This window comes from Bradyrhizobium sp. S3.7.6 (assembly GCF_054061875.1).
The window spans coordinates 279,043-336,411 of sequence record NZ_JBSSEQ010000001.1 but is presented as its reverse complement, the minus strand read 5'-3'; the positions used below and the strand labels follow the sequence as shown (position 1 = coordinate 336,411).

Below are 57,369 nucleotides of genomic sequence, written 5' to 3'. Positions count from 1 at the left end.
CCTCGCCCTCGGCGATCACCTGCACCGAGGCGCTGTAATGCCTGAGCCGCTCGTTGTTGATGGCGTAGACCAGCCGCTGCCGCGCATCGTCGCAATCGACCAGCACCTCGCGCGCCACTGATCCATTGGCGAAGGTGACGATGCGTGCATCACCGTCGAGCGTGCAGGCGGTGACGAAGCCCGGCGCCAGCCGCTGAGGCAGCGCGCCGAAATCGCGTACGGCGTCCCAGACGTCGCGGGCGGGAACGGGGAGGGGGATGTCGTTGTGGATGGAGGCCATGAAGGTGTCCTTGATTGAGAGGTTCGTGGGTGGGCAAAGGCGCGCTCTTCGCGCGTCGTGCCCACCATTCATCGGCACAGTCGCACGCGATGGTGGGCACGCTTCCGCCTTCGCTCTTCGAGCTACGGCGGACAAGTCGCTTTGCCCACCCTGCGAGTGCTCGTGCGCGGCGGGCTCACACGCAAACCGCCTCGATGTTGTTGCCATCGGGATCAATCAGGAACGCCGCGTAGTAGGTCGGGCTATAGTCCTTGCGCGGGCCGGCGCCGCCATTGTCACGGCCGTCGCTCTTCAAGCCTTCGCTGTGGAATGCCTTGACCGCATCATGGTCCTTGGCGCGAAACGCGATATGCGCGCCGTCGGCCTTGCGTCCCTTGTTCAGGTGCAGCCAGAGCGCCGGCTCGCCCTTCGGCCCGAAGCCCGCATAGCCGTCGCCGCTCGAGCACAGGGCGTAGCCGAGCGGCGCCAGCACCGCGGTGTAGAAGCGCGTGGCGGCGTCGAGGTCGGCAACACGCAGTCCGATGTGGTCGTACATGATCGTCTCCATTGCAAAGCGCGCCGCAACTGGCGCGCGCCGGAGACGACCCTATTCAGTTGAGGGTCGCGCGCTCTTGGAGAATCTTGCGCTCGCCCTTCGACGCCTGCCGGAACTTCGTCGGCGACACGCCGGCGGCGCGATGGAAGGTGCGGACGAAATTGGAGAGATCACCGAAGCCGACGTCATAGGCGATGTCGGTGACCGCGATGTCATCATCTGTCAGCAGCCGCGCCGCATGGCGTAGCCGCGAGCGCACCAGATATTGATGCGGGGTGACGCCGAGCACGGCCGAGAACAGCCGCAGGAAATGGAACGGGCTGAGGCCCGCCTGCCGCGCCGCCTGTTCGAGGTCGACCTCGGCATGCGAGTTGGCGTCGATCCACAGCGCGGCTTCGACTGCGCGGCGGCGGTCGCGTGCGGTGGGCGTGGCCGGCTTGCGCGCCTTGCCCGAGACGACATCGATGAAGCGGCCGGCCAGAATTTGACCGACCTCGTCGAGACCGAGGTCGCTGTTGCCATCTGCCGCCGTCTGGGCGAGCTCGCCCAGCACCATCAGCTCGGGCAGCGGCGGTGTCGCGCCGACCTGCCAGATCTCGCGCCGTCCCCCGAGGGCATCGACCAGGTCCTCGCTGAAGAAGAAGCCCAGGCAGACGTCGCCGCTGACGTGCTCATGCGTGCAGGTGTATTCCTCGCGTGGAGCGCCGACCAGCATCGAGCCCGCCACCAGCTCGAAGAAGCCGGCGCGGCACTGGCAGCCGAAGCTGCCGGAGCGGACATAGGCAATGGAATGCCCGGTGCGGCACTCCGCGAACGGCTTGTCGTCCGGTCCCGCATCGCAGCGAAACTCCGAGACCGTCATCGATTGCGTGGTCAGCAGCGTGGTCGCATCCATGCCACCTATCTAGGCATGGTCCGGACAAGTGTGTAGCGGTTGTCCGACAAGATCATGCCCAAAAAAACAAAGCTAAGGTGCGATTCCGATCGCGCCTTAGCTGGGCCTCGGTGGCGCAACGGGCAGCAGCACCTCGAACAGCGTCTTGCTCGCGACCGGATGGGCGCCCTCGAGCGCCAGCAGCCGCCGCTTGGAGATCACCCCGCCGTAAGGCGAGAGTCGGTCGGCGTAATTGCCGGCCTCCAGCACCCGGTGACAGGGCACGATCAGCATGTAGGGATTTTTGGCGATCGCCTGCGCCACCGAATGCGCGGCGCCGGAGGCGCCCAGCGCCTTGGCGATCTCGTGATAGGTGCGGGTCTCCCCGCGCGGAATGGCGCAGGCGGCTTCATAAACGCGCCGATGGAAGCCGGGGACGCCGCCGGCGTCCAGGCTGACCTCGGAAAAATCAGGGTCGCCGCCCTGCAGCAAGCCTGCGATGCCCTCGATCGCAAGCTCGGCATTCAGCGGAGGCTGCTGCTCGCGCGCCTCGGGATGGACCGCGAAAATCCGGCGGCGGGTATCGATCTCCCGCGCCTCCGGCAATTGCACGGCGACCACGCCGGTGCTGCTCCAGACGATGCCGCAGCGCCCTATGGCCGTGTTGAATATCGTGTAGCCACGCCCCAGCATGCACACGCCCCACTCAGTGCACGTCTCTCCCCAGACGCGCGATCATAACACCGCCACAATCCGGCGCACCTGGAATCTTACTGAAACGTTAAGAAGCGTCCGGCCGGGTGCGCCAAACCGCTTGGCGGGAGGCGCCGTCTCGGCTAATCAGAGCGGGCGCTGCATGCGCATAAGCGGGCGTAGTTCAATGGTAGAACGGCAGCTTCCCAAGCTGCATACGAGGGTTCGATTCCCTTCGCCCGCTCCATTCAAAAATTGATGGCCGCTGATTTGGCGTGTTGGATGTTTCTCCGACCCATGGCCACGTTCATCTTGGCGTATCCGGAAGCATGAAGGGGCCAAAGATCCGCCAAATGGCGTCGGTCTCCCCAGCGTCGGTTAAAGTGGCCAATTTTTGGCGATGGCAATTCTTGGTGATGTAACGGATCACCGCTCGCGCTGCATTTCAGAATGGAGCGGCTTATTCATCCCGACGACACGAGATCACCCTGAGGGATGCTATGCGCTCTCGCAGTTCGGCGCGGCTGCGTATCGTGAAAGACTGCTGGCGCAGTTTTGATTGCCTGTTGTGCAGCGGCGCAGCCAACGACGCTCAATCTGATCCTTCATCTGATCCTTCGCGGCTGCATCAAGCGTTCGTCATCTAGGGGCACTAAACTTGCCTTGGACAGCAGGGACTCATTGGTGCCGCGTTTCTGTTTCTGATTGTCGTGCAAAACATTCGGGTCCGGCCTGTTGCCGGGCAAACGGAGGCATTGATGACAAATTCAGCACCTGTTTTCACCGCTGGCGGTGGCAGCGACGATGCGTTCACGCGCGTGTCGACCAGCGCAACCGGGGCGCAGGCGGATGGCGCGAGTGTCCAGGCAGCGTTCTCGCCCGACGGCACGAAAGTGGCGTTCGCATCCTATGCCGACAATCTGGTGCCCGGCGATACCAACGGTGCACCCGACGTCTTCGTGAAGGACCTTTCGACCGGGGCGATCACGCTCGTGTCGACCGATGCCAGCGGGGTTCAGCTGGGTGGCTACCAGCCGATTTTTTCGCCCGATGGCACCAAGCTGGCGTTCGCAACGGGCGTCGACATCTTCGTGAAGGACCTGGCCACCGGTGCCCTCACGCGCGTATCGACGAGTGCCAGTGGGGAGCAGGCGGACGGCTTATCGACCACCAACCCGATATTCTCGCCTGATGGCACCAAGGTTGCGTTCTATTCCGATGCCGACAATCTCGTGCCTGATGATACCGACCACGTGCGCGACATCTTCGTGAAGGACCTGACCACTGGCGCGATAACGCTCATAGCGCCCAGTCCATACAACGGAGGACCCGGCGGCGGCGGGCTTGAGAATGGCTTTACCTCCCCCCCCTCGTTCTCGCCCGATGGCACCAAAATCGTGTTCGGGTCGGCCACAGTGCGCGGCGACACCACCGAGATCTACATCAAGGACCTTTCCACCGGGGCCACCACACTGGTGTCGGAGAGCGCCAGCGGCGCTCGTGGGGATCGCGGCAGCTTCGACCCGGTGTTCTCGCCAGATGGCACCAAGGTGGCGTTCTATACCTTTGCCGACAATCTTGTGCCGGGTAGTTCTAACAACCTAATCGGCAACATCGTCATTAAGGATCTGACCACAGGCGCGGTCACGCTGGTATCGACCGATGCCGACGGAGTCCCGCAGAACAACGGCGAAGCCCAGAAACCCGTGTTCTCGCCTGATGGCACCAAGATTGCGTTCTATTCCAGTGCCACCAATCTCGTGCCGGGTGTCAATGCCGATCAGGTCGTCTATGTGAAGGACCTGGCCACGGGTGCCATCACGGCCGTCTCGACCAATGGGGGCAGGCCGTGGGAATTCGGAGGCGGCAGCCGGCTTCCCGTGTTCTCGCCTGATGGCACCAAGGTGGCATTCGAGTCTTTATCCAGCATTCTGGTGCCGGGCGATACCAACCATACCTACGACATCTTTGTAAGAGATCTTACTACGCCTTCCTTCACCGCAGCGAAGCTGACGGACAATGGCGCTGCCCATGTTTCGACATCGCAGGCGGGTTTCTTTGCCGGTGCCCACACGGTCGCGGTGGCACCGCAAGACGGCAATCTCGGCACACTCACGGCCACCATCGACGTTGCCGATGGCAAGGTGACGTGGAGCTATGATGTCTCTCATGCCGACATCGCTCCGCTCGCGGCCGGACAGACCCATACCGACATCTTCATCTTGGTCCTCGACGGCTTCTACGGGACACAGGGCATCACCGTGACGCTGAGGGGAATCGATGATGCGCCCGTGATCAGCTCGGGCACGACGGCAAGCTTCGCGGAGAATGGCTCTGGCGTCGCCTACCACGTCGCGGCGACCGATGTGGACAGTCCCGCGCTGACCTATTCGCTGTCCGGCACTGACGCGGCTCTGTTCGACGTGTCGGCGACGGGCGATGTGACGTTCAAGTCCGCGCCCGACTTCGAGGCGCCGAAAGACGCGAACCACGACAACGTCTATGACGTCACCGTCGCGGTCAGCGACGGGACAGAGATCGCGACAAAGAACGTCGCGATCACGGTCACTGACGTGAATGACACCAGCGGCGGCGGTGGCGTTCTGACGGTCACCGGCTCGACCGGCTTCACGTCGATTGACCGGGCCACGATCAATATCAGCGTGACCGGCAATTTGCACGAGACCGGCAGCGCCGGTGTCATCAGCAACAGCACGATCAACAATCTCGGTTCACTGAGCGAAGCCCAGGCGATGCTCGCGTTCGTGAACGATACGATCGCCGGCGGTTCCCTCGGTGCGATCGTCGCCAATGGCGGCACCATCACCTTCGACAACGTGCATCTGGACGGGACGTCGTTGGATGCGACGTCAGGCGGGCTTATCGAATCCGTTGCAGGCAGCGCCAACAGCTTCAACAACGTGACACTCAAGGCTGGCGCCGTGTTTGACGACAGTGCCGGAAGCGTTCTGAATGTCAGCGGCACGCTGAACAATGGCGGCAAGATCGAGTTCTTCAATTTCGCGAAAGCCATCCTGACCGGCGACGCCACGGTCATTGGCAATGGCGAGATCAAGCTCGATCCGGGCTCCTCGATCCTGAACAGCGGTGCACATCACACGCTCGACCTTGACGGCGGCACGATCGACGGCGCCGGCACGATCGGAAACGGAGATCACAGCCTCACCTTGGATATCGGCGTCTCCGGCACGCTCGAGGCGAACGGGTCCCAGCCGCTTGCGGTGAATACCGGCAATTCCGTCACCAGCAGCGGCCTGATCGAAGCCGTGCATGCCTCGCTCGATTTCGACGACGCCGTTTTCAACACCTTTGGAACGATCACCGCAGATCAGGGCGGCACGATCGATTTCGGGAATGGCTTGACCAATGGCGGCATCGTCAATGTCCACGCCGGCAGTGAGGTGGATGTCTCGGGCAACCTCGTCAACAACGCCACTGTCCTGGATAATGGCGTGCTCAAGGTCGACAATTTGAGCGGGACCGGAACGGTCAACGTCAACAACGGGACATTGGTGGTCACCGGTAATTTGAGCAGCAATGTCGTTCTGACGGGTACGGACACGTTTGTTTTCGGGCCCGACGCCCGGCAAACATCCGGTGTCATCTCAAACTATACGCCAGGCACGACGCTGGTGCTGGATGGCTTCGACGCCAAGGTGAACGCGGCCTTCGACACTCAGACCAATATTTTGACGCTGACCGATGCGGATCATCATGCGATGACGCTTCACCTCGCGCCCGGATCCCTGATCCCGCAGGCCCACGGCGCGGCGCCGGATTTTCTGGTCTAGCGAATTTCCCCAAGGACACTTTGCCGAGCCCGCCATGTCCAGGCGGGCTGTGGCAATTCGCCAGGGAATTTGCCGCGCAAAAATTCTAATATATTAGCTCTTCGCATCCGGCATGCGCGCCCCGCCCGGCTTAAGCTTCTCCCGCCCTGATGGGTGCGGTCCTCCTGTCGGGCAATATTCGGATGAAAGCCATGGACCAGCAGAAACTCGACCGTGCGATCGGTCGTCGCTTGAAGACCTTGAGGACGCAGGCGGGCATGACGTTGAACGAACTCGCGACGCGCTCCGGTGTCAGCCGGGCCATGATCGGGAGGGTGGAGCGGGCGCAGAGCAGCGCCACCGCTGCGCTGCTCAACAAGCTCTGCGCGGCGCTCGATGTCACCCTCAGTGACGTCGTCGCGCTCGCCGAGAAACCGCCGGAGCGATTGATGCGGCTTGCCGACCAGCCGCTTTGGCGCGATCCCGACAGCGGCTACCGGCGGCGTCATGCCTCGCCGCCGGATGCGGCGAGCGGCATCGAGATCATCGTCGTCGACCTGCCGGCCGGAGCGCGTGTCTCCTACAGCCCCTGGGGCCGCAACGCGTTCACCCAGCAGCTCCTGATGCTGGAGGGTGCGGTCTGCGTGCATATCGACGCCAAGACCGTGCGGCTGCGCGACGGCGATTGTCTCGATTTCGACGTGATGCGGGCGGTGACCTTCGAGAACGAAACCAAACAGGATGCGCGCTACGTCATCATCACGCGGCGCGGCACATCGTATGGGAAAATGTGATGTCGCTGATCGTGCGGGACGCCACGCTGGAGGATGCCGAAGATATTTTGGCCATCTACAACTACGCCGCGATCAACACCACGGCGGTGTGGACCGACGGACCGGCCGATCTGGATTCGCGGCGCGAGTGGATGCGCGCTCGGCAAGCGGCCGGCTATCCCGTGCTGGTCGCAATGAAGGGCAGGGACGTCGTCGGCTTCGCATCATTCGGCGATTTCCGCCCCTGGCCCGGCTATCGCCACACCGTGGAGAATTCGGTCTATGTCGGCGAGCAACATCATCGGCTCGGCGTCGGCCGCTGCCTGATGGCCGCGCTGATCGAGCGCGCTACTGCGCTCAACAAGCACACGATGGTCGCCGCGATCGAGGCCTCGAATTCCGCCTCGACCGGGCTGCACGCGTCGTTCGGCTTTGCCGAGGTTGGCCGTATGCCTGAGGTCGGCTGCAAGTTCGGCCGCTGGCTCGATATGGTCCTCATGCAGAAGCGGCTTTCAAGTGAGGTGAGGCCGTGACGATGCAGGTCCGTACCGGCGACACCTTTGATCCGCGCGTCATTGAGCTGCTCGACCATCATGTCACGGCTGCGCGGGCGCAGACCGCGCCGGGCAGCGCCCATGCGCTCGATCTCGCTGGGCTGCGCGCGAGCGACGTCGCGTTCTGGACCGGCTGGGACGGCGAGACGCTGGTCGCCACCGGCGCGCTGAAGATGCTCTCGGCCGACCATGGCGAGGTGAAGTCGATGCACACGCTGCAAACCACGCGGAGGCGCGGCTTCGGCGGCCGGATGCTCCGCCACATCATCGCTGAGGCCCGCGCGCGTGGCTTGAAGCGGCTCAGCCTCGAGACCGGCTCCTGGGATTATTTCAAGCCCGCGCATGCGCTCTACCAGGCGCACGGTTTTGTGCTCTGCGGCCCGTTCGAGGGCTATGTCGAGGATCCCAACAGCCTGTTCCTGACGCGCGACCTTATGGGCGGCTGAGGCCGCGCGGTGTGACCCGGACCCGAAAACATCGTCGTGCGCCTCAAAATGAGTTGCGTACCTCAAAACACCTCGATAACCTTCAGCCATGGCCGATACTCTCACCGCGACCGCGCTGACGCTGAAGGACATCGCCCGCGAGGCGGGTGTCAGCCTTGCGACGGTCGACCGCGTCCTGCACAACCGCCCGGGCGTGCGGCCCGATACGGTCCGGCGGGTCAAGGCGACGATCGAGCGCAACGCCTTCCAGCCGCACGTCGCCGCCGCCGAGCTCGCCCGCAGCCGTGCCCGCCGCTTTGCCTTCGTGATGCCGGCGGGGCCGAACCCCTTCATGCAGCAGATCGAGGCCTATCTCGGCGAGATGTCGGCCTGGCTCTCGGCCCGCCGTCTCGGCGTCGAGGTGGTCGCCACGGATGTGTTCGACCCGTCCGTGCTCGCGGCCTCGCTGGAGGCGCTGTCCGGCGATTACGACGGCGTCGCCGTGGTGGCGCTGGACCATCCCGGGGTCCGCGCCGCGATCAACGATCTCGTCGACGCCGGGACCAGGGTCGTGACGCTGGTCTCGGACGTCCCGTCCTCGCGTCGCCACCATTATGTAGGCATCGACAACATTGCGGCGGGACGCACCGCCGGCGCGCTGGTCGGTCGGCTGGTCGGCCAACGGTCCGGCAAGGTCGCGATCGTCGCGGGCTCGCAGGGCCTGCGCGACCATTCCGAACGCATCTTCGGCTTCAGCCAGGTGATGGCGTCGGAATTCCCCGATCTCAGCGTGCTGCCGGTGCTGGAAGGGCGCGACGAAGACGGCCGTTCGGAACAGGTTCTGGCGCAGCTGCTCGGCAGGCATGCTGACATTGTCGGCCTTTATAACGTCGGCGCAGGCACGCAAGGCGTCGCCACAGCGTTGAGCGATGCCGGCCGCGGCAAGCAGGTGGTATTCGTCGGACACGACGTCACCGTACTGACGCGCCGGCTTCTGTTGCAGGGCGTGATGGATGCCGCGATCTCGCAGAACCCCGGGCATGAAGCGCGCGCCGCCGTGCGCGTGCTGCTCGCGCTTGCGCGCGGCGAGCCGATCTTGCGCGAACAGGAGAAGATCAGGATCGACATCGTGATGCGGGACAATTTGCCCTAGGGGCGGGTGGATTTCGAAACGGTCCGTTGCGGAAAGGGCGACTCTGAGATCGCGCACCGCATCAGGCGAAAGGGAGGACGGCGTGTATCTCGGTATCGACATCGGCACATCCGGTGTGAAAGCGGTGCTCGTGAGCGAAACCGGCGCGATTGTCGCGACGGCCGCGCGCGAGCTTGCGCTGTCGCATCCCGCGCCGCTGTGGTCCGAGCAGAATCCCGACGCCTGGGTCGATGCGGCGGTTGGCGCCGTCGACGATCTCGCCGCCCGCCATCCGCGCGAGGTCGCGCAGGTGCGCGGCATCGGGCTGTCCGGCCAGATGCATGGCGCGACGCTGCTGGACGAGGACGGACGGCCGCTGCGCCCCGCTATTCTGTGGAACGACGGCCGCTCTCACGCCGAATGCGTCGCGCTCGAGCGGCGCTGCCCGTCGCTGCACACGATCGCCGGCAATCTGGCGATGCCCGGCTTCACCGCGCCAAAGCTGCTCTGGGTCGCGCGGCACGAGCCGCAGATCTTCGAGCGCGTGGCAAAGGTGCTGCTGCCGAAGGCCTATGTGCGTTATCGCCTCACCGGCGAGATGGTCGAGGACATGTCCGACGCCGCGGGCACGCTGTGGCTCGATGTCGGTCTGCGCCGCTGGTCGGCGCTGCTGCTGCATGCCGTCGGGCTCGATCTCCACCACATGCCCCGCCTCGTCGAGGGCAGCGAGGTCAGTGCAGTGCTCGCGCCCGAATTCGCGCGGCGCTGGGGCATGACGAATGAAGTCGTGATTGCCGGCGGTGCCGGCGACAATGCCGCGAGCGCCATCGGGCTCGGCGCGATCGCGCCAAGCGATGCATTCCTGTCGCTCGGCACATCCGGCGTGGTGTTCCGCGTCACCGACCGGTTTGCACCGGCACCGGCTTCGGCCGTGCATGCGTTCTGCCATGCGCTGCCCGGCCTCTGGCATCAGATGGGCGTAATGCTGTCGGCCGCGGCTTCGCTGGCCTGGCTCGCGGGCGTGATGGAGACGCCGGCCGCCGCGCTCCTGGCGCCGCTCGGCGAGCGTGTCGACGGACCGAGCTCCATAAAATTCCTGCCCTATCTCGATGGCGAGCGCACGCCGCACAACGATGCCGCCGCCAGCGGCGCCTTCGTCGGCCTGCGCGGTGCGAGCGGGCGCAGCCAGATCGTGCAGGCCGTGCTGGAAGGCGTCGCCTTCGCCGCGCGCGACAACCTCGCGGCGCTGAGCGCGGCCAGCGGGCCAATCGCGGAGGTCGATCTCGTCGGCGGCGGCTCGCGCTCGCCGCTGTGGGCGCAGATCTGCGCCGATGTGCTCGGCATTCCCGTCCACCGCGTCGAGGAAGGCGAGGTCGGGGCGGCGCTCGGCGCCGCGAGGCTCGGCCGGCTCGCCGCTACCGGCGAAGATCCCGCGGAAGTGTGCAAGCGCCCGCGGCGGCTCGCGAGCTTTGCGCCCCGCGCATCCGTCACTGCGGCCTATGACGACGCCTATCGGCGGTGGCGCGAACTTTATCCTGCGTTGAAGGAGAGCCTTAAGTGAACGCACCAGCAAAATTCTTCGATGCAAGCGCCCCTGTCGCCTTCGGCGGCAAGGATGCGGGAAACACGCCCGCCTTCCGATGGTACGACAAGGACCGGCTCGTGCATGGCCGCAGGCTCGAGGATCATCTGCGCTTTGCGGTCTGCTACTGGCATTCGTTCTGCTGGCCGGGCGGCGATCCCTTCGGCGGCGAGACCTTTCTGCGCCCCTGGCATCAAGGTGCTGATGCGATGGCGCAGGCACGCGCCAAGGCCGATGTCGCCTTCGAGCTGTTCCGCCTGCTGGACGTACCCTTCTTCACCTTCCACGACGTCGATGCGGCGCCGGAAGGCACTTCGCTCAGCGAGTCCGTCGCCAATCTCAACGCGATCGCCGATCTGTTCGAAGCGAAGATGGCCTCCGCAAAAGTCCGCTTGCTCTGGGGCACAGCCAATTTGTTCACGCATCGCCGCTACATGGCGGGTGCCGCGACCAATCCGGACCCCGAAATCTTCACCTATGCCGCCGGCCAGGTCCGCGCCGCGCTGGAGGTGACGCACCGGCTCGGCGGCCAGAACTACGTGCTGTGGGGCGGCCGCGAGGGCTACGAGACGCTGCTCAACACGGATCTCAAGCGCGAGCTCGACCAGCTCGGCCGCTTCATCTCGCTGGTCGTCGAGCACAAGCACAAGATCGGCTTCAAGGGCCCGATCCTGATCGAGCCGAAGCCGAAGGAGCCGACCAAGCATCAATATGATTTCGACGTCGCCACCTGCTACGGCTTCCTGGAACGCTACGACCTGCTGAACGACGTCAAGCTCAACATCGAGCAGAACCACGCCATCCTCGCCGGCCACTCCTTCCATCACGAGGTGGCGCTCGCCGAGGCGCTCGGCATCTTCGGCTCGCTCGACGTCAATCGCGGCGACGATCTGCTCGGCTGGGACACCGACCAGTTCGCGATGAACGTGCCGGAGCTGGCCCTGGTGTTCCACGAGATCCTGAATCGCGGCGGCTTCACCTCGGGCGGGCTCAATTTCGACGCCAAGATCAGGCGGCAGTCGATCGACCCCGACGATCTGATCCATGCCCATGTCGGCTCGATGGATGCCTGCGCGCGCGCGTTCCTCGCCGCCGCCGACATGCTCGATGCCGGCGCCCTCACCGCACCGCTCGCGCAGCGCTACGAGGGATGGGCGGCACCCGAAGGCCGGGCCATTCTCGGCGGCCAGCGCTCGCTCGCCGAACTTGCCGACCGTGCGCTCAGCCCCGGCTTCGACCCGCGGCCGCGCTCGGGACGGCAGGAATATCTGGAATCCCTGGTAAACCGCTACGTCTGAGGAAGGCCGCTGATGACAAAGGCTGAAGCGACACCGGTCCTCGAGCTGACCGGCATCGGCAAGGAGTTCGGCGCAATCCGCGCGCTGCACGGCGTCGACCTGCAGGTCCAGCCCGGCGAGGTCGTCGGCCTGATGGGCGACAACGGCGCGGGCAAGTCCACGCTGGTCAAGATCATCGCCGGCAATTTCCGTCCCAGCCATGGCGAGATCCGCTTTGCCGGCAACGCGGTCCATTTCAACCGGCCCGTCGATGCCCGCGGCGTCGGCATCGAGGTCGTCTACCAGGACCTCGCGCTTGCCGACAATCTGACGGCTGCTGCCAACGTCTTCCTCGGCCGCGAGCTGAAGCGCAGGTTCGGCCCGCTCGCACTGCTCGACCACAAGGCGATGGCGGCGCGTGCGCTGGAGCTGTTCGGCGAATTGCGCTCGGAGACGCGCCCCGACGATCTCGTCAAGCAGATGTCTGGCGGCCAGCGCCAGGCGGTTGCGATCGCGCGGACGCGGCTGTCCAACGCGCGGCTGGTCATGATGGACGAGCCGACCGCCGCGATCTCGGTACGCCAGGTCGAGCAGGTGCTCGGCCTGATCCACCGGCTGAAGGAGCAGGGCGTCGCCGTCATGCTGATCTCGCACCGCATGCCCGACGTGTTCGCGGTGTGCGATCGCGTGATCGTCATGCGCCGCGGTGAGAAACGGGCCGACAAGCCGATCCACCAGACGTCGCCCGAGGAAGTCACCGCCCTGATCACCGGCGCGAAGGAGGCGGCGTGATGGCCATGCCCTTGGAATCTCCGATCAGCTTCACCAATGTCGGCCGGATCAGATGGTGGCAGCGCGGCATCTTCGCCTCCCAGACCGGCTATGTCCTGCTCGCGCTGGCGATGCTGCTGGTGGTGATGCATTTCGCCAGCCCTTATTTCTTCACCGAAGGCAACATGCAGAACGTGGCGAAGAATTTCTCCTTCATCGCCATCGCCACCCTCGGCGTCACCTTCGTGATCATCACCGGCGGCATCGATCTGTCGGTCGGCTCGATGATGTGCTTCTCCGCCATGATCACCTCGATGGTCATGACCGAGCTGTCGGCGCCCGGCTCGCCCGCAGGCTCGCTGTTCGTGCATATGGCCGCTGACGGCAAGACCGTGCTGGCCAACGTGCCGGGTCTGATCCTGCTGATCTCGATCCTCGCGGGCCTCGGCGTCGCGCTGATCGCGGGCCTCGTCAACGGCTTCTGTATCGCCGTGCTCGGCCTGTCGCCCTTCGTCACCACGCTCGGCATGCTCTCGATCGTGCGTGGGCTCGGCTACGTCGTCTCCAACGGCCGCGGCAGTTTTCCGGGTGGGCCGGACGCTGATTACTTCTACGCGCTCACCTCGGGCGATGTGCTCGGCGTGCCCGTGCCCTTCATCTATCTCGTGGTCCTCGCGCTGGCGATGGCCGTGGTCCTGCACCACAGTTCGTTCGGCCGCCACGTGTTCGCGCTCGGGGGCAACGAGAAGGCCGCCGAGCTCACGGGCATACCGGTCGTGCGGGTGAAGATCGAGGTCTATGTGATCTGCGCGCTTGCCGCAGGGCTGCAAGGCATCATCATCTCCGGCTGGCTCGGATCGGCGCCCGCCAACATGGCGACGTCCTACGAGCTCAACGTGATCGCGGCGGCCGTCATCGGCGGTGCCAACCTCGCCGGCGGCATCGGCGGTCCGTTGGGGGCCATCGTCGGCTGCGTGTTGCTGGAAGTGATCCGCAACGGCCTCGTGCTGGCACAGGTCAGCTCCTACTGGCAGCAGACGCTGGTCGGCGTGATCATCATCCTGGCTGTGCTGGTCGACCGCATCCGCTCGCGGATGATCTGAAATGACGTCGTTCCGGGAGGGCAACGAAAATGTCGCCTGTCCGCTCCCCGGACGATCTTAAGAGGACGGGCGCCAGATAAGGGTGGAGGAAACAATGAGGAAACTTCTTCTTGCCGGCATCGCGGTCGCGATGATGGCGACGCCGGCGTTTGCCGCGAACTACCGTTTCGTGATCGTGCCCAAGGCGATGAACAATCCGTTCTTCGACTTCGCGCGCGACGGCTGCCTGAAGCGTGCCAAGGAGCTTGGCAACATCGAGTGCATCTACAAGGGGCCGGTGGAGCATGAGCCGGCGACGCAGGCGCAGATCATCCAGGACTTCGTCACCCAGAAGGTCGACGGCCTCGCCATCTCGGTCGCCGACGTTGCGGCCATGACCAAGTCGATCGAGGCGGCGACCGCGGCCGGCATCCCCGTCATCACCTTCGATGCCGATGCGCCTGGCTCCAAGCGGATCGCCTATATCGGCACCAACAACAAGGAGTTCGGCGTCGCGCTCGGCAAGGAGCTCTTGAAGCTGCGGCCCGATGGCGGCAAATACGCGATGGTCTCGGGCGGTCCGGGCGCCAAGAATCTCGCCGAGCGCGTCGACGGCGTCCGCGAGGCGCTGAAGGGCTCGAAATGGACCGAGGTCGCGGGCTCGCCGACCTTCTGCAACGACGATCCGGCGCTGGCGGTCCAGCAGATGACGGACATGCGCACCGCCACGCCCGACCTCGCCTCGATCGTTCCCATCGGCGGCTGGCCGATGTTCGCCCCCGAAGGCTTCAAGGCCTTCGCCTCCAGGAACAAGAAGGACATCGACTCCGGCAAGTTCACGCTGGTCGTCGCCGATACGCTGAAGATGCAGCTCGAACTGCTGCGCGACGGTTACGCCAATGCGCTGGTCGGCCAGCGTCCGTTCGAGATGGGCGAGAAGGCGATGGATACGCTGCTCGCCATCAAGAAGGGCGAGAAGGTACCCGAGATCGTCTATACCGGCCTCGATCTCGTGACCAAGGACAACGTTGCGCAGATGTTGAAGTAGGAGCGTCGCCAGCCCCGTGCTCCTGCGAACCTCTCCCGCTTGCGGTTTCCGCAAGCGGGAGAGATGATTGGACGGTTGGAAGGAAGACTTTTGGAAGGCAATGGGAATGAAACGGTCGCGGCTCGGCTCCCTCGACGTCACCTCAATCGGTCTCGGTTCGGCCCCGCTCGGCGGATTGTTCACCGCCGTCAGCGATACCGATGCGTTCGCCACGATCGAGCGCGCCTGGTCGGCCGGCATCCGCTTCTACGATACCGCGCCGCTCTACGGCTTTGGCCTCGCCGAACGGCGGCTCGGCGCTTTCCTGCGGCAGCAGCCGCGCGACTCCTACGTCATCTCGACCAAGGTCGGTCGTCTGCTGCGCGCGCCGGATGGCGCGGCCGCCGAGGACGCGCACTACAAGGGTACGTCGCGCGAGCGGCCGGTGTTCGACTTCTCCCATGACGGCGTGATGCGTTCGGTGGAGGAGAGCCTGACGCGCCTTGGGCTCGATCGCATCGATGTCCTGCTCGTGCATGATCCCGACGATCACTATGACGATGCCGTGGCCGGCGCCTTCCGCGCACTCCAGCGCCTGCGCGCCGACGGCACGGTCAAGGCGATCGGTGCCGGCATGAACCAGTCGGAAATGTTGGTCCGTTTTGCCCAGGCCGTTCCGGTCGACTGCTTCCTGCTCGCCGGCCGCTACACGCTGCTCGACCAGGGCGCGCTGGATGCGCTATTTCCGGTCTGCCGCGAGAAGAACATCGGCATCCTGCTCGGCGGCATCTACAACAGCGGCATTCTGGCCAATCCGCATCCTGGCGCGAAGTTCAACTATCAGGACGCCGACGCGGCGCTGATCGCGCGTGCGCTCGAGCTCGACGAGCTCTGCCGCAAGCACGGGACCGAGCTGAAGGCCGCCGCGCTTCAGTTCTGCATGGCCCATCCGGCGGTCACAATTGCCGTGCTGGGCGCGCGCAACGCCGCGGAAGTGTCCGACAACATCGCGATGTCGGAGAAGGCGGTGCCACAAGCCTTCTGGCAGGAGCTGCGTGCGCGCAAGCTCGTCGACGCACGCGCGCCGTTGCCGGGCGGAGCGTGAGGCATGATCGTCGACGGCCATCAGCATTTCTGGGATCCTTCGCGCGCCGACTATCCCTGGATGGACGCGCCGGAATTGGCCTCGATCCGCCGCGCCTTCGGCCCCGCCGATCTCGCGCCGCTGTTGAAAGCAAACGGCATCGACGCGAGCATCGTGGTGCAGTGCCGCTCCGCGCTGGAGGAGACTGAGGAATTCTTGCGGATCGCGCATGCGACGCCCTCGGTGATTGGCGTCGTCGGCTGGGCCGATCTGACGGACGGTGCGCTTGGCGACACGCTCGATCGGCTGCGCGCTTCGCCCGGCGGCGACAAGCTGGTCGGCATTCGTCACCAGGTGCATGACGAGGCCGATCCGGACTGGCTGCTGCGCGAGGACGTTCAACGCGGCCTCACCGCAACGTTCGCCCGCGATCTCGCCTACGATTTCCTGGTCCGCACCCGCGAACTGCCCGCCGCGATCGCAACTGCACAGGCCTTTCCGCAAGCGCGTTTCGTGCTCGACCACGCCGCAAAACCGCCGATCGCCGATGGCGAAAGCGCCGAATGGGCCGATCGCATCGCGGCTCTCGCGGCCTGCGGCAATGTCTGGTGCAAGATTTCGGGCCTCGCGACGGAAGCGGTGTGGAGTGACTGGGATGCCGAGCGGCTGTTTCCGTTCGTCGAACATGCCGCAACATGTTTTGGCGAGGATCGCCTGATCTTCGGCTCGGACTGGCCGGTGTGTCTGCTTGCCGGGAGTTATGGCGAGATCAAGGGGGCGCTGGAAGCGTGCCTGGCGAAGCTTGGGCCGAATGTTCGAGAGAAGGCATTTGGTGTGAATGCGAAGCGAGCCTATCGGCTGGCAACTGCAAGCTAAGGGCCGGGCTCTTGCTTACCCTCCCCTGGAGGGGGAGGGTCGATCGCGCGTAGCGCGAGCGGGGTGGGGTGATCTCTCCGCTCGGGCACCGCATCGGTGGAGAGACTGTCACCCCACCCCGTCTCACATTTCGCTGCGCTCAATGTGAGCCGACCCTCCCCCTCCAGGGGAGGGTAAGAGGCGTTACGCGCCCGCGGGCACCTGGTCCAGAAATCCCGTGATGCTCCTGATGCGGCCGTCCTTCAGCACGGCGAAGTCGGTGCCCTTGATCGGGCTGTCGACACCGTCGGGACCGAGGCCCCACGAAAAGCGGACATGCTCGCCGTAGCCGTTGGGCTCGCCGATCAGCGTGAACTTGAAGTCGGGGAAACGCTGCTGCACGCCCGCGATCAGCGCGTCGATGCCGTCCCGGCCGTCGCCCTTCATCAGGGGATCGACATAGCTCGCATCCGCCGTCCAGTTTTCGCTGAGCAGTTCGCGACGGCGGCCTGCGGTGCGCTCGTTCCAGAGCTCGATGTAGCGGCGGGCGATGGTGACGGGGTCGGTCATGGTGTTCTCCTTCGATGGCGCCGTGTTCGGCTGTCTCGACTATCGAAGGTTCGCACGCGCAGATCGATTACCCCGGAGGTCATGCGCACGCAGAAAAGAAGCGCGATGATGCTCTCATCGCGCTTCGGACGTTCGCAACAATTTCAGCGCGAATTTACTTCGCCGCGGTGACCATGATCTCGACGGTGTACTGAGCCGCCGCGAGCTTGGCTTCGACGGTCGCGCGAGCCGGGGTGTTGCCGGGCGAGACCCAGGCGTCCCACACCGCGTTCATCTCGGCAAAGGTCTTCATGTCGGTGATGTAGATCGTGGCCGAGAGCAGCTTCGACTTGTCGGTGCCGGCCTTGGCGAGATGGCTGTCGATGGTCGCCAGGATGTCCTGGGTCTGCTTCGTGACGCTTTCACCGGCGGCCTTGTTGGCGACGACGCCGGCGAGATAGACGGTGTTGCCGTGCACGACGACCTGGCTCATGCGCGGGCCGGTTTCGAAACGCTGAATGCTCATTGGGGGATCTCCTGGTGGGAATGGCGGCCCTGTCTAACCCAGCGCCCCCAGCTCTGCCACCCCAGGCACGCATGCGTTGCCGGGTACGCATGCGTGGCCCGCTGATGCATGCGCCGTTCACGGAAACTGACTGAAGAACGACCAGATCGTCTCGGCACCGTCGATGTCGCGGTTCTGTGGCCCGAGCAGGCTGGTTGCAACCTTCGGGAAGCGGGCATCCGGAGCGAAGCCGGGCATGCGGTGGCCGCCATGGTTGATGCGATAGAGCACGACGTCGTGCCCTTTGGGACAGCGTGAGGAGATCCGTGTGACCGTGGACTGGTCCGCGGGCGCCTTCTCGGGCAAATCGGTCACCTCGGCATCGTCGGTCTCGCAGCCATTGAGCTTGCGCCAGAAAGCCAGCGTCTCTTCGGTGGACCAGAACCCGTCTGCGGCATAATAGCTCGATCCCCGTCCTCCCTCGTAGGGGACCAGCGGGTCGGCGGTGCCGTTGATGAGCAGCATCGGCAGTGGCCGCGACGGATGGCAGGTGACTGCGGCCTCATCCGTGAGATTCATGATCACGCTCGCGCCCGCCGCAAACAGATCGGCGCGCGCGCAAACCAGCGTCATCGCCATGGCGCCGCCATTGGAGATGCCGGCGACATAGACACGCTTCGGGTCCGCCGTGCCGTTCGTCACCAGCGTCTCGACCAGCTTTGCGATGAAGGCGACGTCGTCGGTGCCCTCGGGCGGGCCACGCAGCGCCGGTCCAGCCTTCGTCCGCGCATCGGCCCAGGCATGGTTGAGCCCGTCGGGAAAGACCACGGCAAAACCTTCGCGCTTCGCGACCTGCGGCCACGCTGTTCGCGCGACCATGTCGGCGCCGCGCTGGGTCTTGCCGTGCAGCACGACCACGAGCGGCACCAGCCGCTTCGCCGGCAGTTGCGCGGTGTAGGATCGCTTCACGCCGTTGACGTCGATCGTATCGGCGGATGCGGCCGAGGCTGCGGCCAATGCCGCAAGAAGCGCCCCGATCTGCATCCACCTCCGCATGATCTAGCCCACGGCCTTCGCCGCGGCGCGGCCGGCATTGCGGCCCGAGAACAGGCAGCCGCCGAGGAAGGTGCCTTCCAGCGAACGATAACCGTGCACGCCGCCGCCGCCGAAGCCTGCGGCTTCGCCGACCGCATAGAGGCCGGGAATGACGCTGCCCTCGCTGCCGAACACGCGCGAGTCGAGATCGGTCTCGAAACCGCCCAACGTCTTGCGGGTGAGGATGTTGAGCTTGACCGCGATCAGCGGCCCCTGCGCGGGATCGAGGATGCGGTGCGGAGAGGCGGTGCGGATCAGCTTGTCGCCGATATAGCGCCGCGCATTGTGGATGTTCATCACCTGCGCATCCTTGACGTAGGGATTGGCGATCTCGCGGTCGCGCGCCTCGATCTGCATCCTGACATGCTCGAGCTTGAGGAGGTCGCTGCCGGCGAGCTTGTTCATGGCCGCGACAAGATCCTCGATCTTGTCGCGTACGATGAAGTCGACACCATGGCTTTTGAATGCCTCCACCGGCGCCGGCGCGCCCTTGTTGGTGGCGCGGCGCAGGGTCATCCGCCAGCTCTTGCCTGTCAGATCGGGATTCTGCTCCGAGCCCGACAGCGCAAATTCCTTCTTGATGATGCTCTGGGTCAGAATGAACCAGGAATAATCATAGCCGGTGGACATGATGTACTGGAGCTGGCCGAGCGTGTCGGAGCCGGGAAACAACGGCGCCGGCAGCCGCGTGCCTGTTGCGTCGAACCACATCGAGGACGGGCCGGGCAGGATGCGGATGCCGTGGCGCGGCCAGATCGGATTCCAGTTCTGGATGCCTTCGACATAATGCCACATGCGGTCGCGGTTGATCAGCCGCGCGCCCGATTTCTCGGTGATGCCGATCATGCGGCCGTCGACATGCTCCGGCACGCCGGAGATCATGAACTTCGGCGGCTCGCCGAGCCGCTTCGGCCAGTTCTGCCGCACCAGCTCGTGATTGCCGCCGATGCCGCCGGACGCCACGATCACGGCCTGCGCCTTCAGCGCGAACTCGCCGACCACGTTGCGCGACGAGCTCTTGCCACGCTCGACATTGTCAGGGGCAAGCACGGCGCCGCTGATGCCGTCCACCGTGCCGTTGGTGATGGAGAGCGCATCGACGCGATGGCGGAACCTGAAGGTCAGCCGGCCGCTCTTCATGGCCTCGCGCGCGCGGCGCTCGAACGGCTCGACGATGCCGGGGCCGGTTCCCCAGGTGACGTGGAAGCGCGGCACCGAATTGCCGTGGCCCATCGCGTCATAGCCGCCGCGCTCGGCCCAGCCGACCACCGGGAAGATGCGATGCCCCATCGCGCGCAGCCAGTCGCGTTTCTCGCCCGCGGCAAACGCCACATAGGCCTCGGCCCATTGGCGCGGCCAGAAATCCTCGTCGCGGTCGAAGCCGGCGGTGCCGAGCCAGTCCTGCATTGCGAGATCGAAGGAGTCCTTGATGCCGAGCCGGCGCTGCTCGGGAGAGTTGACCAGGAACAGGCCGCCGAACGACCAGAACGCCTGGCCGCCGAGCGACTGCTCGCCTTCCTGGTCGACCACGATCACCCGCTTGCCGGCGTCGGCGATCTCGGTTGCGGCCACCAGTCCCGATAGTCCCGCGCCGACGACGATGACGTCTGTCTCTTCCGCCATAGGTTCCCCCCTGTAGTTGTCCGGATTGAAGCCAGCCGTTGCAACTGAGATCAAGGGCTTGGCGCGTAAGACATCGTTAACTTGTTCCGGTTTGGGACCGAGTCGGGCCTGGTGCAGCGCGGGCGCAACACTGGATTTGAATTTGTTTTGAGCCAGCCGGCGCGCCTAGACAAAACCACGGTTACGACGGACGCTAGCAACGCATCACCACCTGACACGCAGATTCGAATTCGACTGGGGCGGGGGACAATGAAGTTTCTGACGGGGTTGCTCGCGGCGGTTCTCCTCATCGCGAGCATGGGGGCTTCTCACGCAGTGGTTCGGATTGCGGATGACCGCGGTGGCCGGATCGGAACCTACGTCGACAGATACCAGGACCTGCGCCAGTCAGGCGACACCGTCATCATCGACGGTCTCTGTGCCTCGGCCTGCACCATCGTCCTCGGCGCCATTCCGCGCGACCGCATCTGTGTGACCTCGCACGCGACCCTCGGCTTCCACGCCGCCTGGGATTTTGGCGCCAACGGCCGTGCGGTGACCAACTCCGAAGCGACCCAGATGCTCTATGCGATGTATCCCTCGCAGGTGAAGCGCTGGATCAACCAGCGCGGCGGCCTCACCCCGCACATGCTGTTCCTGAGGGGCAAGCAGCTCCAGGCCATGTACAAGCCCTGCTACCTCGACGCGCAGGCCTCGACCAACCGCCCCCTGCGCCGGGCTCTCCCGCAGGCGGAAGAGCTGGAGTCCGCTCGGGGCCAGCTGCTTCGCTGACGTCATCGGCGCGATCTGATTCCGGGAAGTATTCCTTGGAGCACCCGTGGCGCTTGCCCGGGCCCAGGCCAACGCCTATTTGAATGGCAAGGGAACCGGGGCCTTCGCCCCGATCGTTGTTATGGCTCAACCACTGCACCCGGCCCAACCGCTACAGGACAATTCGCCCACTGCCGGCCGGCTGCCGTTCGTGCTGCTGTTGGCTGGCGCGGGGATCGGTGGTCTGGTCATGCTCGGTGCGCTGGCGCTCTGGTTCCACTACGGCAGCCAGGTGTTCTTCGAAATGATCAGGACCGGCTTTGCCGCCTGCTTCTGACCTGCGACAGGAAGTTTTCCGCTCATGAGCTCCACCGCCCGTCCGCTGGTGATCGCGACCGCCTTCGCTGCAAGCCTCGTCGTCGGACTGTTGATCGTGTTCTGGGCGATGGGCGGGGTCAGCAAAGTGGCGCAGCCGGCCGCGATCGGCGGCCCGTTCCAGCTCACCGACCAGCACGGCAAGGCCGTCACCGACAAGAACCTGAAGGGCAAGCCGACCCTGATCTTCTTCGGCTACACCCATTGCCCCGACGTCTGCCCGACCTCGTTGTTCGAGATCTCGGAAGTGCTGCGCGCGATGGGCAAGGATGCCGACAAGGTCAATGCCGTCTTCATCTCGGTCGATCCCGAGCGCGATACGCCGGCGACGATGAAGGACTATCTGTCGAGCTTCGACCCGCACCTCGAAGGGCTCAGCGGCGACCCCGCCGAGACCGCCAAGGTGATCACCTCCTACCGGGTCTATGCCAAGAAGGTCCCGACCAAGGACGGCGACTACACCATGGACCACACCGCGCTGATCTACCTGATGGACCGCGACGGGCGGTTCGTATCGCCGTTCAACATGAAGCGGACGCCGGAAGAGGCCGCGGCCGATTTGAAGCGGTATCTCTGAGGACCCTGTTTGGGTGCAGTCCTTTCCACATCGTCATGGCCGGGCTTGTCCCGGCCATCCACGTTCTTGGGCGGGCGAGAAAGTCCGTGGATGGCCGGGACGGGCCCGGGCATGACGGCTGAGAGACCTTTACCCATCCCGCAATCGGCGCTCGCGTTCCCGGCGGGATGGTCTATAACGCCTTCCGATCCCAACGAAATTCGTTCATTTCCCGCCGATGGCCCCGTCGCGACAGGCAAAATCGTCCAAAACCGTGCGCCGCGTCCTGACCGGGCTGGTCGCCTGCGCATGTCTGCTCGCAGGCCTGCCCTCCGCAAAGGCCCAGGCCCCGGCCAAGCAGCCTCCGGCGGCACCCCAGGCCACGCCGCAGGTCGCGCCTCAGGCTGCCCCGCAGGCCGTGCCCGGCTTCTGGGACCCGCGGCGGCGGCCGGAGCGGCCCGACCTGTCGCGCCTGACCGTGATCCGCTTCCTGACCGAGACCGACTATCCGCCGTTCAACTACACCGGCGCCGACGGCAATCCGGCCGGCTTCAACGTCGATCTCGCCCGCGCGCTGTGCGAGGAGATCAAGGTCACCTGCACGGTGCAGATGCGCCGCTTCGAGACCCTGGTCGACGCGCTCTCCTCCAACCGGGGCGATGCCATCATCGCCTCGATGGCGGTGAGTCCGCAGCTCCGCGTCCGCGTCGATTTCACCGATCCCTATTACCGCGTGCCGGCGCGCTTCGCCTCGCGCAAGGATGCGGTGATGCCGGAGATCCGGCCCGAATACCTCGAGGGCAAGAAAGTCGGCGTCATCGCCGGCTCCGCGCACGAAGCCTATCTCAAGGCGATGTTCACCGACGCCGAGCTGCACCCCTATCCCAACGACGACGCGATGCGCGCCGCCTTGCGCAAGGGCGAGGTCGACTTCATCTTCGGCGACGCCATCTCGCTGGCGTTCTGGATCAACGGCACGGATTCCGGCGATTGCTGCGCCTTCTCCGGCGGCCCCTTCGTCGAGAGCCGCTTCTTCGGCGAGGGCATCGGCATCGCCGTCCGCAAGGGCAACGACGTGCTGCGCCAGGCCCTGAACTGGGCCCTGTTCCGCGTCTGGGAGAAAGGCCGCTACACCGATCTGTGGCTGCGGTATTTTTCGGTGAGCCCGTTTTAGTGCCGTAGGGTGGGCAAAGGCGCGCTAGCGCCGTGCCCACCGTCTTTGGCAGTGGTGGGCACGCTTCGCTTTGCCCACCCTACGATTCCACGATAAAGGCGCTGCTACTTTTGCATTCTGCCCGGAAATCGCTATTTTCCGCGGCCCGGAGGCCCCTGAATGTCTGTCATCGATCTTGCCGCGAACCCGAGCGATCTGCGTGCGCTCGCCGAACAATCCAACGCCTGGCCGTTCGAGCAGGCGAAGGCCATTGTTGCGCGGCTGAAGAAAAGCCCGAAGGACGAGGTGCTGTTCGAGACCGGCTACGGCCCGTCCGGCCTGCCGCATATCGGCACGTTCGGTGAGGTCGCGCGGACCTCGATGGTGCGCCATGCTTTCCGTGTGCTCACCGAGGACAAGATCAAGACGCGCCTGCTGGCGTTCTCCGACGACATGGACGGGTTTCGGAAAGTGCCCGACAACGTCCCCAACAAGGAGATGCTGGCCGCGCATCTCGGCAAGCCGCTGACGCGGGTGCCGGATCCGTTCTCCAACGAGTACCCGTCGTTCGGGCACCACAACAACGCGCGCCTGCGCGCCTTTCTCGATCATTTCGGCTTCGACTACGAGTTCGCGAGCTCGACCGACTACTATACGTCCGGCCGCTTCGACGCGACGTTGCTGAAGATGTTAGCTGCCTACGACAAGGTGATGGCGATCATCCTGCCAACGCTCGGCCCCGATCGCCGCGCCACCTATTCGCCGTTCCTGCCGATCAGCAAGACCACCGGTGTCGTGTTGCAAGTGCCGATGATCCGCCGCGACGTCGCGGCCGGCACGGTGACCTATGTCGATCCCGATACCAACCAGGAAGTCGAGACGCCGGTGACGGGCGGCAACGTCAAGTGCCAGTGGAAGGCCGACTGGGCGATGCGCTGGGTCGCGCTCGGCGTCGACTACGAGATGGCCGGCAAGGATCTGATCGACTCCGTGAAGCTGTCAGGCGCGATCGCCAGGGCGCTCGGCGCCACGCCGCCCGAAGGCTTCAACTACGAGCTTTTCCTCGACGACAAGGGCCAGAAGATCTCGAAGTCGAAGGGCAACGGCCTCACCATCGACGAATGGCTGCGCTACGCCTCGCCGGAATCGCTGTCGCTGTTCATGTATCGCGAGCCGAAGGCGGCCAAGCGGCTGTATTTCGATGTCATCCCGCGCAATGTCGACGACTACCAGCAGTTCATCGATGGCTTTGCCAAGCAGGATGGCAAGCAGCAGCTCGGCAATCCGGTCTGGCACATCCACAACGGCCATCCGCCGAAGGGCGACATGCCCGTCACGTTCCAGCTCCTCTTGACGCTGGTGTCGTCGTCGAATGCGGAGAATGCCGAGACGCTGTGGGGCTTCATCGGTCGCTATCGTCCCGGCGTCAGCCCGCAGACGCATCCGAAGCTCGATGCGATGGTCGGCTATGCCATCAACTATTATCGTGACTTCGTGGCGCCGACGAAGCAGTTCCGCGAGCCGACCGAGGTTGAGCGCGCCGCGTTGCAGGATCTGCGCGATGCGCTGTCGCAGCTTCCGCAGGAATCCTCGGCCGAGGACATCCAGAACGTCGTCTACGAGATCGGCCGCCGCGAGCCGTTCCTCGACCAGGTCAAGAAGGGCAAGGACGGCCGTCCGGGCGTGACGCTCGACTGGTTCAACATGCTCTACCAGGTGCTGCTCGGCCAGGAGAAGGGCCCGCGCTTCGGCTCCTTCGTCGCGGTCTACGGCGTGCAGAACGCGGTGAACATGATCGACGGTGCGCTGGCGCGAAGCGCGTAGTAGATGCCGTACGTAGCCCGGATGTCGCCACGCTCATCCGGGCTACAGATTTGAAGCGCGCCTCAGATCGAGCGCAGCACGAAGCGCCGGTTGTCCTTCTGCACCGGGCGCGCGTTCATCGGATAGAGCTTTGCGAACGCAGCGACGTCGGTGGCTGACACCTGGATCGGGTCGGTCAGCAGCAGCCATTCGACGACCTCCGAACAGGGTGGGGTCGTCAGCGAGCCGGAGTAGCGGAAGTAGCTCAGCCTGTGCGGCAGCATGGCGTGGGGATCGATCGCTGCATCGGCCTTCACCGCGGGGCCTTCCGCCGCCGGCATGGTCTTGACGATCTTGCCGAAGGCCGTGTTCGGCTTGCCTTCCGCCATCAGCACGCCGACCACGGCGAGCCCGCCGGCATCGTTGCGATGCACGAAGTGCGCTTCCATCGGAAAGTTCTTGCCGCCGATCATGTGCTCGCTCGGCCGGTGGAAGTGCACCTGGAGCAGCTTGTATTTGACGTCGCCGAGCGTGAGCGTGCTGCCTTCGGCGAAGTTGAGCTGGATCGTGTGCCCGTTGTTGACGATGGTGTCGGCGCTCTTGCCCCAGTTCAGCTTCAGAACAGGCAATTGCGACTTGATCGTCCCCTCGATGTCGATCGGCGATTGTTGCAGGCCGACCGCGCAGGCCTTGTTGGCCGCGTCGAGATCGCCCCATTTGGCCGGGCCGCCGGCGCCCTCGTAGCTCCAATGCGTGCCTTCGGCGGCAAAGGCCGGCTTGCACAGCGGACAAAGCGCGAGACCCGCCAGGGCCTTCAATGCGTGACGGCGATTCATCATATCCCCCTGCGATGAATTTGATCGGCAAAATCGGCCGCAACCTATGCGAGAGGGGTGGTGAGTCGCAAGGTCGCCGGGGCGAGAAGCGGCGCGGCCGGCGTCATGGTCCAGTCACGACGCAATCACTGGCTCGCCCACACGATTCGCGCGATCCAGCCGACGTCGCTCGGCGCCATCGTGTGCTCCGCCTGCGATGCATCGAGCGGCTGCAATTCCAGTGCCTTTGCCGTGCGGCGCTTCAGCGTCGCGACCGTCACCTCGCCCGCCTTGGTCTTCACCACCACGCGATCGCCTCTGCGGATCGGCGCGCGGGGAGAGATCAGGATGACGTCGCCGTCGCGATAGGCCGGGGCAAGCGCATCGCCGGAAATCTCCAGCGCAAAGGCGCGACTGTCCTCGGCGGTGGGAAACGCAAGTTCGGTCCAGCCCTTGCCGGATGGAAAGCCGGATTCGTCGAAAGCTCCGCTCGCGCCGGCTAGTGCGAGGCCGAGCAGCGGCACCGAGCGGCCGTCGCTGGCGTCGTCACCGGTCAACCCGGCAAAGGTGTCCATCGAGGAGCCGGCCGCCGCCAGCGCTTTCGCGATCGATTCGGTGGATGGCCAGCGCTCGCGCCCGTCGGGGGTGACACGCTTGGACTTGTTGAAGGTGGTGGGATCGAGCCCGGCCCGCTTGGCGAGGCCGGACGGCGACAGGCCGGCACGCTCCGCCAGCCGATCCAGCGCTCCCCAGATCTGGTCGTGAGTCAGTATCCTCTGCGCTTTGGCCTGTCTGACCATGGAAGGTCCAGCCCGTCGCAACTCAGGAAAACTGTCCTCAAATCAACCGGTTTTCCGTTTTTCGCGCAAGGGGTGGCGGGAGAAGCATTTTCAAGCGAAGCGGATACCGGTTCGCGTCAAGAAAACGCGTCAAAACAAGAATTTAAAAGCCCCGTTCCGATTTCATCGGAACGGAAATGGCTCTAAGCCTTGAGTTCGGAGGGGGCGGCCATTACGGTCGCGCCCGGGTTTTGAGGACCCGCACGAGACGAAAAAACCCAAAAGACTCAAAGAGCAAACAGGGCTGCGTGAGCGGTGGTCAAGATCTACAAAATCTGTCCGGCCTCGGCCTGGCGCGAGGCGGAACGGCAGGGTGTCTACCGGGGCAGCGCGGACGATTCGCGCGACGGTTTCATCCATTTCTCGACCGCGCCCCAGGTTCCCGAGACCTTGCGCAAGCACTATTTCGGGCAGCGCGCGCTGTTCCTGGTCGAGGTCGACGGCGACGCGCTCGGCAGCGCATTGCGCTGGGAGCGCTCGCGCAATGAGGAGCTGTTTCCGCACCTCTATGGCGAGCTCGATCTCGGCGCGGTGCTGTCGGTGATGAATCTCAACATGCGCTCCGATGGCGGCCACGACGTTCCGGAGCTTAACCCGTGATCCGCGCCTTCGACGCCTTTTCGCTGCCGGTGCTGCGCTGGCTCGATCCGGAGGATGCGCATCGCCTCGCGATCCAGGGCCTGCGCTTCCTGCCGCCGGTCAAGCCGCGGCCTGACGATCCCAAGCTCGCCGTGCGTGCCTTCGGGCTCAACTTCCCCAATCCGATCGGCATGGCCGCGGGCTTCGACAAGAGCGCCGAGGTGCCGGATGCGTTGCTGCGGCTCGGCTTCGGCTTCGTCGAGATCGGTTCGGTGACGCCGAAGCCGCAAAGCGGCAATCCGCGGCCGCGGCTATTTCGTCTGGAGCGCGACGAGGCCGTGATCAACCGCATGGGCTTCAACAATGACGGCGCGGAAGTCGCGCTGCGCAGGCTCGCGGCGCGCGCGCAGCACGGCGGCATCGTCGGGGTCAATGTCGGTGCCAACAAGGATTCGCCGGATCGCGTTGGCGATTACGTCAAGCTGATCGAGACTTTTGCGCCGGTCGCGAGCTATTTCACCGTCAACGTCTCCTCGCCGAACACGCCGGGTCTGCGCAATTTGCAGGAAGGTGCGCTGCTGGACGATCTCCTCGCCAGGGTGATCGACGCGCGCGAGCGGGTGCGCCAGAAGGCCGGCGACACGCCGGTGCTGCTCAAGATCGCGCCTGATTTGAGCCTCGCCCAGCTCGACGACGTCGTGCAGGTGGCGCGCTCGCGCCGGGTCGACGGCATGATCGTGGCGAACACGACGATCGCGCGGCCGAGCACGCTGCGCGAGGAAATGCGCGCCAAGGAGCAGGGTGGTCTGTCCGGCCGGCCGCTGTTCCGCCTGTCGACGCGCATGGTCGCGGAGACCTATGTGCGCGTCGAGGGCGCGTTCCCCTTGATCGGCGTCGGCGGCGTGGATTCCGGCGGCGCCGCGCTGACGAAGATCCGCGCCGGCGCGAGCCTGATCCAGCTCTATTCGTCGCTGGTCTACAAGGGCCTCGGCCTCGTCGACGAGATCAAACGCGATCTCACCTCGACGCTGCTGCGGACAGGGCGGGATTCGCTGTCCGAAATCGTCGGCGCCGACGCGGCGACACTCACGGCGGAAGACTGGCCGGGGATGTAGCCACCGTCCAGTAGCCCGGATGGAGCGCAGCGCAATCCGGGAATCTTTCCGCGAGCACGAAGACCCCGGATTTCGCTGCGCTCCATCCGGGCTACGAATCTACGATTTCGGAAACGTCACCCGATACAGCGCCGGATAGCGCGCGCCCTGCAACCCGCCGCGGGCGACGTAGAAGGCGATCAGCGCGCTCCACAGCCCGGCATTGCCGAACGATTGCAGCGCCCACCAGGCCCCGAGAAAGATCGTGAACGATAACAGCATCAGATTGCGCATCTCGCGTGCCCAGGTCGCGCCGACATAGATGCCGTCGAAGCCGAACGCGAACACGCCGGGGATCGGCGCAAGCACGATGAACGGCAGGAATTCGCGCGCGGCGCGGCGGACGTCCTCGCTCGCTGTCATGACATTGATCAGGTTCGGCCCGAACAGCGCGAACAGCACCGCGACGACCAGCGCGAAGCCGAGGCCCCACAGCAGCACCAGCCGTGTCGAGTCCGCAAAGCCCCTGGCATCGCGCGCGCCAAAAGTGCGGCCGCAGAGCTGCTGGGCTGCGTTCGCAAGACCGTCGAGGAAGAACGCGCTGACCAGCAGGAAATTGTTCAGCACGGAATTCGCCGCCAGCGTGACGTCGCCGGCGCGTGCGCCCTTGGCGGTGAAGAACAGGAACACGGCGATCAGCGCCGCGGTGCGGATCATGATGTCGGAGTTCACCGCCAGCAGCCGCATCAGTTTTGCCCGGTCGAGCAGCGTGGCAAGGGGCACCGCAAAGCCGCCATCCGCATAGCGCCGGCAGACGATCACGCCGAGCACGAAGCCAATCGTCTCCGAGATCAGTGCGGCGATCGCCGCGCCCGCGATGCCGGTGTCGTAGACCAGCACCAGCAAGATCGTCGCCGCCATGTTGATGAGGTTGATGACGACCTGCAGCAGCAGCGCCGGATTGGCGCGCGCCTGCCCCACCAGCCAGCCGAGAATGACGTAGTTGGCGAAGGCGAACGGCGACGACCAGATCCGGATCATGAAATAGGTCTTTGCCGCGCGCGTGACGCCTTCGCTGCCGCCCATCAGGTCGAACAGCCCGGCGGCCAGCGGCAGTTGCAGCACGATCAGCGCGGCGCCGATCAGGCCCGCGACGATGAAGCCGCGCACCAGGATCACGGTCTCCTCGCGCGTCTCGCCCGCGCCCAGCGCCTGCGCCGTGAAGGCGAGCGTGCTCATGCGCAGGAAGCCGAACAGCCAGAACAGGCAGTCGAAGATGACGGAGGCCATCGCGACGCCGCCAAGCAGCGCGGCATCGTCGAGCCGCCCAATCGCGGTGGTCGAGACCACGCCGATCAGCGGCGTGGTGAGGTTCGCGACCATCGCGGGACCGGCAATGGCGAACACCTGGCGGGAGCCGATCCTGGGATGAACGGGCGCGTGCATGTCAGAACACGAGCACCATGCCGTCTTCGGCGGCGAGATGCGGTACGTCGTCCAGGCGCGACAGCATGTCGTCGCTCATATGGGTGAGGACCAGGCGTTTCGCGCCGATTGCTGGCAGATGCTGTTCCAAGGTCTTCAGGCTGAGATGGTTCTTGACCACCTTCTCGTACATATAGGCTTCAGCAATGAAAAGGTCCGCGCCATGCGCCAGCGGAATGAGTGTCTCCGTCCATTCGGTGTCGGCGCTGTAGGCGAGCGTACGGCCTTCAACCTCGACGCGGTAGGCCAGATGCGGCCCGCCGGATTCGCCGTGCACCACCGGGTAGGGCGTTACATTCACTCCGCCGAAGGATTGGCTTTGCCCAGGCGCGAGTTCGATGACGTTCAGCTCGAAGCGCTGCTTGGTCTTCGAGGAGTGCTCGAACAGCGCCTCCATCACTTGGGCGAGCCGCGTCTCGAGGCCTTGCGGGCCCGCGATCGTCAGCGGCCCGGGTCCGCCGCGAGAATTGCGCATCGAGCAGGACAAACGGCAGCCCGGCAAAATGGTCGCCGTGGAAATGCGTGATGAGAATGAGGTCGATCTCGTTGCGGTCGATCTCGAGTCGCTTCAACGCCGGCAGGGCCGACGCGCCGCAATCGATCAGGAAGTTGGCCGCGCGCCCCGAGACGTGGAAGCAGGTGTTGAGCCTGCCGCCCGAGCCGAAGGCGTCGCCGCAGCCGACAAAGCGTAACTGCATCGGCTGCGGGCTCCCAAATCCTTACCTGTTGCGCGGCGCGCCGAATACGCGCGAGAGCAGCCAGATCGGAACCACGATGACGGCGCCGAGCAGGAAGTAGCGCCACAGCCAGTTCACCGCGTCGAAGCCGAGATCCCAGAGGCGCTGGAACAGCAAGCGGATGCTGTAGATGATATTCCAGGGATCGAAGCCGATCGCGGCGAGCACGACGCCGACCAGGATCGAGAGCAGGACCAGGCGAAACGCGACCGCCAGCGGCGAGCCGCCGAGAAAGCGGTTCAGCCCATCGCTGCGGCCGGCCGGCAAATCTCTGACGTCTTGGACCATCTCAAAACTCCTCGCGGGGATTCGACCCCATTATAGGTCACGGCGGGGCACATGGGGAACCCGCATTCCCTCGTCAATGGCTGTCGGCGGACGCTGCAACCTTAATTGTTGGTAGGGATTCGTCAGCCTTCAGCATCTTTTCCAGCGTTTCCAGCCGGTCGGCCTCGCGCGGCGGCTTGTCCCAGCGCAGCCGGCTGATGCGGGGGAAGCGCATGGCGACGCCGGATTTGTGCCGCGGGGAACGCTGCAGCCCCTCGAACGCCACCTCCAGCACGAGCCCCTTGTCGCGCTCGTGCACGACGTGGCGCACGGGGCCGAATTTCTCGGTGGTGTTGCGGCGGACGAAACGGTCGATCTGCAAGAGCTCCTCGTCGGTGAAGCCGAAATAGGCTTTTCCGACCGGCACCAGCTCCTCGCCGGCTTCGCCTTCGGTCCAGACGCCGAAGGTGTAATCGGAGTAATAGGACGAGCGCTTGCCGTGGCCGCGCTGCGCATACATCAGCACGGCATCGATGATGTGCGGGTCGCGCTTCCACTTCCACCACTGGCCTTTTGGCCGCCCCGGCAGGTAAGGCGCATCGCGCCGCTTCAGCATGACGCCTTCGACGGCATCAGCATCCGCACCCGCGCCGGCACTCGCGGGATCGGCGCGCGCCGCGGTCAGCGCCTGCCAGCTTGCGAAAGGCACGGTCGGCGACAGGTCAATGCGGGGATCGTCGAGCTTGCCGATGAACGTCTCCAGCCGTTCGCGCCGCTCCGCGAAAGGCAGCTCGCGCAGATCGTTCGCGTCGTCGCCGAGCAGATCATAGGCGCGCAAATGGATCGGAAATTCCTTGATCAGCTTCGGCGAAACGACCTTGCGGTTGAGGCGCTGTTGCAGAACATTGAAACTCTGCACGCGGCCTTCGCGCAGGATCAGAAGCTCACCGTCGATTGCGCCCGCGAGCCGCAGCGACGGCACGAGATCCGGAAAGCTCCCCGTGATGTCCTCGCCGGTGCGCGAATAGAGCCGCGCCGTGATCTGCCCGCGCTCATCGCGGCCCGCCACCGCCTGCACGCGGATGCCGTCCCATTTCCATTCGGCGATGTAGTCGGCGGGATCAAGCGCGGCGAAATCCGTGTCCTCGATCGCGTGCGCGAGCATCACCGGCCGGAACGGCGCGGGATCGCGATTGACCGGCTTTTCGCCGCGGCCTTCGAGCCAGGCGAACAGGTCGAGATAGGGAGGGCTGAGCCCCGGCCAGATCAGCTCGACCTCATGCGGGTCCTTGTCGCCAAGCGCTGCGGCTGCAGTCTTGGCGAGGCGCGCGGAAATGCCGATGCGCAGCGCGCCGGTGACGAGCTTCAGCAGCGCCCAGCGGCCGGTCTCGTCAAGCTCGTCGAGCCAGCGTTCGAGCTGCTTTGGCAGCTCGGTCTTGCCGAGCGTGCGCAGCGTGGTGACGACCTCGGTGAGGGTTGGGGGCGGCGGGTTGTTGTGGTTGCTTGGATGTGTGGACTCATGAGCATCCCGCCCGCGGTACCCCTCTCCCTGCCCCTCCCCCGCAAGGGGGGAGGGAACGGAGAGAGTGGTGCCTCCATCACTCGCTGAATCACTGTCGGTCGTGATGCTCACCGGCCGCCGCGCGCTCCGCTGCGCTCCCTCCCCCCTTGCGGGGGAGGGAGGGGGAGAGGGGTGGCCCGGAAAAGATTCGTCATGACCGGGCACCCGCCGCGGCCACATCAGCGCCACCGTCTCCGAGAGATCGCCAACGTAATCGTAAGACAACCCGAACAGCACCTCATCCGTGCGCGCCGCGATCAGATCGCGGATCAGCGCGGGCTTGGCATGCTTGAAGCTCAGCGCGCCGGTCAGCGCGGCCAGGGCGTAGCCGCGGTCGGGATCGCCGACCTCGCGGAAATAGCCGGTGATCAGCCGCAGCTTGTTGTTGCGGCCGGGCTCGTAGGCGAGGCGATCCAGCAGTTCGGCGAAGCGGTTCATGCTTCGGCCTCATCTTGAAGCGGTGTCTCGCTCTCCTCCTCGTCGCCATAGCCGACGAGATCGAGCGGTTGCGCGCGAAGACCTTGCGACTTGCACCAATGCACCAGTGCGTCTTCCTGGCCGTGCGTCACCCAGATCTCGCTGGCGCCGGTCGCCGCGATGGTCGCGGTGAGGCCATCCCAATCGGCATGGTCGGAGATCACCAGCGGCAGCTCGATGCCGCGCTGCCGTGCGCGGGCACGCACCCGCATCCACCCCGAGGCAAAGGCGGTGACGGGGTCGGGAAAGCGCCGCGTCCAGAGGTCCGAGGTGGCCGACGGCGGCGCCAGCGTGATGGTGCCGGCGAGCGCCGCCTTCTTGACGCCCAGCACCGGCTTGAGCTCGCCGAGATCGATCCCGCGGCTCTGATAGTACTCGGTGATCTTCTCCATCGCGCCATGCAGGTAGATCGGTGCGTCATAGCCGGCCTGTCGCAACAGCGCGATCACGCGCTGCGCCTTGCCGAGCGAATAGGCGCCGACGAGATGCGCGCGCTCGGGAAACAATGCAACGGAGGCCAGCAGCTTCCTCACCTCGCCGGCGGCATCGCCATGGCGAAACACCGGCAGGCCGAAGGTGGCTTCAGTGATGAAGACGTCGCAGGGCACGAGCTCGAACGGCGTGCAGGTCGGGTCGGGCGCATCCTTGTAGTCGCCGGAGGCGACGATGCAGGTGTCCTTGCAGGTCACGGCGATCTGCGCCGAGCCCAGCACGTGACCGGCCGGGTGAAACCTCACGCGCACGTCGCCGAGCCGGATCTCCTCGCCATAGCGGATCGCTTGCGTCGAGCCGGCAAAGTTCTCGCCATAGCGCAGCCGCATCATGTCCAGCGTTTCCTGCGTCGCCAGCACCGCGCCATGGCCGGCGCGGGCATGGTCGGAATGGCCGTGGGTGATCACGGCCCGCTCGACCGGGCGGACAGGGTCGATGTGGAAGGTGCCGGGCTTGCAGCACAGGCCGTCAGCAGTTGGCAGCAGGATGTCTTGCGGACGCATATGCGTCATATAGGGAGCGGCCACCCCAAATGAACCCGTGATGCGCGGGCTTGCCGTCTCCGCTAGGCTTCGCCGGCCCGGCGGTGTAAAAGCCCGCCGAAGCCAATTGGCGGAGGCGGGACCCGCGCCTCCATCCTTTTAAACAGTTCCCTTTTTGATGGATTGCCGGGTCGAGCCCGGCGATGACGAGCCGAGTTCCTATGCCCCTGCGCCTGTTCCAGTCCTCCGGCGATCTCATGGCCGACCGCCGTTTCGAATTCGCGCGCGACCTCCAGCTCAAGGGCGATCTGCCCGCTGCCGCCGACCTCATCGAGCAGGCGATCGAGCTCGCGCCCAATTTTACGTCCGCGTGGTTCACGCTCGGTGAAATCCGCAGCCAGCTCGGGGAGCGTGACAAGGCCATCGCAGCATTTCGCAAAGCACGCGAGTCCGATCCCGAGGATCAGCACGGCGCCCATTTGCATCTGATACGGCTCGGCGACGAGCAATTGTCCGAGATGCCCAAGGCCTACGTGCAGGCGCTGTTCGACCAGTACGCGCCGCGCTTCGAGCACACGCTGATCAACGATCTCGACTATCGCGCACCGTCGCTGATCTTCAAGGCGGTGGTGGCCGCGCGCGTCGTCGCGAAGAAGCCGGCCTTGTTCAAGCGCACCATCGATCTCGGCTGCGGCACCGGGCTCGCGGCCGCCGCCTTCGCCAAACAGGTCGATCATTTCATCGGCATCGATCTGTCGCCCGGCATGATCAAGGAGGCGCGCGCCACCGAACTCTATGCCGAACTCGAAGTCGCCGACATGATCGAAGGCCTGCGCGGCAAGGCCGATGCGAGCGCGAACCTCGTCGTCGCCGCAGACGCCTTCGTCTATCTCTCCGATCTCGCGCCAGTGCTCATCGAGGCGAAGCGCGTGCTCATATCCGGCGGCGTGCTCGCCTTCACGCTGGAGACGCATGACGGCAGCGGCATCGTGCTCGGCGAAGGCCTGCGCTATGCCCATTCGGCGGAATATGTGCGTGGTGCGATGGCGAAGGCCGGGCTCAAGCTGCTGACATTGGAGCCGGCATCGCCACGCATCGAGAACAACGAGCCGGTGCGCGGCCTCGTCGTCGTCGCCGAGAAAACTTGAGTTTAGGCGCTAAAAGCCCCGCGATTTAAGCGTCATTGCGTCGCTGAGCTGCGACTTCCCACTTGCGACCCGCGCTGCGATGCCAGCACAATGCGGGCGCTAGGGAGAAACAAAAAATGACGAAGAATCCAACGCGGCGCGATTTCAGCGCCGGCGCGCTCGCCACCATCGCCGCATCCACCTTGCCTGCGCCGTATGTCTGGGCCGCGGAGAAGAAATACGATGCGGGCGCCAGCGACACCGAGATCAAGATCGGCCAGACCGTGCCGCATTCCGGGCCCGGCTCGCTGTACGGCGTGCTCGGCCGCATCGGCGAAGCCTATTTCCAGATGCTGAACGAGAAGGGCGGCATCAACGGCCGCAAGGTCAAGTTCCTCACCATGGACGACGCCTACAGCGCGCCGAAATGCGTCGAGGCGACGCGGCGCCTGGTCGAGCAGGAAGAGGTGCTGGCGCTCTATGGCTCGCTCGGCACCGCGCCGCAGACCTCCGTGCACAAATACCTGAATTCGAAAGGCGTGCCGCAACTGCTGCTCAACACCGGCGCGTCCAAGTGGAACAATCCAAAAGAGTTCAAATGGACGATGGCGGGCCTGCCGCTCTATCCGACCGAAGCGCGCATCCTGGCGCGGCACGTCCTCAGCGTGAAGCCGAATGCCAAGGTCGGCATTCTCTACCAGAACGACGATTTCGGCCGTGACTTCCTCGGTCCGTTCAAGAAGGTGCTGGCGGATGCCGGGGGCACCGCGCAGGTGATCATGGAGCAGACCTACGATCTGACCGATCCGACCGTCGATTCCCAGCTCATCAATCTCTCGAAATCGGGCGCCGACGTCTTCTACAACATTTCCACCGGCAAGGCGTCGTCGCAGTCGATCCGCAAAGTGGCCGAGCTCGGCTGGAAGCCGCTGCAATTGTTGTCAGCCGGTTCGACCGGTCGTTCGATCCTCAACGCAGCAGGCCTCGAGAACGCCACCGGCATCGTCGCCATCCGCTACAACAAGGAGGTCGGCCTGCCCAAATGGGAGAAGGACCCCGACGTGATGGCGTTCGAGGAGCTGCGCAAGAAGTACACGCCGGCGATCGATCAAGACAACACCATCGCGTTTGCCGGCTACGGCCAGGCCGTCACCATGGGCGAGATCCTGCGCCGCTGCGGCGACGATCTCACCCGCGCCAACGTGCTGAAGCAGGCGTCCACGCTCGCAGGCTTCCACTCGCCCTATTTCCTCGACGGCGTCACCTACAGCTACACGCCCGAGGACTACACGCCGATGAAGACGCTCTTCATCTCCACCTTCAGCGGCAAGGACTGGGACATCTCCGACAAGCCGATGTCGGAGTAGGCCGCGCTTTCTTCCTTCTCCCCTTGTGGGAGAAGGTGGCGCGAAGCGCCGGATGAGGGGTCTTCTCCACGTACTCGAAGGAGAATGACGCGCGGAGAGATACCCCTCACCCGTCTCGCCGCTGTCGCGGCGAGCCACCCTCTCCCGCAAGGGGAGAGGGAAAAGGGGCGCCCCGCTATTCACATCTCCACCCCTCGACGAACCCACCCCCACGGCTTACCTGTGATGCCGTGCCGCCCCGCATCCTCAAAATTCCGGCCGAGCCGGCCACGCTGCTGCCCGACCGCTTCCAGGCGTGGTTCGCGGCCCGCGGCTGGTCGCCGCGTGAGCATCAGCTCGCGCTGCTGGACAAGGCGCGCGAGGATCGTTCCGCACTGCTGGTCGCGCCCACCGGCGCGGGCAAGACGCTGGCGGGATTTCTGCCGACGCTGGTGGAGCTCTCGACGCAGCCGGTCGAGCGGGACGGAAGGACGAAGCAAAGCCTCGTCTCCACCGGCCGCGATGTTCGCCGCAGCGATGGCCTGCACACGCTCTACATCTCGCCGCTGAAAGCGCTCGCCGTCGATATTGCCCGCAATCTCGAGCGGCCGATTGCGGAGATGGGGCTGCCTGTCAAGGTCGAGACCCGCACCGGCGACACGCCGGTGTCGCGGCGGCAGCGCCAGCGGCGCTATCCGCCCGATATCCTGCTGACGACGCCTGAGCAGGTCGCGCTGTTGCTCTCCTCCGACGACGCGCCGTTCCTGTTCTCCTCCTTGAAGCGCATCGTGCTCGACGAGCTCCACGCGCTGGTGACGTCCAAGCGCGGCGATCTGCTTTCGCTGGGTCTGGCACGGCTCTGGCGGCTGGCGCCGCAGCTGCGCGCGATCGGCCTGTCGGCGACCGTGGCCGAGCCGGACCAGCTTGCGCGCTTCCTGGTGCCGCAGCCCGGCGGGAAGGAGGCGGCCGCCGACATTGTCGTCGCCGGCGGTGCCGCGCCGCCGCTGGTCGAGATGCTGGATACGCGCGAGCGCCTGCCCTGGGCAGGCCACAGCGCGCGCCACGCGCTTCCTGAAATCTACGAGCTGATCAAGGCCAACAAGACCACGCTCGTCTTCGTCAACACCCGCAGCCAGGCCGAGATGCTGTTCCAGAATCTCTGGAGCATGAACGACGACAACCTCGCGATCGCGCTGCATCACGGCTCGCTCGACGTCGCCCAGCGCCGCAAGGTCGAGGACGCGATGTCGGCGGGCAGACTGCGCGGCGTGGTCTGCACCTCCTCGCTCGACCTCGGCGTCGACTGGGGCGATGTCGATCTCGTCGTCAATATCGGCGCGCCAAAAGGCTCTTCGCGTCTGATGCAGCGGATCGGCCGCGCCAATCACCGCCTTGATGAAGCCTCGCGCGCGGTGCTGGTGCCGGCCAACCGGTTCGAGGTGCTGGAGTGCCGCGCCGCGATCGATGCGATCGCCGAGAATGCGCAGGATACGTCACCCTTGCGCACCGGCGCACTCGACGTGCTGGCCCAGCACGTGCTCGGCTGCGCCTGCGGCGAGCCGTTTCTGAGCGATGATCTCTACGGCGAGGTGCTCACGGCCGCGCCTTACTCAGATCTCGCCCGGCAGGATTTCGACGACGTCGTCGATTTCGTCGCCTCCGGCGGCTACGCGCTGAAGACCTATGAGCGCTTCGCCCGCATCAGGCAGGACAAGCAGGGCCGCTGGCGCGTTGCCAATCCAAAGGTGCGGCAGAGCTATCGTCTCAATGTCGGCACCATCGTCGAGGAGCCGATGCTGAAGGTGCGGCTCGTTCGTGGGCGCTCCACCGGCAGCGGCTCGACCGGCGCCATAGCGCGCGGCGGCCGCGTGCTCGGCGAAATCGAGGAATATTTTATCGAGGGCCTGACCGCCGGCGACACGTTTGTGTTCGGCGGCGAAGTCGTGCGCTATGAGGCGTTGGCCGAGGATCAGGTCTATGTCTCCCGCGCCAACGACAAAGACCCGAAAGTGCCGTCCTATATGGGCGGCAAATTTCCGCTCTCGACCTATCTTGCCGAGCGCGTGCGGCGCCTGCTCGATGATCGCCGTGCATGGAATGGTTTGCCTGAACAGGTGCGCGACTGGCTGTCGTTGCAGAAAGACGTCTCACGTGTGCCCGGCGTGCGCGAACTGCTGGTCGAGACCTTTCCACGCGGCAACAAGCATTATCTCATTTGCTATCCCTTCGAGGGCCGGCTCGCGCACCAGACGCTGGGCATGCTGCTGACGCGGCGGCTGGAGCGGATGCGCGCCCGGCCGCTCGGCTTCGTCGCCAATGAATATGCGGTGGCGATCTGGGGGCTTGGCGATGCCTCCTTCATGATCCGCAACGGCCAGCTCGACCTCGACGCGCTGTTCAACCCGGACATGCTCGGGGACGATCTCGAAGCCTGGCTCGCGGAATCCGCGCTGATGAAGCGCACCTTCCGCAATTGCGCGCTGATCTCCGGCCTGATCGAGCGGCGCTTCACCAGCGAGGACAAGAGCCGCCGCCAGGTGCTGTTCTCGACCGATCTCGTCTACGACGTCCTGCGCAAGCACCAGGCCGATCACGTGTTGCTGCGCGCCGCCCGTGCTGATGCCGCTACCGGCCTGCTCGACCTGCGCCGTCTCGGCGCCATGCTTGCCCGCATCCAGGGCCGCATCACGCATCGGGAACTCGATCACGTTTCGCCGCTCGCCGTCCCCGTGATGCTGGAAATCGGCCGCGAGTCAGTCTATGGCGAAGCTGGCGACGAGCTCCTGGCGGAGGCCGCCGACGAGCTGGTCAAAGAGGCGATGTCGTAGAGAATTTTACCAGTGGTGCGCGCAACTCCATCCACATCGTCATGCCCGGGCTTGACCCGGGCATCCACGTCTTTGCTTCCGCGGCAAGAACGTGGATGGCCGGGACGAGCCCGGCCATGACGGAGCAAGTGGCGCTATCGATCTCATCGACACGCACTTTGGATGTGGCTGGCATCGCGCTCCACGCCGATCTCTCCGGCGCGCTGTTCTGGGAAGAGCAGCGCCTGCTCGTCGTCTCCGATCTGCATCTGGAAAAAGGGTCGAGCTTCGCCACGCGCGGTGTGCTGCTGCCGCCTTACGATACGTTGGCAACGCTGAGCCGTCTCGCTGCCGTCATCTCCCGCCATAATCCCCGAACGGTCATCGCGCTCGGCGACAGTTTTCACGACCGAACCGCGCATGAGCGGTTGTCGTCCGACGATCGCGATGCTGTCGCCGCGCTCCAGACCGGCCGCGACTGGATCTGGATCTCGGGCAATCACGATCCCATGCTGCCGCGCGATCTCGGCGGGACCATCGCCGACGAAGTCGCGATCGGCCCGATCACCTTCCGTCATGAGCCAACAGGTGTGCGCGGCGAGATCGCCGGCCATCTGCATCCGAAGGCGCGCGTCTCCGCACGCGGCCGCTCGATGGAACGCCGCTGCTTCGCCAGCGATGGGATGCGCGCCGTGATGCCCGCCTTCGGCGCCTATGCCGGCGGTCTCAGCATCCGCGATGCCGCGTTCGCAAGGATCTTTCCCAGCAATGGCTTTGTCGCCCATCTGCTCGGTGACCGCCGCGTCCACGCCATTGCGGCCTCGCGCTGTTGTTGAGATCCCGGCCTCGTGCCAACCGGATCCATCGGGCCCGGCAACGGAAAATAGGACAGGACTACGTCCAGTACTTATCCGGAATCGCCTAAGTTCATAGGTACCTCTAACTTGCCAATTGCCGGGGCTGGATTTCATCCCGAACACGATTGCAACCGGCAAAGGGGTCGCTGCGAGGCGACCCCTTTCGATTCCGCCGGTCGGACTTTGTCCCCTGTTCCGGAACAAATTAAGAACACTTTGGCAAGTCTTTGATATATCATTGTGATTCGGTGCGTTGCCGACACAATATCTAGCGTCCGTCAGACTTTGCGAGGACTACATGTCCACCATCGCCTTCGATCAATTTGCCCTCACCCGGATCGCCGATTTCGCGCGCTCGCTGTCGCGGCTGCATCAGGCCGCGCGGCGCTACGCGGTCGATGACGACCAGTTCGACCGCGAGTTCAACGCGGTGTGCCAGTCGATCTGGGGCTACACCATCGACGACGTCAGCGACGATCTGTTCTCGACCGAGGATCATCTGTTCCTCGACACGCTGGACGAAGCGCATGCGCGCATCTTCGCAGCCGAGCAGGGTTACGATCTCATCGGCGAGGCGGGCATGCTCACCGACTGGTGGGGCTTCTGCTGGATGATCCTGGCCGAGAAGCGCGGCCTGCTGACTCAGGAAAACCGCGCCGCCGCGCGCGCGGCGATCGAGGAAAAATATCTGGCGGCGCCGAACGTGATCGGGGTGATCATCGGAAGGTGACGCAGCACTCTCCGTCACTGCGAGCGTAGCGAAGCAATCCATAATCTGTTCGCGGTGACAGACTGGATTGCTTCGCTGCGCTCGCAATGACGACTTTTGATTCAGTTCGGGCTTAGTCCAGCCCCGCCCGCTTCGCCGGCTTCTGTGCTGGGGTCTTCGGCACCGTCACGTCAGGCAGCGCCTCGCGCACGATCTCGACTGAGGCCGGCGCATCTGCTGCGACCGTCTCCGCGCGCACCGGTGCCACCTTCATCTCGCCGAGCCGCGCGCGGACCTGCGCGGTGAGGCCGGGGTAGGAGGCAACCGGCGTGAAGTCCGCAGCCTGGTCATTGCCGACGCGGATGCCGGTATAGGCGACGAGGCCGTCGCTGGTCGCGATCACGTCGCCGGCTTTCAGCGAGGAATCCAGCGCGAGATCGACCGGGGCGAGGCCGACCGGCTCACGGCCGTTGCAGGTGCAGTCGGCACGTAGCGCCTTGCGATAGGCGAACGCGTTTTCGCTGTCGGCGTAGCGCTCGCCGGTCTGCGAAGCGGCGCCGTCGATCGAAGAGCCGAAATAGACCTTTGTCGTGGTGGCAGGACAGAACGCCTGACACATCTGAGCGGGCGAGGCGAGGCCGCGCATCAGCGGAAAATATTTGCCGTCGCAGGTGCGCACGCAGAAGGCCGGGCCGGAGCCGCCGGCCGCCGCCGCGCGTGTCGGGGGCACATATTGCGGGTTTGCGGGATTCTGCTGGCTGGCGAAGGGATCGGCAAAGGAGTTCGACTGCTGCGGAACCTCACGCTGCGGCCGGGGCCGCTGCATTCCGCCGAAGAAGAAGTCGAACAGGCCTTCGGCCGAAGCCGGGGCTGGAACCGCAAGCAGCGGGGCCGCCAGGCTGGCGGCCACAAGCATCGCGCGACGCGCATGGGACAAGGCTGTACGCAATGCTCACTCCGACGCTACTGAACCGGCCGGAACCTTCCGAGGTCTCGGCACATGATTCACCATAGTGCTGGATGGTAAATGAGCAGTTGAGCGGAGGCGATTTCAAGTCGAGGCCGTGACCTCTTCAAGGCCGGGCACAGCTTCCGGCGGATGGTTGCTTCCGGGCAACGCCCGGGCATGGACGGACTGTCTCGCGGCCTTAAGCCTTCAGGAACTCCGACGCCTTGTACAGCGAGCGGAACGGCAGGCCGGCCGCACCAAACGTGTCGGTGGCGCCTTCCTCGCGGTCGACCATGGTCAGCACCAGCACCACCTCGGCGCCTGTCTCGCGTACGGATTCCACCGCCTTCATCGCCGAGCCGCCGGTGGTGGTGACGTCCTCGACGATCACGACGCGCTTGCCTTCGAGCGTCTCGCCCTTGGGCAGACCTTCGATCGCGAGCTTCGCACCGTGCTCCTTCGGCTTCTTGCGCACGAAGAACGCCGCGATTGGATGGCCCTTGATCCAGGAGATCTGCGCCAGCGCGCCGGCCAGCGGCACCGCGCCCATCTCAAGCCCGCCGATGAAGTCGAGCTGGTCGTCCTTCAGCGCCTCATAGGTCAGCTCGGCGAGCAGCGTCGCGCCCTCGGGGTCGAGCATGGTCGGCTTGAGGTTGAAGTAGAAATCGCTCTTGCGGCCCGACGCGAGCGTGACGTCACCGCGGCCGAAGGAGCGCCGGCGGATGATTTCGAACAGGCAGGCGCGGGAGGCAGATTTCGACACGGCGGTCCCTCGGGGCTTTTTGGAGGTGGCGGAATTTATCCGCGACGGCCGCGACATTCCAGAGGGGACCGGTCGAGTCAACAGGGATCGGCCATCCCGGTCCGTCAGTTGTGGGGGTGCAACCTTCTGGAGTAGTTGGATGCCAGATATCTCGGGGAAGGAAATGCCTGAATGACCATCGAGCTGCACACCTGGAACACGCCGAACGGCCGCAAGATCTCGGTCGCATTGGAGGAAATGGGGCTGCCTTACAAGGTGGTCCCGGTGAACATCACCAAGGGCGAGCAGATGGCGCCGGGATTCCTGAAGCTCAGCCCCAACAACAAGATCCCCGCGATCGTCGACCCCGAGGGGCCGGACGGCAAGCCCGTCAGCATCTTCGAGTCCGGTGCGATCCTGCTCTATCTCGGCGAAAAGACCGGCAAATTCTTGCCGAAATCGCTCGCCGGGCGCATCCCCGTCTATGAATGGCTGATGTGGCAGATGGGCGGCTTCGGCCCGATGCCCGGCCAGGTGCACCATTTCATCGCGCTCGAGAACGAGCAGGATCGCGCCTATGGCCTGAAGCGCTACATGGCGGAGACGCGCCGGCTCTACGGCGTGCTGGACCGCCGGTTAGAGGCCCACGACTTCGTCGCCGGCGACCTCTCGGTTGCCGATTTTGCCATCCTGGGCTGGGCCTGGCGCCACCCTCGCCACAAGGTTGAGTTGGCCGATTTTCCCAACGTCAAGCGCTGGTATGAGGCGCTGATGGCGCGTCCCGCGGTGAAGCGGGGCATGGACGCGAAGCTGGATTGAGCGGCCTTTTTCCCTCCCCCCTTGTGGGGGAGGGTGGCTCGCCGCGCAGCGGCGAGACGGGTGAGGGGTCTGTCTCCGCGAGTCCAGCTGTCTTCGAATGCGCGGAGAAAGACCCCTCATCCGGCGCTTCGCGCCACCTTCTCCCACAAGGAGAGAAGGAAGAAAAATAATCACACCTTCTTCGCTTCCACTGCCATCCGCACCGCAAGCCCGGCCAGCACCGTGCCCATCAGCCAGCGCTGCACCAGCATCCAGCTCGGCCGGCTCGCCAGGAACAGTGCGATCGACCCTGCGGCAAGCGCGATCATCGCGTTGACGCTGACGCTGATCGCGATCTGGATCGCCCCCAACACCACCGACTGCGTCAGAACGCTGCCGGCGGTGGGATCGATGAACTGCGGCAGCAGTGCCAGATACAGCATCGCGATCTTCGGATTGAGCAGATTGGTGACAAAACCCATCGCGAACAATTTGCGCGGGTTGTCGATCGCAAGCTGCTTCACCTGGAACGGCGAACGTCCGCCCGGCTTCACCGCCTGCCAGGCCAGCCACAGCAGATAGCCCGCGCCGGCGAAGCGCAGCGCGTCATAGGCAAAGGGAATGGCGAGCAAGAGCGCGGTGATGCCGAACGCCGCGCACAGCATGTAGAACACGAAGCCGAGTGCCACCCCGCCGAGCGAGACGATGCCCGCCGCCGGTCCCTGCGTGATCGAGCGCGAGATCAAATAGATCATGTTCGGCCCCGGCGTGAGCACGAGACCAAGGCAGACGAGGGCGAAGCCGAGCAGGGCGGAGGTGTGGGGCATGGGTGAACCGGTGTGGGGACGGCACGATTCTAATATGCGCCGCGCGGCGGAGCCATCGCGCAATTGCACGGAGGACAATTCCACTCGCCGGCGCGATCGGTGCGCTCCCTCGCCCCGTTCTTACGGGGAGAGGGTTGGGGTGAGGGGCTCTCTCCCCACGTGCGATCGTCGAGAGACCTGTACCCCCTCACCCGGAATCCGCGCTTCGCGCGAATTCCGACCTCTCCCCGCAAGCGGGGCGAGGTTAAGAGGTAGCCTCAATGCGCCTCGTCCCAATTCTTCGCCGCGCGCGCATCGACATGCAGCGGCACCGACAGGTTCACGGCCGGGAACGGTGCGTCCTGCATCACGTGCTGCACCACCGGCAGCGTCGCCTCGACTTCCGCGTCGGGCACCTCGAAGATCAGTTCGTCGTGCACCTGGAGCAGCATCTGTGCCGTCAGCTTCTTCTGGACCAGGGCGTCCTCCATCCGCGTCATGGCGCGGCGGATGATGTCAGCGGCGGTGCCCTGGAGCCGCGCGTTGATCGCGGCACGCTCGTTGAACGCGCGCACCGAGGCATTCGAAGCCTTGATGTCGGGATAATACATCTTCCGGCCGAACAGCGTGGTGACATAGCCTTTGCTCCGGCAGAAGTCGCGCGTCTCGTCCATGTAGGCGCGGATGCCGGGGAAGCGCTCGAAATACTTCTTGATGTAGGCGGAGGCTTCCTCGCGCGCGATGCCGAGCTGGTTGGCGAGGCCGAATGCCGAGATGCCGTAAATGATGCCGAAATTGATCGCCTTGGCGCGGCGCCGGATTTCGCTCGGCATGCCCTCGATCGGCACGCCGAACATTTCGGAGGCCGTCATCGCGTGAATGTCGAGCCCGTCCTTGAACGCCTGCTTGAGGACGGGAATGTCGGCGATCTCGGCGAGCAGCCGCAGCTCGATCTGCGAATAGTCGGCGGAGACGAGCTTGTGCCCGGGTGTCGCGATGAAGGCGCGGCGGATCTTTCGGCCGTCCTCGGTGCGCACCGGGATGTTCTGCAGATTCGGCTCGTTCGACGACAGCCGGCCCGTCGTGGTCGCGGCCAGCGCGTAGGTGGTGTGGACGCGATGGGTCTGCGGGTTGACGTAGGTCGGCAGCGCGTCGGTATAGGTCGATTTCAGTTTCGAAACCTGGCGCCACTCCAGGATCTTCTTCGGGAAGTCGTGGCCCTGCTCGGCAAGTTCGTCGAGCACCTGCGCGGTCGTCGACCATGCGCCTGTCTTGGTCTTGGTGCCGCCGGACAATCCCATCTTGCCGAACAGGATGTCGCCGATCTGCTTGGGGCTGCCGACATTGACGGGCTCGCCCGCGATCTCCTGGATCTCGGCTTCGACGCGCGCCGCGGTCTGGGCGAAGTCGCCTGATAGCCGCGACAAGACCTGGCGGTCGATCGAGATGCCGCGCCGCTCCATGCGCGCGAGCACCGACACCAGCGGCCGCTCCAGCGTCTCGTAGACCGCGGTCATGTGCTCGGCGACGAGGCGCGGCTTCAGCACGCGCCACACGCGCAAGGCCATGTCGGCGCCTTCCGCCGACAGCGGCGCGGCCTTGTCGATCGGCACCTGGTCGAAGGTGATCTTGCCCTTGCCGCTGCCGAGCAGCTCGCTCTCCTTCAGCATGGCGTGGCCGAACCAGCGCTCCGCGAGCGCTTCGATCGCGTGCGAGCCGCGGCCGGCATCGAGCACATAGGAGATCAGCTGCGCATCGTCGGCGTTGCGCAGCGTGATGCCGTGCTGCGCCAGCATCACGGCGGTGAACTTGACGTCGAAGCCGATCTTGAGAATGCCCGCCGATTCCAGCACCGGCCGCAGCGCTTCGATCGCGTCCGCATGCTTGACCTGGTCCGGCGCGAGACCCGCGTCGAACAGGCCGGCGCCGCCACCGGACTGCTTGTGCGCGAGCGGCACGTAGCAGGCCTCGTTCGGCGCCAGCGCCAGCGCGATGCCGCACAGATCGGCCTGCATCGGATCGATGGAGTTGGCTCTCGTCTCGATCGCGACATGACCGGCGTCGTGGATGCGCGCGACGAAGGCGTCGAGCTCCTTGAGCGTCTTGATCGCCTGGTATTTGCTGCGGTCGACCGGCAGCTTGCGCAGCGCCTCTTCGCGCGCGGCGGCCAGTGAAATCGGCGCGCCCTTGAGACCGGCCGACTTGTCGCCCTTGTCGCCGCCTGTTGCGGTCGCGGCTGGAGCGGCGAACAGATCGCCGGAGGTCTCTGACGTCTTTGCCTTGGCGGCGTCGCCGCCAGCCCCTGCGCCGCTCCTGTTCGACGCATCGGCATCGACATTGGCGGGATCGATCTGCGAATAGTCGGCGACGCGACGCGTCAGCGTGGTGAATTCCATCGCCTTCAGGAAGGCGATCAGCTTGCGCGCGTCGGGCTCGTGCACCGCGAGGTCGTCCAGCGGCACCTCGAGTTCGACCTTATCGTCGAGCAGCACCAGCTTGCGCGAAATCCGCGCCTTCTCGGCATTCTCGATCAGCGCCTCGCGCCGCTTCGGCTGTTTGATCTCGGTGGCGCGGAACAGAAGCTGTTCGAGGTCGCCATATTCGACGATCAGCTGCGCGGCGGTCTTGATGCCGATGCCGGGTACACCGGGCACGTTGTCGGTGGAATCGCCGGCCAGCGCCTGCACTTCGACCACTTTCTCGGGCGGCACGCCGAATTTCTCGATCACCTCGGGAATGCCGATACGGCGATCCTTCATGGTGTCGTACATCATGATCTTGTCGTTCACGAGCTGCATCAGATCCTTGTCGGAGGACACGATGGTCGTGTGGGCGCCGCGGTCGCTGGCCTGTCGCGCATAGGTCGCAATGAGATCGTCGGCCTCGAAGCCGCCCTGTTCCAGGCAAGGCAAATCGAAGGCGCGCACGGCTTCGCGGATCAGCGCGAATTGCGGGATCAGATCATCGGGCGCGGGCGGCCGGTGCGCCTTGTACTCGGGATAGATCTTGTTGCGGAAGGTGACTTCCGACTTGTCGAACACGATCGCCAGATGCGTCGGGCGGTTGTCCGCGGGCATGTCGCGCAACAGCTTCCACAGCATGTTGCAGAAGCCGAGCACGGCGTTGACCTGCAAGCCGTCGGACTTGCGGTTCAGTGGCGGCAGCGCGTGATAGGCGCGGAAGATGTAGCCGGAACCGTCGACCAGGAAGATGTGGTCGCCCTTGCCGGCCACCTTCGCCGCGACCGGTTTGGCAGCAGGCTTGTCAGCAGCGGGCTTGGTGTCGGCTTTGGCGGCGGTCTTCGGGGATGTCGTTGGGGAGCTTTTGGGCATGGCCGCAATGTATGAATTTTTGCGGCAAAAGACAGCCTCCACCGGCCTGATTTTGCAGGCGCGCACAGGCAAATCCTGGCAGCGCCGCGCTTTGCGGTGCAGTTATCGCAGGCAGCCTTCGAGGAAGCCTGCGACAGCGCGCACCGCCGGCGCGCGGCGCAAGTCGTTATGGACGATGAGCCAGACCTCGCGACTGACAGGCTTGCGGTCGGTGTTGCAACGTTCGAGCTGTCGATCGCGGTCGCCTAGAAACCGCGGCAACGCCGCAAGCCCAACGCCGGCCCGGGCCGCAGCGGCCTGATTTTCGAGGTCATTGGTCCGCAGCACGATCTGGCGGGTGCCCGCGATATCCGTCAGCCATTGCTGCTGCGGAGTGTCATCCATGCTGGCATCATAAGCGATAAAGGCGAACGCATAAGGTGGCGTCTCCTTCAGATAGGACGGCGCGCCGTAAAGGCCAAACTCGAAATGGCCGATCTTGCGGGCTATCAGCCCGGCCTGTGTCGGACGAGAGAGGCGAAGCGCCAGATCGGCCTCGCGGCGGCTGAGCGAAGCCGTTCGCTTCTCACCGATCAGCTTGATGAGGATGCCTGGATACTGCTCGCGCAACTGCATCAGCTTTGGAGCAATCAGGATATTGGCGAGCGAGGGCGGCGCGCTGATCGAGATCTCCCCGTCGAGTTCCGGCTTCGCTGCCCGTGCCGCGCGCTCCACCGCGAAGGCGATCTCCTCCATCTGCGCGCCAATCGCCGCAATCCGCTTGCCGTCCTCGGTGAGAACGTAACTGCGTGGTCGGCGATCGACGAGCTTGAGCGAAATGGATGCTTCCAGCGCGGCGACGCGGCGGGCTACCGTCACATGGTCGACGCCGAGACCCCTTGCCGCCGCCGACAGGCTTCCCTCGCGCGCCAGAGCCAGGAAATGATGCAGGTCGGACCAATCGAGCATTGTGCAAAATATCACAAGACAACTTCAACTTTGAGCAGTTTCGCAGAATTTGGATTGATCCCATAGTCTCTTTTATTGGCAACGAAAGGGACGAGTCATGGCCGAGATCATCAGGTTGAAGGCACCAGGAAGCGTGGAGCAGCTCGAACTGGCAACGGTCGCTCTGGGACCGCCGGCGCGGGGCGAGGTCCGGCTCCGGCAGACCGCAATCGGCGTCAACTTCATCGACATCTATCAGCGTATGGGCCTCTACGCGCTTCCAGCCGAAGCCGTTCCCGGCGTCGAGGCGATCGGAGTTGTTGCGGCGCTCGGCGAGGATGTAACGGGTCTCAAGGTCGGCGACCGCGTCGCCTACGCGGGAGCGCCGGTCGGCGCCTATGCATCCGAACGAAACCTGCCGGCCTGCCGTTGCGTGAAGCTGCCTGAGACGGTAGCCGACGAAGCGGTGGCTGCAGCGTTCCTCAAGGGGATCACGGCGCACATGCTGCTCGATCGTGTCTTTCCTGTCGGTCGTGGCACAACGATTCTCGTCCACAGCGCCGCCGGCGGGCTCGGTCAGTTGCTGACCCGCTGGGCCAGTGCACTAGGTGCCGTGGTGATCGGGACGGTGGGATCGCAGACCAAAGCCGAAATCGCCCGAGGCGCTGGTGCGCATCACACCATCGTTGGGCGGGATGCCGATTTCGCTGCCGCAGTCGCGGATATCACCGGTGGGCGTGGGGTCGACGTCGCCTATGACGGCATCGGCGGAACGACCTTGCAAAGGACGCTTGGCTGCGTGAGGCCATTCGGTGTGGTGGCGAGCATCGGTCAGTCCGGCGGTCCGATTGCGCCGATCGATGTCAACGACCTCGGGCCACGTCGCAGCCTGATGTTGGCGCGTCCAAGCGTCATGGCCTATGTCAACGATGCCGCGGAATACCGGCGTGCGGCCGAGCGCGTGCTCGCTGCGCTGGCGGATGGCGTCCTGCGGTCGACCGGCATTGCCTACGGCCTCCGTGATGCTGCGCGGGCGCAGGCCGACCTCGAGGCCGGGCGCACCGCCGGGGCTCTCTATTTGGTGCCCTGATCGACCTATTCCGCGGCCTGCAACCGCACGCCCGACTTCTTCGGCGCGATCCAGAATGTCTCTGGCCGTTCGAACAGGAAGTCGGCGTGCAGCCGCAGGGCGGTCTGCCAGATCGCGAGCGACCCGAGCACGCCAACGATGGTGACGATCAGCGATACCGTGCCGATGTCGGGAATGACGCCGGTGCGCAGCAGTAGCGTTCGTGTCGCCGCCATCGGCAGGAAGAAGGCGAGGTAGATCACGATGGAATGCTCGCCGCAGGAGCGGAAGAAGTTCAGCCATTGTGCGCGGGCGAGCAGCGTGCCCATCGTGATGATAGCGCAGGCGCCGGCGAAGCCGAGCACGAGCGAGACGATCTTCCATTCGCTGGCGCCAAGCGCGACGAGGCCCGCATTGATCAGCGCCCAGGTCGCAAGCGCCGCCAGCGCAAGTGCGGGATGCTTGCGCGCGCGATCGGACAGCGCGAACACGTAAGGCGCGAACAGATATCCCGAATAGAAATAGACGAAGCGCGCGCAGAATTCGTCGATCGCGGTCCAGCCGGTCGAGATGCGCGCCGTCTCCAGCGCGGCAGCGATGAGCCAGATCGCCAGCGGCGGGACTCGCCGTGTCAGTTTTGTGACGACGAAGAAGATCGGCAGCAGGTAGATGAACCAGAGCGTGCCGAACGGTTCGACGAAGGATTCCAGATACAGCAGGCCGGCCTCGCGCCAGCTCGTCTCCGCCGCGAATGCCGGTGCCTTGAAGCCGAACTGGATTGTCACCCAGACGACATAGAAATAGGCGAAATGCACCACCTTGCGGTCGAGATAGGTTCGCCAGTCCCGATCGATCACCAATGGCAGGAACAGGCCCGAAATCAGGAAGAAGTCCGGCATCCGGAACGGCTTTGCGAAGGCCACGGCGACATGCATGAAACCGGTCTGGCCGGCCGCGATCTCCACACCCCAGCACCGAGTGCATCATCACGACCATGACGATGCAGACGCCCTTGGCATAGTCGATCCAGTCGACACGCGCGGCCGGGGGGGCTTTGGAAAGCCCGCTCGCGGCGATTGTGCCTGATAGTGCCATGGTGTCCCGTTTCGAGGCGCGGTCCGCCCGGCTCTGTGCGGACGTGGCGCAGTGTGAAGCCTTGCGGTTTAAGGTTTCTTTACCGGTACAATTCGCGTGCCGGTTTTTGCATCCGGGCTGTTCTCTCCCCTCAGGAAAATGCTAAACCGCTCGAGTTGGGGTTTCGTTAACCAAGCTGGAACAGGGTTTTTCATGCGAATCGCGATGATCGGAACGGGCTATGTGGGACTGGTGTCCGGCGCCTGCTTTGCGGATTTCGGTCACGACGTCACCTGCGTCGACAAGGACGAGAAGAAGATCGCGGCGCTTCATCGCGGCGAGATTCCGATCTACGAGCCCGGCCTCGACGAGCTGGTCGCGACCAACGTGAAGGCCAAGCGGCTCGACTTCACCGCCGATTTGTCGAAGCCGGTCGCGGACGCCGATGCCGTCTTCATCGCGGTCGGCACGCCCTCGCGCCGCGGCGACGGTCACGCCGATCTGTCCTATGTCTACGCCGCCGCGCGCGAGATCGCGCAGTCGCTGTCGGGCTTCACCGTCGTCGTGACCAAGTCGACCGTCCCGGTCGGCACCGGCGACGAGGTCGAGCGCATCATCCGCGAGACCAACCCTGCGGCCGACGTCGTCGTCGCCTCCAACCCCGAATTCCTGCGCGAGGGTGCGGCGATCCGCGACTTCAAGTATCCCGACCGCGTCGTCGTCGGCACCTCCGACGAGCGCGGCCGCAAGGTGATGGGCGACGTCTATCGCCCGCTGTCGCTGAACCAGGCCCCGCTGATGTTCACGGCGCGCCGCACCGCCGAGATGATCAAATACGCCGCGAACGCGTTCCTCGCGACCAAGATCACCTTCATCAACGAGATCGCCGATCTCTCGGAAAAGGTCGGCGCCGACGTGCAGGAGGTCGCGCGCGGCATCGGCCTCGACAACCGCATCGGCACCAAGTTCCTGCATGCGGGTCCGGGCTTCGGCGGCTCCTGCTTCCCGAAGGACACCAAGGCGCTGATCAAGATCGCGCAGGACTATGACGTGAACTTGCGCATCGTCGAAGCCGTGCTGGCCGTCAATGAGAACCGCAAGCGCGCGATGGCGCGCAAGGTCAGCCAGGCGCTCGGCGGTAGCTTGCGCGGCAAGACCATCGCCGTGCTCGGCCTCACCTTCAAGCCCGACACCGACGACATGCGCGATGCGCCGTCGATCCCGCTCGTCACCGGCCTGATCGACATGGGCGCGACGGTCAAGGCCTTCGATCCCGTCGGCATGGAACAGGCCAAGGGTGAGTTGCCGAACATCACCTATTGCGAGGACGCCTATTCGTGCGCGCAAGGCGCCGATGCGCTCGTTATCGTCACCGAGTGGGTGCAGTTCCGCGCGCTCGATCTCGGCCGGCTGAAGGCGACCATGACGCAGCCCGTCGTCGTCGACCTCCGCAACGTCTACCGGCCCGAAGACATGGAAGCCGCCGGCTTCACCTACGAGAGCATCGGGCGTCCGCCGGTGCAGGGCTGAGGGACCACTGCCGCAACGATTTCGTCATGGCCGGGCTTGTCCCGGCCATCCACGTCTGTTTCTAGTCGAAGACGTGGATGCCCGGCACAAGGCCGGGCATGACGAATGGATAGGCCTTGCCCCGCAGCTTCGACACGCCCCTCCCGATCGACGCCGTGCTCGACGACCTCTCGCGCACGCTGGAGGCGCATAATTCGGCTGTGCTGGTGGCGCCGCCCGGCGCAGGCAAGACCACGCGGGTGCCGCTGGCGCTGCTGGATGCCCCTTGGGCCGCGGGCAAGAAGATCATCGTGCTGGAGCCGCGGCGTATCGCTGCGCGGGCGAGCGCCGAGCGCATGGCCAAGTCGCTTGGCGAGCGGGCCGGCGAAACCGTCGGATACCGCGTCCGCTTCGGCTCGAAGATCTCGCGCGCGACGCGCATCGAGGTGGTGACCGAGGGGATCTTCACCCGCCAGATCCTCGACGATCCCGAGCTCTCCGGCATCGCGGCCGTCCTGTTCGACGAATTCCACGAGCGCTCGCTCGATGCCGACATGGGCCTCGCGCTGGCGCGCGACGCGCAAACCGGCCTGCGCGAGGATCTGCGCATCCTCGTGATGTCGGCAACGCTCGACGGCGCGCGCGTGGCAAGGCTGCTCGGGGAAGCGCCCGTTGTCGAGAGCGAAGGCCGCGCCTTTCCGGTCGAGACGCGTTATCTTGGCCGCAAGGCGGATGCGCCGGTGGAGCGGCAGATGGCGGATGCGATTGCGTCCGCGCTGCGCGCCGACGGCGGCTCGGTACTGGCGTTCCTGCCCGGCGCCGCCGAAATCCGCCGCACCCAGAATTTCCTCAGCGAACGCGTCCAGGATGCCAGCATCGAGATCGTGCCGCTGTTCGGCGCGCTCGACGCTGCCGTGCAGGACCGCGCGATCGCGCCCGCGCCGAAAGGCACGCGCAAGGTGGTGCTGGCGACCTCGATCGCGGAGACCTCGCTCACCATCGAGGGCGTGCGCATCGTGGTCGATTCTGGTCTCGCCCGCGTGCCGCGCTACGAGCCCGACATTGGGCTGACGCGGCTCGAGACCGTGCGCGCTGCGCGTGCGGCGGTGGATCAGCGCCGCGGCCGCGCCGGCCGCACCGAACCGGGCGTCTGCTACCGGCTCTGGGACGAGCCGCAGACGGCCTCGCTCGCGCCGTACACCCAGCCGGAGATCCTCAGCGCCGACCTCTCCTCGCTGGTGCTCGACCTCGCGCAATGGGGCGTCGCCGATCCTTCGGCGCTGTCATTCCTCGATCCGCCGCCGCTGCCCGCCTGGAAAGAGGCGAAAAGCCTTCTCTCCGAGCTCAATGCGCTCGATGGCGACGGCCGCATCACCGCCGAAGGCAAAAGCCTGCGCGCGCTGGCGCTGCCGCCGCGGCTGGCGCGCATGATCGTGGATTCGCATCGCGTGGGCAGCGGCGAAGCCGCCGCCGAGATCGCGGCCATCGTCACCGAGCGCGGGCTCGGCGGCGACAGCGTCGATCTCGAGTACCGGCGCGATCAGTTCCGCCGCGATCGCTCGCCGCGCGCCGCGAGCGCGCGCGATCTCGCGCGGCGCTGGGCTTCGCAGGTGGCGGCGTCGGAGAAGGCCGTAACCGGACAGGATGATCTCTCGACCGGCCTGATGCTCGCCTACGCCTTCCCGGACCGCGTCGCGCGCAATCGCGGCAATGGCACCTTCGTGCTCGCCAATGGTCGCGGCGCCGCGGTGGAGCAGACCTCGTCGCTCGCCCGCGCACCCTACATCGCGATCGGCGAGATGACGGGCACGGCGGCGAGCGGCCGCGTTCTGCTGGCGGCGCCGATCGGCGAGGACGACATCGAGCGGCATTTTGCCGAGCATATCGAGACCGTCGACGAGATCTCCTTCGACCGCGGCGCGATGGCGCTGCGCGCGCGGCGCAAGCGCGCGCTGCATGCGATCACGCTGTCTGAGGCGACACTCGCGGTGTCGCCTTCGGAGGAGACCGCGCGGATCTTCGCAGATGGGCTGATTGCCGCAGGTCTCGACCGGTTGCCCTGGTCGAAGGCCGCAAAGCAGTGGCGCGACCGCGTGATGTTTCTGCGCAAGGCCGAGGGCGACAGCTGGCCCGATTTGTCCGACGACGGACTGATCGCGCGGCGCGACGACTGGCTGGTGCCGGCGCTCTACGACAAGATCGCACTGAAAGACATCTCGGCCGGCGATCTCTCCGACGCGCTGATGGCGCTGTTGCCCTGGGAGATGCGCGCAAGGCTCGATCGCGAGGCGCCGACGCATTTCGAGGCGCCGACCGGCAGCGTGCTTGCGATCGACTATGAGGCCGAGCAGGGGCCGACCATTGCGGTGCGGCTGCAGGAATTGTTCGGGCTCAACACCCATCCGTCGATCGCCGCCGGCAAGGTGCCGCTGGTGCTGGAATTACTGTCGCCGGCGCAGCGCCCGGTGCAGGTGACGCGCGACCTCCCCGGTTTCTGGCGCGGCAGCTACGCCGCGGTGCGCTCCGACCTGCGTGGCCGCTACCCGCGCCATCCCTGGCCGGAGGATCCGGCGAGTGCGCTGCCGACCCGGCGGGTCAAGCCGCGCGGGACGTGAGAAGCCACGAAGGCGTATTAACCCTCCGCTCATCCTTTTCGTCAAAATAGCGGCGCTCTGACCGCAGCGTCGCTCGCGGCCAGACGTGTCGCGTGGTGAAATCGAGCTTTCCGGCTCGGAAGTGGTGTGATGCGTAACATAATGATCCTCGCGGCCATCATGATCGGCCTCGGCACGTTCATGGCGCAGATGGCGGACAGGATGAGTTCTGCCTCCGCGACGTCAGCGCCGCGCACGACGATTGCGGTTGCTGCGACGGCGCCGGCCGGTGGGCGCAGCCTCGCCATCTCCCGCGATGGCCGTGGCCATTTTCAGGCCGAAGGCCGCATCGACGGCCAGCGGATCGGCTTCATGATCGACACCGGCGCCTCCGTGGTCGCGCTGAACGAGAGCTCGGCCGCCCGCTTTGGCCTGCGTCCCTCGCGCGGCGAGTACAACGCCACCGTCTCGACCGCCAACGGCACCATTAAGGCCGCGCGCACGCGCATCGCCATGCTCGAGGTCGGCGGCCTCGTCGTGCGCGACGTCGACGCCATGGTGCTGCCGGACGAGGCTCTGTCGGAGAACCTGCTCGGCCTCTCCTTCCTGTCCCGCCTCAAGCGCTTCGAATACGCCAACGGCCAGATGGTGCTGGAGCAGTAAGCCGCCTCAAAAGGCTCTCGCCGCGCCGACGAACGGTCGTTCGCACGGATTTTTTTCAGGACGGCATTGGCGGAAGTCTCGCGCCGGGCCGCGTTTTCCCGTTACCAAACTGCCGCAATTATAAGCCATAAGCTGCCATTCCCGCCTTCCGCTGCGGCCCGGCATTCGCTAAGGCTGCATCAATTCCCGCCATTTTCACGAGACCGTCTCAATGTTCCCCAAGCCGAAATCCGTCTTGTTGCCCAACACCTATGCCTTCGAATCCGAGCCGATGGTGAAGGCCACGGGTTTTCGCGAATACGACGCGCGCTGGTTGTTCCAGAAGGAAATCAACCTGATGGGGATCCAGGCGCTCGGCATGGGGCTGGGCGCGCTGATTGCGGAGCTCGGCGTCAAGCAGGAGATCGTCACCGGCCATGATTTCCGCGGCTATTCGGCCTCGATCAAATATGCGCTGATTTCCGGCCTGATGGCTGCGGGCTGCAAGGTGCACGACATCGGGCTCGCGGTGACGCCGATGGCCTATTTCGCGCAGTTCGATCTCGACGTGCCCTGCTGCGCCATGGTCACGGCCTCGCACAACGACAATGGCTGGACCGGCGTGAAGATGGGCGCCAACCGCCCGTTGACCTTCGGCCCCGACGAGATGACGCGGCTGAAGGAGATCGTGCTCAACGCCGAATTCAAGAACGAGGCCGGCGGCTCCTACCAGTTCCACGAGAATTATCCGGCGCGCTACATCGCCGATCTCACCGGCCGTCCGAAGCTGACCCGCAAGCTCAAGGTCGTCGCCGCCTGCGGCAACGGCACGGCCGGCGCGTTCGCGCCGCAGGTGCTGGAGGCGATCGGCTGCGAGGTGATCCCGCTCGACACCGAGCTCGACCACACCTTTCCGAAATACAATCCGAACCCGGAAGACATGGAAATGCTGCACGCGATCCGCGACGCGGTGCTGCATCACAAGGCCGATGTCGGTCTCGGCTTCGACGGTGACGGCGATCGCTGCGGTGTCGTCGACAACACCGGCGAGGAAATCTTCGCCGACAAGGTCGGCGTGATGCTGGCCCGCGACATGTCGGCGATCCACAAGGACGCACATTTCATCGTCGATGTGAAGTCGACCGGCCCTGTTCGTCACCGATCCCGTGCTGCAGAAGCAGGGCGCGAAGGTCGCCTATTGGAAGACCGGCCATTCCTACATGAAGCGCCGCACCTACGAGACGGGTGCGCTCGCGGGCTTCGAGAAGTCCGGCCACTTCTTCTTCAACAAGCCGTATGGACGCGGCTATGACGACGGCCTGGTGTCGGCGCTCGCGATCTGCGACATGCTCGACCGCGCGCCGGGCAAGTCGATGGCCGATCTGAAGAACGCGCTGCCGAAAACCTGGTCGTCGCCGACCATGTCACCGCATTGCGCCGACGAGACCAAGTACGGCGTCATCGACCAGGTGGTGAAGCATTTTGAAGGCTTGCAGGCCAAGGGCGCCAAGATCGGCGGCCAGGCGATCCGCGATCTCGTCACCGTCAACGGCGTACGCGTCACGGTCGAGGACGGCAGCTGGGGCTTGGTGCGCGCGTCCTCCAACAAGCCCGAGCTCGTCGTCGTGGTCGAGAGCCCGGTCTCCGAGCAGCGCATGCACGACATGTTCGAGATGGTGAACAGCGTGCTCCGCACGCATCCCGAAGTCGGCGCGTACAATCAGACGATTTGAGGGGCATCAGGGAGCACAACCCGCGCAGCAAATCTCCGCTGTCATGCCCCGGCTTGACCGGGGCATCCAGTACGCCGCAGCTTCTCCGTATCCAATCGCCGCCTCTGGAATACTGGATCGCCCGGTCAAGGCCGGGCGATGACAGCTTCCTTGTGGTGAGACCTGAGAACTAAGCCTCTAAGCCGCCACCACCGCCGGGATCGGCAGCGCGGTGACCGACTTGATCTTCTCCATCGCGAAGCGCGAGGTGACGTTCTTCAGCGGCACGGCGCTGATCAGCTTCTTGTAGAACACGTCATAGGCCTGCATGTCGGCGACCACGACGCGCAGCATGTAGTCGACGTCGCCGGCCATGCGGTAAAATTCCATCACCTCG

At 65.2% G+C, this 57,369-nt stretch carries 49 protein-coding genes, 1 tRNA gene and 3 pseudogenes (2 of these 53 cut by a window edge); 31 read left to right on the top strand and 22 right to left on the bottom strand.

Annotated features, from left to right (window positions below; translation table 11 throughout):
- From ACVJ5M_RS01680 to ACVJ5M_RS01665, 4 genes are all read right to left on the bottom strand, one after another.
- Positions 1-280, bottom strand: the 5' portion of a protein-coding gene (locus ACVJ5M_RS01680; protein ID WP_028148013.1) for an SRPBCC family protein. It extends 122 nt beyond the left edge of the window; only the first 280 of its 402 coding nucleotides appear in the window; it begins with the start codon at positions 278-280; its stop codon lies beyond the left edge, outside the window.
- Between the two features lie 175 nt (positions 281-455).
- A complete protein-coding gene (locus tag ACVJ5M_RS01675) occupies positions 456-815 on the bottom strand; it encodes a VOC family protein (RefSeq protein ID WP_063985927.1) in 360 nt (119 codons plus the stop codon).
- 55 nt (positions 816-870) lie between these two features.
- Entirely contained in the window at positions 871-1,710 is an 840-nt protein-coding gene (locus ACVJ5M_RS01670) for a helix-turn-helix transcriptional regulator (protein ID WP_231143698.1), read from the bottom strand.
- 96 nt (positions 1,711-1,806) lie between these two features.
- Positions 1,807-2,382: a methylated-DNA--[protein]-cysteine S-methyltransferase gene (locus ACVJ5M_RS01665; RefSeq protein WP_063985926.1), complete on the bottom strand. Its 576-nt coding sequence runs from the start codon at positions 2,380-2,382 to the stop codon at positions 1,807-1,809.
- 173 nt (positions 2,383-2,555) lie between these two features.
- Between ACVJ5M_RS01665 and ACVJ5M_RS01660 the strand changes: the two genes are divergently transcribed.
- From ACVJ5M_RS01660 to ACVJ5M_RS01600, 13 genes are all read left to right on the top strand, one after another.
- Positions 2,556-2,629: transfer RNA gene (locus ACVJ5M_RS01660), tRNA-Gly, on the top strand.
- Between the two features lie 511 nt (positions 2,630-3,140).
- Positions 3,141-6,194 carry a DPP IV N-terminal domain-containing protein gene (locus tag ACVJ5M_RS01655; RefSeq protein WP_283017819.1) on the top strand — a complete coding sequence of 1,018 codons (3,054 nt, stop codon included), beginning with the start codon at positions 3,141-3,143 and terminating at the stop codon, positions 6,192-6,194.
- A 191-nt stretch (positions 6,195-6,385) separates the two neighbouring features.
- Positions 6,386-6,967, top strand: a complete 582-nt coding sequence (locus ACVJ5M_RS01650) for a helix-turn-helix domain-containing protein (protein ID WP_028160282.1) — start codon at positions 6,386-6,388, stop codon at positions 6,965-6,967.
- Positions 6,967-7,479, top strand: a complete 513-nt coding sequence (locus tag ACVJ5M_RS01645) for a GNAT family N-acetyltransferase (protein ID WP_063979866.1) — start codon at positions 6,967-6,969, stop codon at positions 7,477-7,479. The genes ACVJ5M_RS01650 and ACVJ5M_RS01645 overlap by 1 nt, the downstream gene beginning before the upstream one ends.
- Before the next feature lie 2 nt (positions 7,480-7,481).
- Positions 7,482-7,946 carry a GNAT family N-acetyltransferase gene (locus tag ACVJ5M_RS01640; protein WP_063979864.1) on the top strand — a complete coding sequence of 155 codons (465 nt, stop codon included), beginning with the start codon at positions 7,482-7,484 and terminating at the stop codon, positions 7,944-7,946.
- An 88-nt stretch (positions 7,947-8,034) separates the two neighbouring features.
- Positions 8,035-9,078 (top strand): LacI family DNA-binding transcriptional regulator, encoded by a 1,044-nt coding sequence (locus ACVJ5M_RS01635; RefSeq protein ID WP_231143697.1) that lies wholly within the window; start codon positions 8,035-8,037, stop codon positions 9,076-9,078.
- An 82-nt stretch (positions 9,079-9,160) separates the two neighbouring features.
- Positions 9,161-10,618 carry a xylulokinase gene (gene xylB / locus ACVJ5M_RS01630; protein WP_063979863.1) on the top strand — a complete coding sequence of 486 codons (1,458 nt, stop codon included), beginning with the start codon at positions 9,161-9,163 and terminating at the stop codon, positions 10,616-10,618.
- Positions 10,615-11,937, top strand: a complete 1,323-nt coding sequence (xylA, locus tag ACVJ5M_RS01625; RefSeq protein WP_063979862.1) for a xylose isomerase — start codon at positions 10,615-10,617, stop codon at positions 11,935-11,937. Before xylB ends, xylA begins: the two co-directional genes overlap by 4 nt.
- A gap of 12 nt (positions 11,938-11,949) precedes the next feature.
- Positions 11,950-12,708: an ATP-binding cassette domain-containing protein gene (locus tag ACVJ5M_RS01620; RefSeq protein WP_014491326.1), complete on the top strand. Its 759-nt coding sequence runs from the start codon at positions 11,950-11,952 to the stop codon at positions 12,706-12,708.
- Positions 12,708-13,790, top strand: coding sequence for an ABC transporter permease (locus tag ACVJ5M_RS01615; RefSeq protein ID WP_085399632.1), 1,083 nt, complete (start codon positions 12,708-12,710; stop codon positions 13,788-13,790). The genes ACVJ5M_RS01620 and ACVJ5M_RS01615 overlap by 1 nt, the downstream gene beginning before the upstream one ends.
- Positions 13,791-13,884: 94 nt before the next feature.
- Positions 13,885-14,817 carry a sugar-binding protein gene (locus ACVJ5M_RS01610; RefSeq protein ID WP_063985925.1) on the top strand — a complete coding sequence of 311 codons (933 nt, stop codon included), beginning with the start codon at positions 13,885-13,887 and terminating at the stop codon, positions 14,815-14,817.
- 106 nt (positions 14,818-14,923) lie between these two features.
- Positions 14,924-15,901: an aldo/keto reductase gene (locus ACVJ5M_RS01605; RefSeq protein ID WP_063985924.1), complete on the top strand. Its 978-nt coding sequence runs from the start codon at positions 14,924-14,926 to the stop codon at positions 15,899-15,901.
- 3 nt (positions 15,902-15,904) lie between these two features.
- Positions 15,905-16,756, top strand: a complete 852-nt coding sequence (locus ACVJ5M_RS01600; RefSeq protein WP_354099465.1) for an amidohydrolase family protein — start codon at positions 15,905-15,907, stop codon at positions 16,754-16,756.
- Positions 16,757-16,939: 183 nt separating this feature from the next.
- Here the strand turns inward: ACVJ5M_RS01600 and ACVJ5M_RS01595 are convergent, their stop codons facing one another.
- The 4 genes from ACVJ5M_RS01595 to ACVJ5M_RS01580 all read right to left on the bottom strand — a co-directional run bounded on the left by ACVJ5M_RS01595 (position 16,940) and on the right by ACVJ5M_RS01580 (position 20,507).
- Positions 16,940-17,305: a nuclear transport factor 2 family protein gene (locus tag ACVJ5M_RS01595; protein ID WP_063979860.1), complete on the bottom strand. Its 366-nt coding sequence runs from the start codon at positions 17,303-17,305 to the stop codon at positions 16,940-16,942.
- 154 nt (positions 17,306-17,459) lie between these two features.
- Positions 17,460-17,810 (bottom strand): RidA family protein, encoded by a 351-nt coding sequence (locus ACVJ5M_RS01590; RefSeq protein WP_014491332.1) that lies wholly within the window; start codon positions 17,808-17,810, stop codon positions 17,460-17,462.
- 117 nt (positions 17,811-17,927) lie between these two features.
- Entirely contained in the window at positions 17,928-18,845 is a 918-nt protein-coding gene (locus ACVJ5M_RS01585) for an alpha/beta hydrolase family esterase (RefSeq protein ID WP_094183948.1), read from the bottom strand.
- A 3-nt stretch (positions 18,846-18,848) separates the two neighbouring features.
- Entirely contained in the window at positions 18,849-20,507 is a 1,659-nt protein-coding gene (locus ACVJ5M_RS01580) for an FAD-binding dehydrogenase (RefSeq protein WP_063979858.1), read from the bottom strand.
- Positions 20,508-20,756: 249 nt separating this feature from the next.
- On the opposite strand from ACVJ5M_RS01580, the gene ACVJ5M_RS01575 reads away from it, so the two are divergent.
- From ACVJ5M_RS01575 to ACVJ5M_RS01555, 5 genes are all read left to right on the top strand, one after another.
- Positions 20,757-21,278, top strand: coding sequence for a Clp protease/crotonase-like domain-containing protein (locus ACVJ5M_RS01575; protein WP_063979857.1), 522 nt, complete (start codon positions 20,757-20,759; stop codon positions 21,276-21,278).
- A gap of 46 nt (positions 21,279-21,324) precedes the next feature.
- Positions 21,325-21,594 carry a hypothetical protein gene (locus ACVJ5M_RS01570; RefSeq protein WP_231143696.1) on the top strand — a complete coding sequence of 90 codons (270 nt, stop codon included), beginning with the start codon at positions 21,325-21,327 and terminating at the stop codon, positions 21,592-21,594.
- Positions 21,595-21,618: 24 nt separating this feature from the next.
- Entirely contained in the window at positions 21,619-22,209 is a 591-nt protein-coding gene (locus ACVJ5M_RS01565; protein ID WP_014491337.1) for an SCO family protein, read from the top strand.
- A 217-nt stretch (positions 22,210-22,426) separates the two neighbouring features.
- The gene (locus ACVJ5M_RS01560) at positions 22,427-23,362 is read left to right on the top strand and encodes a transporter substrate-binding domain-containing protein (protein ID WP_063979856.1); all 936 of its coding nucleotides are present in this window, start codon (positions 22,427-22,429) and stop codon (positions 23,360-23,362) included.
- Between the two features lie 159 nt (positions 23,363-23,521).
- On the top strand, positions 23,522-25,165 hold the full coding sequence (locus ACVJ5M_RS01555) for a lysine--tRNA ligase (RefSeq protein WP_063979855.1): 1,644 nt from the start codon (positions 23,522-23,524) through the stop codon (positions 25,163-25,165).
- Between the two features lie 62 nt (positions 25,166-25,227).
- On the opposite strand, the gene ACVJ5M_RS01550 is transcribed toward ACVJ5M_RS01555, so the two are convergent.
- Positions 25,228-25,980 carry a carbonic anhydrase gene (locus ACVJ5M_RS01550; protein WP_063985922.1) on the bottom strand — a complete coding sequence of 251 codons (753 nt, stop codon included), beginning with the start codon at positions 25,978-25,980 and terminating at the stop codon, positions 25,228-25,230.
- Between the two features lie 125 nt (positions 25,981-26,105).
- Positions 26,106-26,759: a S24 family peptidase gene (locus tag ACVJ5M_RS01545; RefSeq protein WP_063979854.1), complete on the bottom strand. Its 654-nt coding sequence runs from the start codon at positions 26,757-26,759 to the stop codon at positions 26,106-26,108.
- Between the two features lie 294 nt (positions 26,760-27,053).
- Between ACVJ5M_RS01545 and ACVJ5M_RS01540 the strand changes: the two genes are divergently transcribed.
- Positions 27,054-27,398 (top strand): DUF952 domain-containing protein, encoded by a 345-nt coding sequence (locus ACVJ5M_RS01540; protein WP_063979853.1) that lies wholly within the window; start codon positions 27,054-27,056, stop codon positions 27,396-27,398.
- On the top strand, positions 27,395-28,492 hold the full coding sequence (locus ACVJ5M_RS01535) for a quinone-dependent dihydroorotate dehydrogenase (protein ID WP_063979852.1): 1,098 nt from the start codon (positions 27,395-27,397) through the stop codon (positions 28,490-28,492). The genes ACVJ5M_RS01540 and ACVJ5M_RS01535 overlap by 4 nt, the downstream gene beginning before the upstream one ends.
- 99 nt (positions 28,493-28,591) lie before the next feature.
- On the opposite strand, the gene ACVJ5M_RS01530 is transcribed toward ACVJ5M_RS01535, so the two are convergent.
- From ACVJ5M_RS01530 to ACVJ5M_RS01510, 5 genes and pseudogenes are all read right to left on the bottom strand, one after another.
- On the bottom strand, positions 28,592-29,917 hold the full coding sequence (locus ACVJ5M_RS01530) for an MATE family efflux transporter (RefSeq protein ID WP_063979851.1): 1,326 nt from the start codon (positions 29,915-29,917) through the stop codon (positions 28,592-28,594).
- Between the two features lies 1 nt (position 29,918).
- A pseudogene (locus ACVJ5M_RS01525) lies at positions 29,919-30,654 on the bottom strand (MBL fold metallo-hydrolase).
- Positions 30,655-30,675: 21 nt separating this feature from the next.
- Positions 30,676-30,981 carry a DUF6460 domain-containing protein gene (locus ACVJ5M_RS01520; RefSeq protein WP_063979849.1) on the bottom strand — a complete coding sequence of 102 codons (306 nt, stop codon included), beginning with the start codon at positions 30,979-30,981 and terminating at the stop codon, positions 30,676-30,678.
- A 73-nt stretch (positions 30,982-31,054) separates the two neighbouring features.
- Entirely contained in the window at positions 31,055-32,959 is a 1,905-nt protein-coding gene (locus ACVJ5M_RS01515) for a cisplatin damage response ATP-dependent DNA ligase (protein WP_063979848.1), read from the bottom strand.
- Positions 32,956-33,993: a ligase-associated DNA damage response exonuclease gene (locus ACVJ5M_RS01510; protein WP_063979847.1), complete on the bottom strand. Its 1,038-nt coding sequence runs from the start codon at positions 33,991-33,993 to the stop codon at positions 32,956-32,958. Before ACVJ5M_RS01510 ends, ACVJ5M_RS01515 begins: the two co-directional genes overlap by 4 nt.
- Positions 33,994-34,193: 200 nt before the next feature.
- On the opposite strand from ACVJ5M_RS01510, the gene ACVJ5M_RS01505 reads away from it, so the two are divergent.
- The 5 genes from ACVJ5M_RS01505 (at position 34,194) to ACVJ5M_RS01485 (ending at position 40,839) form a co-directional block, all read left to right on the top strand.
- Complete coding sequence (locus tag ACVJ5M_RS01505; RefSeq protein WP_063979846.1) at positions 34,194-35,120, top strand: class I SAM-dependent DNA methyltransferase; 927 nt, start codon at positions 34,194-34,196, stop codon at positions 35,118-35,120.
- 116 nt (positions 35,121-35,236) lie between these two features.
- Positions 35,237-36,466 carry an ABC transporter substrate-binding protein gene (locus tag ACVJ5M_RS01500; RefSeq protein WP_231143695.1) on the top strand — a complete coding sequence of 410 codons (1,230 nt, stop codon included), beginning with the start codon at positions 35,237-35,239 and terminating at the stop codon, positions 36,464-36,466.
- Between the two features lie 230 nt (positions 36,467-36,696).
- Positions 36,697-39,273 carry a ligase-associated DNA damage response DEXH box helicase gene (locus tag ACVJ5M_RS01495; protein ID WP_063979844.1) on the top strand — a complete coding sequence of 859 codons (2,577 nt, stop codon included), beginning with the start codon at positions 36,697-36,699 and terminating at the stop codon, positions 39,271-39,273.
- A gap of 116 nt (positions 39,274-39,389) precedes the next feature.
- A complete protein-coding gene (pdeM, locus tag ACVJ5M_RS01490; protein ID WP_063985921.1) occupies positions 39,390-40,088 on the top strand; it encodes a ligase-associated DNA damage response endonuclease PdeM in 699 nt (232 codons plus the stop codon).
- Between the two features lie 319 nt (positions 40,089-40,407).
- Positions 40,408-40,839, top strand: coding sequence for a hypothetical protein (locus tag ACVJ5M_RS01485; RefSeq protein ID WP_014491352.1), 432 nt, complete (start codon positions 40,408-40,410; stop codon positions 40,837-40,839).
- A 112-nt stretch (positions 40,840-40,951) separates the two neighbouring features.
- Here the strand turns inward: ACVJ5M_RS01485 and ACVJ5M_RS01480 are convergent, their stop codons facing one another.
- Together ACVJ5M_RS01480 and pyrE are read right to left on the bottom strand one after the other, a co-directional pair.
- Positions 40,952-41,734: a DUF2865 domain-containing protein gene (locus ACVJ5M_RS01480; protein WP_038959907.1), complete on the bottom strand. Its 783-nt coding sequence runs from the start codon at positions 41,732-41,734 to the stop codon at positions 40,952-40,954.
- A gap of 232 nt (positions 41,735-41,966) precedes the next feature.
- Positions 41,967-42,530, bottom strand: coding sequence for an orotate phosphoribosyltransferase (gene pyrE / locus ACVJ5M_RS01475; protein WP_456679235.1), 564 nt, complete (start codon positions 42,528-42,530; stop codon positions 41,967-41,969).
- Positions 42,531-42,701: 171 nt separating this feature from the next.
- Here pyrE and ACVJ5M_RS01470 point away from each other — a divergent pair, with 171 nt between their 5' ends.
- On the top strand, positions 42,702-43,328 hold the full coding sequence (locus ACVJ5M_RS01470) for a glutathione S-transferase family protein (protein ID WP_038959906.1): 627 nt from the start codon (positions 42,702-42,704) through the stop codon (positions 43,326-43,328).
- Positions 43,329-43,498: 170 nt separating this feature from the next.
- On the opposite strand, the gene ACVJ5M_RS01465 is transcribed toward ACVJ5M_RS01470, so the two are convergent.
- From ACVJ5M_RS01465 to ACVJ5M_RS01455, 3 genes are all read right to left on the bottom strand, one after another.
- Positions 43,499-44,134 (bottom strand): LysE family translocator, encoded by a 636-nt coding sequence (locus tag ACVJ5M_RS01465; protein WP_063979843.1) that lies wholly within the window; start codon positions 44,132-44,134, stop codon positions 43,499-43,501.
- Between the two features lie 257 nt (positions 44,135-44,391).
- Positions 44,392-47,445 (bottom strand): DNA polymerase I, encoded by a 3,054-nt coding sequence (gene polA, locus ACVJ5M_RS01460; RefSeq protein ID WP_231143694.1) that lies wholly within the window; start codon positions 47,443-47,445, stop codon positions 44,392-44,394.
- A gap of 102 nt (positions 47,446-47,547) precedes the next feature.
- Positions 47,548-48,393, bottom strand: a complete 846-nt coding sequence (locus ACVJ5M_RS01455; protein ID WP_063979841.1) for a LysR family transcriptional regulator — start codon at positions 48,391-48,393, stop codon at positions 47,548-47,550.
- Between the two features lie 97 nt (positions 48,394-48,490).
- Between ACVJ5M_RS01455 and ACVJ5M_RS01450 the strand changes: the two genes are divergently transcribed.
- Positions 48,491-49,462 (top strand): quinone oxidoreductase family protein, encoded by a 972-nt coding sequence (locus ACVJ5M_RS01450; RefSeq protein ID WP_063979840.1) that lies wholly within the window; start codon positions 48,491-48,493, stop codon positions 49,460-49,462.
- Between the two features lie 5 nt (positions 49,463-49,467).
- On the opposite strand, the pseudogene ACVJ5M_RS01445 reads toward ACVJ5M_RS01450, so the two are convergent.
- Positions 49,468-50,536 (bottom strand): annotated as a pseudogene (locus ACVJ5M_RS01445) (acyltransferase family protein).
- Between the two features lie 192 nt (positions 50,537-50,728).
- On the opposite strand from ACVJ5M_RS01445, the gene ACVJ5M_RS01440 reads away from it, so the two are divergent.
- The 4 genes and pseudogenes from ACVJ5M_RS01440 (at position 50,729) to ACVJ5M_RS01425 (ending at position 56,993) form a co-directional block, all read left to right on the top strand.
- The gene (locus ACVJ5M_RS01440) at positions 50,729-52,045 is read left to right on the top strand and encodes a UDP-glucose dehydrogenase family protein (protein ID WP_231143693.1); all 1,317 of its coding nucleotides are present in this window, start codon (positions 50,729-50,731) and stop codon (positions 52,043-52,045) included.
- A gap of 116 nt (positions 52,046-52,161) precedes the next feature.
- A complete protein-coding gene (gene hrpB, locus ACVJ5M_RS01435; protein WP_063979837.1) occupies positions 52,162-54,639 on the top strand; it encodes an ATP-dependent helicase HrpB in 2,478 nt (825 codons plus the stop codon).
- Positions 54,640-54,768: 129 nt separating this feature from the next.
- Complete coding sequence (locus tag ACVJ5M_RS01430; RefSeq protein ID WP_071909170.1) at positions 54,769-55,281, top strand: TIGR02281 family clan AA aspartic protease; 513 nt, start codon at positions 54,769-54,771, stop codon at positions 55,279-55,281.
- 211 nt (positions 55,282-55,492) lie between these two features.
- Positions 55,493-56,993 (top strand): annotated as a pseudogene (locus ACVJ5M_RS01425) (phosphomannomutase/phosphoglucomutase).
- Positions 56,994-57,170: 177 nt separating this feature from the next.
- On the opposite strand, the gene ACVJ5M_RS01420 reads toward ACVJ5M_RS01425, so the two are convergent.
- On the bottom strand, positions 57,171-57,369 hold the 3' end of the coding sequence (locus ACVJ5M_RS01420; RefSeq protein ID WP_014491365.1) for an Lrp/AsnC family transcriptional regulator. It continues 311 nt past the right edge of the window; only the last 199 of its 510 coding nucleotides appear in the window; its start codon lies beyond the right edge, outside the window; it ends in the stop codon at positions 57,171-57,173.

Coding starts and splice junctions, on each gene's coding strand:
- ACVJ5M_RS01675 (WP_063985927.1), bottom strand. CDS start 815: ATGTACGACCACATCGGACTGCGTGTTGCCGACCTCGACGCCGCCACG.
- ACVJ5M_RS01670 (WP_231143698.1), bottom strand. CDS start 1,710: ATGGATGCGACCACGCTGCTGACCACGCAATCGATGACGGTCTCGGAG.
- ACVJ5M_RS01665 (WP_063985926.1), bottom strand. CDS start 2,382: ATGCTGGGGCGTGGCTACACGATATTCAACACGGCCATAGGGCGCTGC.
- ACVJ5M_RS01655 (WP_283017819.1), top strand. CDS start 3,141: ATGACAAATTCAGCACCTGTTTTCACCGCTGGCGGTGGCAGCGACGAT.
- ACVJ5M_RS01650 (WP_028160282.1), top strand. CDS start 6,386: ATGGACCAGCAGAAACTCGACCGTGCGATCGGTCGTCGCTTGAAGACC.
- ACVJ5M_RS01645 (WP_063979866.1), top strand. CDS start 6,967: ATGTCGCTGATCGTGCGGGACGCCACGCTGGAGGATGCCGAAGATATT.
- ACVJ5M_RS01640 (WP_063979864.1), top strand. CDS start 7,482: ATGCAGGTCCGTACCGGCGACACCTTTGATCCGCGCGTCATTGAGCTG.
- ACVJ5M_RS01635 (WP_231143697.1), top strand. CDS start 8,035: ATGGCCGATACTCTCACCGCGACCGCGCTGACGCTGAAGGACATCGCC.
- ACVJ5M_RS01620 (WP_014491326.1), top strand. CDS start 11,950: ATGACAAAGGCTGAAGCGACACCGGTCCTCGAGCTGACCGGCATCGGC.
- ACVJ5M_RS01615 (WP_085399632.1), top strand. CDS start 12,708: ATGGCCATGCCCTTGGAATCTCCGATCAGCTTCACCAATGTCGGCCGG.
- ACVJ5M_RS01610 (WP_063985925.1), top strand. CDS start 13,885: ATGAGGAAACTTCTTCTTGCCGGCATCGCGGTCGCGATGATGGCGACG.
- ACVJ5M_RS01605 (WP_063985924.1), top strand. CDS start 14,924: ATGAAACGGTCGCGGCTCGGCTCCCTCGACGTCACCTCAATCGGTCTC.
- ACVJ5M_RS01600 (WP_354099465.1), top strand. CDS start 15,905: ATGATCGTCGACGGCCATCAGCATTTCTGGGATCCTTCGCGCGCCGAC.
- ACVJ5M_RS01595 (WP_063979860.1), bottom strand. CDS start 17,305: ATGACCGACCCCGTCACCATCGCCCGCCGCTACATCGAGCTCTGGAAC.
- ACVJ5M_RS01590 (WP_014491332.1), bottom strand. CDS start 17,810: ATGAGCATTCAGCGTTTCGAAACCGGCCCGCGCATGAGCCAGGTCGTC.
- ACVJ5M_RS01585 (WP_094183948.1), bottom strand. CDS start 18,845: ATGCGGAGGTGGATGCAGATCGGGGCGCTTCTTGCGGCATTGGCCGCA.
- ACVJ5M_RS01580 (WP_063979858.1), bottom strand. CDS start 20,507: ATGGCGGAAGAGACAGACGTCATCGTCGTCGGCGCGGGACTATCGGGA.
- ACVJ5M_RS01575 (WP_063979857.1), top strand. CDS start 20,757: ATGAAGTTTCTGACGGGGTTGCTCGCGGCGGTTCTCCTCATCGCGAGC.
- ACVJ5M_RS01565 (WP_014491337.1), top strand. CDS start 21,619: ATGAGCTCCACCGCCCGTCCGCTGGTGATCGCGACCGCCTTCGCTGCA.
- ACVJ5M_RS01560 (WP_063979856.1), top strand. CDS start 22,427: ATGGCCCCGTCGCGACAGGCAAAATCGTCCAAAACCGTGCGCCGCGTC.
- ACVJ5M_RS01555 (WP_063979855.1), top strand. CDS start 23,522: ATGTCTGTCATCGATCTTGCCGCGAACCCGAGCGATCTGCGTGCGCTC.
- ACVJ5M_RS01550 (WP_063985922.1), bottom strand. CDS start 25,980: ATGAATCGCCGTCACGCATTGAAGGCCCTGGCGGGTCTCGCGCTTTGT.
- ACVJ5M_RS01545 (WP_063979854.1), bottom strand. CDS start 26,759: ATGGTCAGACAGGCCAAAGCGCAGAGGATACTGACTCACGACCAGATC.
- ACVJ5M_RS01530 (WP_063979851.1), bottom strand. CDS start 29,917: ATGCACGCGCCCGTTCATCCCAGGATCGGCTCCCGCCAGGTGTTCGCC.
- ACVJ5M_RS01520 (WP_063979849.1), bottom strand. CDS start 30,981: ATGGTCCAAGACGTCAGAGATTTGCCGGCCGGCCGCAGCGATGGGCTG.
- ACVJ5M_RS01515 (WP_063979848.1), bottom strand. CDS start 32,959: ATGAACCGCTTCGCCGAACTGCTGGATCGCCTCGCCTACGAGCCCGGC.
- ACVJ5M_RS01510 (WP_063979847.1), bottom strand. CDS start 33,993: ATGCGTCCGCAAGACATCCTGCTGCCAACTGCTGACGGCCTGTGCTGC.
- ACVJ5M_RS01505 (WP_063979846.1), top strand. CDS start 34,194: ATGCCCCTGCGCCTGTTCCAGTCCTCCGGCGATCTCATGGCCGACCGC.
- ACVJ5M_RS01500 (WP_231143695.1), top strand. CDS start 35,237: ATGACGAAGAATCCAACGCGGCGCGATTTCAGCGCCGGCGCGCTCGCC.
- pdeM (WP_063985921.1), top strand. CDS start 39,390: ATGACGGAGCAAGTGGCGCTATCGATCTCATCGACACGCACTTTGGAT.
- ACVJ5M_RS01485 (WP_014491352.1), top strand. CDS start 40,408: ATGTCCACCATCGCCTTCGATCAATTTGCCCTCACCCGGATCGCCGAT.
- ACVJ5M_RS01480 (WP_038959907.1), bottom strand. CDS start 41,734: ATGCTTGTGGCCGCCAGCCTGGCGGCCCCGCTGCTTGCGGTTCCAGCC.
- ACVJ5M_RS01470 (WP_038959906.1), top strand. CDS start 42,702: ATGACCATCGAGCTGCACACCTGGAACACGCCGAACGGCCGCAAGATC.
- ACVJ5M_RS01465 (WP_063979843.1), bottom strand. CDS start 44,134: ATGCCCCACACCTCCGCCCTGCTCGGCTTCGCCCTCGTCTGCCTTGGT.
- polA (WP_231143694.1), bottom strand. CDS start 47,445: ATGCCCAAAAGCTCCCCAACGACATCCCCGAAGACCGCCGCCAAAGCC.
- ACVJ5M_RS01455 (WP_063979841.1), bottom strand. CDS start 48,393: ATGCTCGATTGGTCCGACCTGCATCATTTCCTGGCTCTGGCGCGCGAG.
- ACVJ5M_RS01450 (WP_063979840.1), top strand. CDS start 48,491: ATGGCCGAGATCATCAGGTTGAAGGCACCAGGAAGCGTGGAGCAGCTC.
- ACVJ5M_RS01440 (WP_231143693.1), top strand. CDS start 50,729: ATGCGAATCGCGATGATCGGAACGGGCTATGTGGGACTGGTGTCCGGC.
- ACVJ5M_RS01430 (WP_071909170.1), top strand. CDS start 54,769: ATGCGTAACATAATGATCCTCGCGGCCATCATGATCGGCCTCGGCACG.